The following is a 55975-nucleotide window of genomic DNA, read 5'->3' as shown; positions in this document are numbered from 1 at the left end:
GCGCAGCGCCGCGATTGCCAGATCGTGGGCCCGACGGTGATCGTTGGTGATTTCATAAGCTGCCGCTATTAGGGCGCCCAGACCACAGCGCCTTACCGCCCTTTGATCTGTTGGGTCCACCGAACGGCCATTGGCATCCCTCGCAAGCTCATTACGGCACCACTGCCGCTCGTCCTCGATAAGGGCTCGCGCTCTTTCTATAATCTGAAGCTTGAGCGGTCTCGACATGGTTCCACCTCAAATCCTACTCATCTGATTTGTCAATGGGGGCGTGAGAGGCTCGAGAAAGGTGCCGGGAGTCCGAATTTGGCACCAAGCGGATGATTTCCGGGGGAATAAGTCGTAGGACGAGAATGATGCCGGCCGGCACAATTGCGGCAGATTCATCGGCCGGTGCCTTGGCTGAGGCGAGATTAGCTGCGTGCTCGGCGCATCTTTGGTATAATTGGTAATTGCATTCAGCGTGATAGCGCTGAGCCATCGCCGCGGTTTTTGAATTGCGCCCCTCGGCGCAATGATGTGCGCGATGGAAGAGTCATTCAGACCTCAAACTGCGCCATCACGTGACCGGAAACGCGAGCGTCACTTGCCGCCAATTCCGGAACAATCAGGAGGCTAAGCTATGAGTATCGCAACAGCAGAAATCCGACTCGATAAGAATGTCACGAGTTTCGTCAAGGAACGGCGCAAGCTCTTGATCGATGGGCAATGGGTCGATGCCGCCTCGGGCAAGACGTTTCCCGTCGAGAACCCCGCCACCGGCGAGGTGATTGCGCATGTGTCAGAAGGTACCAAGGAAGACATCGATCGGGCCGTCAAGGCGGCTCGCCGAGCGTTTGAGAGCGGGGCCTGGCCAAGATTGAGCCCATCAGAACGAGGCAGACTGGTCTGGAAGCTCGGCGATCTCATCCTCGAGCATCTTGAGGAGTTAGCCGAACTGGAGTCCTTGGATAATGGAAAGCCCATCGCGGTTGCCCGCGCAGCTGACGTGCCGCTGGCGGCGGATCTCTTCCATTACATGGCGGGTTGGGCCACCAAGATCGAAGGCAACACCATCCCCATCTCAGTGCCCTATGCACCAGGGGCGAAGTTCCACGCCTATACACTGCGTGAGCCGGTTGGTGTGGTGGGCCAAATCATCCCGTGGAACTTCCCGTTCTTAATGGCAGCGTGGAAGCTCGGACCTGCGCTTGCCACCGGCTGCACCGTGGTGTTGAAGCCGGCCGAAGAGACGCCGCTAACAGCCTTGCGACTAGGAGAGCTGGTTCAGGAGGCGGGCTTCCCCGATGGCGTGGTCAACATCGTTACCGGGTTCGGTGAGACGGCCGGTGCGGCCCTGGCCGCACACCCTGGGATCGACAAAGTGGCATTCACTGGCTCAACCGAAGTCGGCAAGCTCATCCTCAAGGCCGCCACCAATGACCTGAAGAAGGTGTCGCTTGAGCTGGGCGGCAAGTCTCCGAACGTCGTCCTGCGCGATGCCGATCTCGATCTCGCCATCAAGGGCACGGCGAGTGCCATCTTCTTCAACCACGGTCAGTGCTGCTGCGCCGGGTCACGGCTGTTCGTGCAGCAGAGCATCTTTGACAAACTCGTTGGCGGCGTCGCTGACGAGGCCAAGAAGATCAGAGTCGGTCCGGGGCTTGATCCCAAAACGCAGATGGGCCCGATGGTCTCTGAAAGCCAGTTCAACCGCGTGTGCGGTTATCTCGAGTCTGGCCTTGCCGAAGGCGCAAAGGCCGTCGCGGGTGGCGGGAAGCGCGGGGACAAAGGATATTTTGTTGAACCCACCGTGCTGGTCGACACCAAGCCCGACATGAAGGTCATTCAGGAAGAGATTTTCGGCCCGGTGGTTGCCGCCATTCCCTTCAAAGAACTCGACGATGATCTGGTCAAAGCCGCCAATGACACAATCTACGGCTTGGCGGCCGGGGTTTGGACTAGGGATCTCAGCAAGGCCCATTCTCTGGCAGGCAAGCTGAAGGCGGGCACCGTCTGGGTCAACTGCTATAACATCTTCGATGCGGCGCTGCCTTTCGGCGGCTACAAGCAGTCTGGCTGGGGCCGTGAGATGGGGCATGATGCCCTCGATCTCTATACCCAGAAGAAGGCGGTCTGCGCAGCCCTATAACAGCGTAGCGCACGAACATCCAAACTGACACCGCCTGGCGCGCGGGTGTCGCTTAAGTTTGATCGCAGCGCCCCTCGAACCGGCAGTTTGGAAGGTGCGAAGATGGACCGGCCAGAGCACATCCGAAACCCCGTCGAGTGGGGAATAGATCAGATCAGGCTTGGAGCGCTGACCCTGCGATCGCTGGGTCGCTCCGTGCGAGGCAGCCAGGCGAGCCGGGATGCCCCGCTGCCCGCGGTCTGCCGGATCAGGATCGCCGACCTCAGGGACGTCTTAGTCAAAGGTCTCGGCGATTTCGGGGCGTATCGGACCGACGTTATCTTCATCTGCCTCATCTACCCGGTCATCGGCATCATGCTGGTATGGCTGACCTTTGACTATCAAATGTTGCCGCTGCTGTTTCCACTCGCGGCTGGCTTTGCGCTTGTCGGTCCGGTCGCGGCGGTGGGCCTCTATGAAATGAGCCGACGACGCGAGCAGGGCAATCGCATCACCTGGGTGGATGCGTTCGGCGTGGTCCGCTCGCCCGGGTTCGGTGCCATCCTGGTGCTGGGATTGGTCCTGCTGACGATCTTCCTGCTCTGGTTGCTTGCGGCCAATGAGATTTACCATGTCACGCTCGGCCCCGAGCCGCCGGCCTCACTCGCCACGTTCGCCCGCGACGTGTTCACCACGAGGGCGGGCTGGACGATGATCATTGTGGGGATGAGTGTTGGTTTCCTCTTCGCCGTGCTGGTGCTGGCGATCAGCGTGGTGTCGTTTCCGCTGTTGCTCGACCGAGACGTTGGGCTCGACAGGGCGGTGTGGACGTCGATCCGCGCGGTGGCTACGAACCCGGTCCCGATGGCCGTTTGGGGCCTTATCGTCGCGGGCGGCCTGGCGATCGGGTCGATACCCGCTTTCCTTGGCCTCATCATCGTCATGCCCGTGCTCGGACACGCCACTTGGCATTTGTACCGCAAAGTTGTGCCGTGAATGCGCTTCGCTTGCGCTGCGCACGTGGCCATTAGGAGTGGTGGCGCCGATTCCGAAGATACTCCTCTTATTGGTCTAAGTGGGATGGAGAATCCGATGACGTCCAAAACCTATTCTCGTCTTGCCGCGCTGATTTTTGCTATTGTGGCCCTGCTGCAACTGACCCGTGCCGCGAGTGGCTGGCCGGTAACCGTGGGCACGACCATTTCGGCCCCAATATGGGCCAGCTGGATTGCCTGCATTGTCGCAGCTGGACTGGCCTGGCTCGGTTTCACCGCAGCCCGGATCTGAGGACGACACAGGTTTGGCCTCAAGTGAGGGAAACGACATGGAACGGCGGTTGGGCAGCATCAGTCGCGCCGACGTCGCTTCTTTGTGCGCATGTCGTATAGGTTGAGGGCCCCCCATAGCAATCTCAGCGCTCAATAGCTCTGCGGGGACCGCAATCTTAGGCGCGTCCCGCACTCCTAAAGGCCCTCGCCGCCGTTCCAGCAGCTTCGAAGGTTGCTCTCGCATCCTCGGCTGTCATGGCAACGGTGGTTTCGATATCGGACAGGCTACCCCCGCCCGCCGCAGCCAATATGGCAGAGGCTGCCGCTTTGTTGTCAGGAAATTCGCCTATCACCAACCAGTCATGCGGGCCGAAGGTCAGGTACCAACCGATAAGCCTACCTCCGACGCTCTCGAAGAGGTTGGAAACGGCTTCCTCGCGATTTTCCGGCCTAGCCATCATGCCCTTGATTGCGTCTGTGGTGAACCGACCTCGTGAAATGTAAATGGGCATGTTACCTCTCCTTTGGTTGAAGTTCTTTAGTCACTCCGTCGGACCGCTTTGTCCGGACTGGGGTCAGAGGCCGACATTTGGCTTAGGTTAGCGAGCGTCAGCTCAGTGGGTCAAAACTCGTCTCCGCCTCGTGGATCGCCTCGCCGCGGCTCAGGCGACGCGCCACCATTGCAGTCTGCAGCTGGGCCCGTTCAGTGGGAGAATGGGCAGCAACATAGCGCGCAACTGCGATTAGAATCCGAGTTCCCGCAGGGCACTGATCCCATTCCCGGTACTGCTGCACACCAGCCTCAAGCATCTGATAGGTATGGAAGTCGGCGTCCTCCCGCAGGACCGCGCGCGCAAGCGTGGCGATCAGCGGCTCTGCCGCATGGCCAAGACTGAGGTAGCGGGCAACGAAGCGTCCGGCTGTCTTGACGGCTCCCTGGCGGTCGAGCGCAGCAAGAAAGGCATCGCGCAGTTCGCCTTGATCACGCGGTAAGTCGTCTAGCCCATTGTCGACCTCGCCGGGAAGCCGTGCTGGCGGGACGTTGAGAAAACGGATCAGATAGACTTGCATTGCCCCATGGACCACACCGCGCAGGAGTTCGGGACGCTCCAGCTCCATTGGCCCTTCGGCGGTGATGCGTGTCAGCAATTGATGGACAGCATTGCAGTAGGTGAAGCAGTGAAGTGCCGTATCCCAATCGGAATGCTCATTTGCAGTGCCGAACAGGGCAATCCGCTGAGCTGCGGCGTAAGCAACCGCGCGGCTGAGATCCGTTGCCGTCGCACCGTCGCGAATTGCCGACGTGAGAGCCGCCACGACCGCCGTCGGGTCATCACCCAGCAGCAAGAGCGCCAGCGGCTCGTAGCCTCTCCAACTTCCGCGCTTTGTTTTGCCTTCGGCCAGGAGCTCCGGCAATTCAGCGAACGCGGCTTCGCACAGCGGCACCAAATCGATTGGCTGCCGCCAGGCATTGGACTCCTCGCTGCCACGCGCATTGACGATTTGGTCTACGACACTCGGCAGGATCGCCGGAACATGTTCCCAGCCAATGATGTCGAGACTCTCAAAGGCCTTGTTGGTGAAATCCAAAACGTGACCGCCATCAGCGAAATAGCGGTCGGTAACCGAGATCAGCATGAGCGCGGCGAGTTCGATCGATGACGCGCCGCTTGCGATCGCGGTCAATAATGTGCGCTCCGCCGCGTCGCGATGGCGGACACGCGTCCAGTAGCGGAACCAACGTCCTAGAACCGGCAGGGGCTGATACTCGCGAGGGGCAAGCGGTTGGCGATCACGCCGCGCAGACGCACCATCGCAGTCCCTCGCCACCCGGCTCATTCCCTTGTAAAGCGCGTGATAAGTCTCCTCCTCGGGTAAGGAGGGGATGAGCTTGGCAAGCGCAGTGAGAATGGTGAGCCCGATGCCCCAGCCATCGCGATTGTGGGCTCCAAATAGCATGGCGTCGCGCACCAAGGAGCGATGGTCTAAGCCCTCGCCGATAAGCCCCAGCACAGCCTTGGCGAGAACGAGGCCGATGTTCTGTTCCAATCCCTCTCGCAGTCGATTGCGCCAGTGGGCGTCGCCGTCGCTGTAGCGGGTGTGCGGACAGGCCCACACCACACCGTCCCTTATTTCGACCGCTGCTGTAGGAACATCGTCGGCCCAAAGGTCGAAGGTGCAGCCACTAGCGAGGTCAAAACGCGCGTGATGCCAGTGACAGGTCAGGATGCCGTCTTCGACCGAGCCGCGATGGAGCGGAAATCCAAGATGAGGACAGCGGTTATCCAGGGCAAACACCTTCCCATGGTCATAGACGACGAGTAGCGGACAGCGAGCGCCACGGACGACCAGCATACCTGCGGCCTTAAGCTCCTCCAGTGTCGCCACGCGAATGAAGCCAGTGGAAGGGGTGGTTAAGCGTTCGCTGATCTGTATTTTGGACATGTCGCTAGTGGCACGGTCGCATCGTGGCCGATCGTCTGTCACGTCCTCCGGGCTCAAGTGATCGAACGCGAGGCCGGCATGTGACAGCGTGTCTTCGCCTGGAGTGACGCGTCTATTCGGCCTTCTTCAGCAATTCATAGGTCAACGCGCCTGACGGGCAACGCTTGACCTGTTCGGCGATCACGTCCGCGGAAGCGCCGCTTACGTCAATCCATGGCTTTTTCGACACATTGAAGACGGAAGGGAGACCGCGTACGCACTCTCCGGCATGAATGCAAATCTTGGGGTCATAGCGGACGACAACCTTGTCGTTTCTGTATTCCGGCATGGGGGCATCTCCATTGTCCCCCCCTGGCTTCGCTGCTGCCAGATTGTACGCCCCCTCGATCCCGCCGTCCTGAACGGACACGAAAAAATTCGCGAATATTCGCGATCAGATCCCTGCGCTCGCTAACGAATCCCCGCTCTCACCAGATTTTCGTGCTTGCCGGGGCACGCCGGCACCGTCAGTCGTGCAGACGTCGCAGAGTTCCTGGGGCGGCAGATTGACGACCGTGCATTGATCGGCGCCACGCCGCTTCTCATTAGCTGAGCCACGTCCGGCGCCATCCGTTCAGCTACCGCTGTCAGATCAAAGGGTCCGATTTGGGTCAATCTGAGAAGTCTCCGCGCCGACCGGTGAGGTCCGCTTCCGGGGCGATTCCGGACATTCGTGTTTCCAGTTGATGGTCCGCGTGGTTGCATGATTCAAGCTCCGAAAAGGAGTTTTCAGCCATGCGGTACGCCCTCACCGACAGAGAATGGAACATCATTCAGCCCATCCTGCCGAGCAAGCCACGCGGCATTTCGCGTGTCGACGACCCGGCGGATCATAAACGGCATTCTGTGGATTCTGCGATCTGGTGCGCCGTGGCGTGATTTGCCGGATCGTTATGGCCCCTACACGACCTGCTACAACCGCTTCGTCCGGTGGCGGCGGGCCGGCGTCTGGGACCGGATCATGGATGGGCTCAGTGCCGCTCACGACGCGTCGGTTCAGATGATCGACACGTCGGTTGTCCGCGTGCACCAACATGGTGCCTGCATCGCCAATAGCGGCGGGCAGGATATTGGCCGGTCTCGTGGCGGACTGACCAGCAAGATCCATGTCGTCGTGGACGGCAATGGTTTGCCGGTGCAGCTCGGCCTCACCAGTGGTCAGGCGCACGACAACCAGCTCTGCTCGGTCTTGCTGCGACATCTCCCTCGGCGCGCGCGATTGCTGGCAGATCGAGGATATGACGCGGACTGGATCCGGGCATTTGTCGCCGAGCGCGGCGCGTGGGCCAACATCCCGCCCAAGCGCAACCGCAAGGACCCGATCTGCTTCAGCCCCTACCTTTACCGGGACCGCAATCTGGTCGAGCGGTTCTTCAATAAAATCAAGCAGTGCCGACGAGTCGCAACTCGATACGACAAGCTCGCCGCCAATTATCTCGCCTTTGTCAAGCTCGCCTGCATCCGCCTATGGCTGCGCGTTTATGAGTCCACGGCCTACTACACTGCCAGAATCTCTTTTAGACAATCTTCGACGCTCATTGGGTTGACGCCAAGACGCGTCAGATCCAGCCTTGCGGCGACGTTATCGACCTCCATTAGTTCTACCTGGTTTACGGCGAGGCCGTCCCACGGGCTGCGCTCTGCCGCGGCAGCGAGCACTTTCCATGCGCTGTAGGGTAAAGGAACAAGAAGGCGGCGAACCGACAGTGCCGCTGCTATCTCTTCGACCAGTGTCCGGTAGGTATAGATGTGCAGTCCGCCCGTTTCGTATACGTGCGCCACATGACCACTATCACGAAGCAGGCAGACAATCGCGCCCGCGACATCTTCTACGAAAACAGGCTGCAATCTTGTTTTGCCGTGGCCAAACAGAGGAAAGACGGGCAGCCGCTTCACCAGGCGTACGAGTGTCGTCAGGAACGCATCGTCCGGCCCAAACATCACCGCAGGCCGAATTACAGCGGCTTCATTGAATGCCTCGCGCACAGCAACTTCGCCCCTGCCTCTGGCACGGATATAGCGGGAATCGGAATTGGGGTCGGCCCCGATTCCGGAAATTTGGACAAGACGCCGGACTTCAGCTTCGCGGCAAAGCCGGGCGAGGCTTCCGGCTGCTTCTACATGCACCGCATGAAAGGTTATGGCGCCGTGCTCTACGTAAAGGCTGACGGCATTCACCACACCGTAGGCGTTTTCCAGTGCGGCCGGGATGGTCTTTTCGGCACGATAAGACTCGAGTTGCGCGCGTGCTGAGCCGAAAATTTGCATCGCCCGCTCCGGATGACGAGAGACGGCACGAACTCGAAATCCCTCCTGAAGCAATTGCTCAACAATCCGGCGTCCCAGAAAACCCGTTCCGCCGAATACGGCGACGAGTTTCGGTGTCGCACTTCCCGTTGTGCCGGCTTCTTTGATCGCCGCACCCTCTCAGAAGCGTTCTCTTGGTCGAGCGCTATCCCCGAGGAAACCCTACCCACTCGACCCAAGCTTGGGGGACCCAGCCTCACGCGAAGCCCTTAGCTTGTTTGCCGCTGGCAGGTCGAACCAAAAGGCTCAAGCCCAGTTACTTTCCCCCGCACTCAGGCCCGTCACCACGCGCGTTGCCAAACGCGCTTGCCGCACAGCGGCGCTTCTGGAACAGGAAGGGCCATCTACAGGTTTGCCTAAATAGGGCAGAGGGCCAAAGCAGGGGTGATCATCCACCTCAGAACAGTTGGAGAATTTCCATGTGTGATTATAGCCTGGAACTCATGGCGTCCCGCCCTGCTAAAGTCGGCGACAAGCTCGTGTCGACGAGATTCCCCGACACGATCACGCGGGGCTTCGCCGCAGCGGACGATAAGGAAAGGAACGTGGCCGTGTGCCTGCTGCCGGGCACGGAACTCGCCTTCGCCGAGGAAGTGACATCTACCTTCGGTCGTAGACGCTCGGCCGGGCATAAGGTGGCCCGGTTCCGCCAAATCAACCAAGGTCTGCGGTCCGCCTATCATGACGCGCTTGAGTTTCCCGATGGGCAGATCATGTTGCTGACAGATCTAAGCGAAGGCCAATACGCCACCGTGCTGCAACTGCCGGCCGGTGAGCCGCGCATCTCCATGGAGGACGCCCAAAGGGAGGAATCATGGGCCGTACTATAGTTCATCGCCCTAACGTGGGCCCGGCCTCCCGGGAGTGGCTGGTCGGGCTCTAGTTTAGAAGCCGGTAATTGGAGGATGGACTTATGCGCCTGCTTCGATCGATCTGCTGTCTCTTTGCCGGCCAATGTGCCGGGGAAAAAACTACACCGACAAGACAGACTATGCGAGGTGAAGCACCTGTCTCAGGCGACCTCGGTCAAAAAGAAGCCGAATTGGAGAAAGCCAGTGAAGAGGAGCTCCGGCATATGGGAGGCGGCGACACAGAACGCTGAGCAGCATTGTTCACAGGAGCGTCGGACCAGGTGCCCAGTGCAGAATTGACGTAATTGCCAAGTTTCTGCCTTTCCACCTCCAAGTTGGAACAATGCACCAGATCGGAAGGCGAGACTGTGCCTATATACACCGCTGAAGTTGGAGACCGTCCGGTAGCAGCCATGCAGGCTCACAGTTTGCGTGAGGCTGAGCAGTTCTTCCTCGGTAGTGCCTTCTCCGCCGATCTTCGCACGCTTGAGATGAAAGGTGGTGAGCCGGGAAAACCGATCTGGGACGGCAAGGCTGAGATTTCTGTCAGGGAATCATCGGCCGAGGAGGTCGCCATTTGGCAAAGGTTTAGAACCAAAGCCATTTCTGAGGGCGTCTCAGCGTCTGATGATGAGGCCTTTACGTCCTTCCTGGACGCTGCCCGTGAGATCAGGCCTGATGAGCTTAAACGATAGCGATAACGACGATCGGGTCAGCGTCGTGGATTGGCTGCGGGGTTAAGTGAGGCCAGAAAGGCGCGCGTTTTCTCCCACGCGCCATGGTCAAACAAATCGACATGGCCGCCGTGCGGAAACAACTCGATTGTCTTCGGTTCGTTGGCTGCTTGATAGACGCGCCGACCCATTCGACCGGGCGGTAGTGCCTCAGTTTGAAATATCAAAGCGTCTGATCAGGCCGTCCTCTATCTGAAAAATATGGACTCCCTTCTTGTCGAACAGCACGTTGGCCTTGAGGTCGCACGCAGTCAGATGAACGTCGACGCGGGCTATTCCATCCGCAGCGATCGAAATGCTAGTCGGCTCGGCGTGTGAGTCCATGATCGCCCATTGTCGCGTCCAGTAGTTGCGGACGCCATTGTGCCCGTAGACATGCCCGCCCTCCAGCCCGTTGGCCCATATGACGTCCCGGTGCATGGTCGCCAGCGCCGCTTCCATGTCCCGGGCGTTGAACCGATCATACAGATGATCGAGAAGTTCTCTGTCACTGGGCATAGCGCACTCCTTGGATCATCTATGTAGGATAAGCCCGCCGGATAGCTTGATCCAACCCAGGTTGGGGCAAGAATTTCAAACTGAGACACTACCGGGATTACTGCTCTCCATGGAGAACGAGAACCGGCGCCGGCACCGAGCGGATGTTGCGCTCGTTGTCGTACTGGTCCGTGATGAGCAGGCGGAGCGGCAGCCAAAAGTAGGTTGCCCGGGCCACATCGACCGTCGATGTGGGTGGCGATTCCAGCACGATGGTAGCCACCGGCCTCTCTGCCGCAAGCCGTATCGCTTGGCCCGAGCCCAGCGACTCGCCGTAAACGACGATTTGCTCCGGTGAAACGCCACGCTTAGCCAGGTCGTCGTAAGCAGCGATCGCGTCAGCGACGTTGTTCTCCTCTGTCGGCCGCCCGCCAGAACCACCGTAGCCACGGTTGTTGAGGTAAAAGAGGCCAAAGCCGTCTTGGCGCATGGTTGCGATTCTGGGGGCGCGATTGGCGGCGTTGGCCCCGTTGCCATGGAAATAGAGGACCGTCGGCTTATCTTCCTTCGCTGGCGCATGCCAGGTGATCAACGTGGTACCGTCGGCGGCCGCGATTTCGATCTCCTCGATGCCATCCAGGCCGGCCTCCGCCGGGGCGACGCGGGCCGGATCGGGAAAGTACATGAACGCGCGGTTGCCGAAGTAGGCCACCGCGCAGATCATGGCATAGAGCATCGCGAGCCAAAGGATGAGTTCCATAGTTCCCTGCCTGAAGCTCCCGAGGAACGCTCCAACTCGCTCCGGGTCATAGCTCACCACCGAGCGGCTCCAGCCTTCGACAAGGATCGTCTATCCTCCCTAAGATGTGTGGACGTGTCATTCAAAGTTCTTCACCCCTTCGCCTCGCCATTGTCGAAGGCCTTGATGTCAGCGACAGCCGAATGGGCAACATTCGCCCGCGCTACAACGCTGCGCCGAGCCAAGAGTTGCTCGTCATTCGGCAGAACCACAAGACAGGTGAGCGCTCGCTCGACCTGATCAGGTGGGCTCTGATCCCGCACTGGTGCCGAGATCCCAAGGGCGGCCGCAAGCCCATCAATGCCAAGGCTGAGAGTGTCTCAAAGGTCCCAACGTTCCGCGATGCCTATGCGCTACGGCGCTGCATCGTGCCCGTGGACGGCTTCTTTGAGTGGCGGGCCATCAAAGGCGCACGGGCGAAACAGCCCTATGCCATCGCCATGAAGGATGGCTCGCCCTTTGGTCTGGCTGGTATATGGGAGAACTGGAAAAATCCGAACACAGGGGAGTGGGAGCGCACCTTTGCGATCATCACGGTGGCGTCGAACGCGCTAGTGGGGCGGATCCATAACCGCATGCCTGCGATCCTTGAGCCTGGGACCTACGATCGCTGGCTTGGTCTCGAGCCTGACCCGAGCGATCTGCTTATCACGTATCCGTCTGAGCCCATGACGATGTGGCCCATCTCGAGGCGGGTGAACAAACCGGAGAACGATGATCCCTCAATGTTGGATCGTACTGGCGACCCATTCGACGTGTGGGCTCCTCTCAGATCGGACGAAAGGTCAGCCTAACCACGGCTGAGAACGAGCCAATTTGCTTTGCCCATTCATGAGGAACATCCGGTTGGTCGACGGTGAACTACAGGTTGTTCGCGACGCCTTACGGGCACATGTCGAGGCTCTTGCCGTCGACATTGGTCCGCGGACACCGTTTACCGCCTCCAGCCTGGAGCTTGCCGCGACGTACATTCAATCGGTCCTGGTCGACGCGGGATACGCAGTCACAGAGCAGCCCTACCAGTATCTCGATTATCGCGTAGCCAACATCATCGGCACCTCGGCCGCTGCGGCGGAGGCATCCGATTTTTACGTTGTCGGCGCCCATTACGACACCGTGCCAACAACGCGGGGTGCAGATGACAATGCGAGCGCCGTGGCCGTCATGCTAGAGCTGGCGCGTCGCGTCTCAAGAGCCAGACTGAAGGCGCCCGTTCTCTTCGTTGCCTTCACGCTTGAGGAGCCTCCAGCCCATCTGACCCGCCATCAAGGCAGCCGCGTGTTCGTGCGACAGTGCCAGGAGAGCGGCAACCGCGTGCGAGGAGCGATCATCCTCGAGATGGTCGGCTATACCTCACCGCGCCAGCAATACCCCTTCATCTCCCGGTGGCCCGGTTATCCGGCCGAAGGCGACTTCATCGGCATCATCGGAAACTGGCGGTCACGCCAGTTCGGGCACACCATCCTGCGGGGCTTTCACAATAATGCTCGCCTCCCCGTGGAGTCGCTTTTCGTGCCCTTCAACGGTTGGATCTTGCCGGCAACGCGCCTGAGCGATCACGCCGCATTCTGGGATGCAGGGTGGCCGGCGCTGATGGTCACGGATACCGCCTTCTTCCGCAACCCGAACTACCACCTTCCCAGCGACACCATCGACACTCTCGATTTTGACTTCATGGCAGAGCTGGTCATGAGCCTCGAGCTTGCTTTGTTTGAGCTGCCTGCAAGCCCCGTGAACAATACAGTGGCTATATGCTAACTTCGCACTCCGCCTTGCGCCCGACCAGCATCACGACCTTGAGCGCGAGTGGCATCGTGAACAGTTTGTCCAGACATGACACGCCGGCCGCGCGCATCGGAATCGGGGCTGCCAGCCGGCACGATGCCCCTCTAATGAGGAGCCGTTAGCCGCCGCTTATATTCGACGACGCTCTCCGCACGAACAGCGAGCCTTCCCCCCAACCGCAACTGCGTCCATTCCAGCTTGCCGTCACCCATCAACTGCCGGACTTTAGCTGCCGTCTTCGGCGCTGGTGGCGAAGATGGAGCGACGCGTGGCCGGTATCGATCTTCTCAGGGTTATCGGCAACGTCGCGGTCTAAGCCTGCACTCTCTTTTCAACGAGAAAGCTCAGTACCAGAAGCGTTACTGGCCAAATAGCTACCCAAATTCCTAGCCGCTGTGCATGAGCTTCTTGAAGGGCTGCTCGCAATTCAGGATCCTCAACCGCGCTCAAGACCGGCCTCATGAACTCCAAGTCTGGTCCGAAGTACCATACCAGCCACGCGAGCGGGATAGAGGCAACTCCCAACCAAAACAAAATTTCAGGTAGTGATTTCATCTTCTCCTCCTCGCCGTTTGGTGAGCCCTCCAAAGGGGACGTGCTCCGAAACCGAGCATAACACCCTGGCATCATGCGCCCGCTGATGTTTCGGTTGGTACGCCACGTTACGAGCGCGCAAAGCTGTGTATGGAGGCAAAGGATGTCCCCGGACGTATTGCCGGGACCAGCTTCAACCAAACCTACGACTTATCATTTGCGGGACAGCCGTCGGCGCGGCTTCCGCAGAGCGACTAGCCTACTACGGGGGAGTCGACGTAGACGGCCCCCGGGGGACCAGAGGCTCCACGGGACGCCTGGTCACTTTGTCCTAGCCCGGCAGATCCTCGGGCCGCTTCTTGGCGAGGTTTCCTTTGAGCAGTCCCGTGGACTGGCCGACCTCGATCAAGTAGCCGTCGGGATCACGCATTTAGCAGCGAATTTCGGCGCCGCGATCGATCCTGCAGAAGGTTCAGCGGACGATGCTTGTGTCATAGAAGGATCAGCAGGCGTGGGGGCCATTTGCGATTCGCTGGGGCCAGGTATGGCGATGGCTTGGCTCATAAAGCGTTTCCAGATCTCTGCGGGCAATGAACCTCCTGTAACCTGTTTCATCGGCGAGCGGTCGTCATTCCCGACCCAAACCCCAGCAACAAGATCTTCATTGAATCCGATGAACCAAGCATCGCGGTAATCCCCGCTTGTGCCGGTCTTACCCGCGGCGAATCCATGAAGTGCGGCCGCGCGTCCGGTTCCGCGCTGGACCAACAGCGATCCTGGCGCATCAGAGTACGCGCGCTAATGGCATTAGCGTCTCGATAGTCCTGCAGCCGCACGCGACCAGGAAGTCCGAATTCGAGTTCCGCCATGATCGTAGCCCCTTGTGCGAATCGGTATTATCGCAAAAAAGAGCCACTGGCAGGACTGTCTAGAATTGAGGGCCTTTTCGCCGTTTCCTTCGATTCGTCGACGAGTCACCGGCGCAAGCGGGGTGGTAGCCATCTGCCTGGGCCACAACTCAATGACGACAGTTTAAGGGGCAGCCTGCCGCCGCTAGAGCCATGAGAAAGATATGACCGAAAAGTTCCGGGCCTTACTCGTGACCAAAGATGGCGACCGGCAAAGCGTCGGGATCACTGAGCTGACAGGCGCGGATCTCATGGAAGGCGATGTCACCTTAGCGGTGGAGCACTCAACGGTGAACTACAAGGATGGCCTCGCGATAACGGGCAAAGCGCCCATCATCCGCAAATTTCCCCTCATTCCCGGCATCGACCTGGCCGGGAGGGTGTTGCGCTCGGAGGATCCTCGCTTCCAAGCCGGAGATCGCGTCGTGGCAAACGGCTTTGGTCTCGGCGAGACGCATCACGGCGGCTACGCTGAACAGGCTCGTCTCAAGGGCGACTGGCTTATCCGGCTCCCGGACAATATTTCGACAGCCCAAGCCATGGCGATTGGTACCGCCGGGTATACCGCCATGCTTTGCGTGTTGGCGCTAGAAAAGGAGGGAATCAAACCGGACAATGGCGATGTACTCGTGACCGGTGCTGCCGGTGGGGTGGGTTCAGTCGCGATCGCGCTCCTCGACAAGCTTGGCTATCGCGTCGTTGCCTCCTCCCGCCGGGCCGAGCAGGAAAGTGACTACCTACAAGGACTTGGCGCCGATGAGATCATCGATGCTCGCGAGCTTTCCGAAGCTGGAAACCCGTTGAGCAAGGAGCGCTGGGCGGGCGCGATCGACTCACTCGGCAGCCGGACGCTGGCCAACGTGCTGTCGCAGATCAAATATGACGGCGCAGTGGCGGCCTGCGGCTTGGCGCAAGGCTCCGATCTGCCCGCGACCGTCCTGCCGTTCATCCTGCGCGACATCACTCTTGCGGGCGTGAACTCAGTCCTAACCCCGCGAGAGAAGCGTGAAGAGGCTTGGGGTCGTCTGGCCACGAACCTCGATCCCGCCAAGCTCAGCAGCATGACGTCACGGGCAAGGCTTGAGGACGTGCCCTTTCTGGCGACCGAAATCCTCGCCGGCAAAACGCGAGGGCGCGTGGTCATCGATCTGTGAAGACCGATCAGCGAAGTCCTGGTGCCCGGGGGCCGATATAGGTTGGTATTACCTCCTCGATAGTCTTTGGTTGAATACCGAGGTCTTGGACATCTGGCAGGGCCCCGCTCGCCACATTGTCCGTCTTGAGAAGGTCGACCTGGCCGGTGGCGAGCGGTGGGTTAGGCAGGAACTCGAATAGTCGCGCCTTGACCTCGGCTACTGCAAAGGGAATCGGCACGAGCAGTCGCCTTTTGCCCATAAGCTGGAGCGTTATGTTGACCAGCTCCTGCAGCGTGTACACTTTGGGACCAGCAAGCTCGTAGGTCCGGCCGACGGTCCCGGGGTCGCTGAGGATGCTACTGATAGCCTCAGCCACGTCTTCCACGAAGATTGGCTGCAGTCGGGTAGAGCCGCCGCCGATCAGCGGCAGTGCTGGCAGCAGCCGAGCAAGCGCGGCGAGCGTGCCGAACAATGCATCGCCTGGACCGAACATGGCCCCCGGGCGGACGATCGTAGCCCTTGGGAACGCCTGCCGAACGAGCAGTTCGCCGCGTCCTCGAGCCCGGATGTATGGCGAGCTTGAATCGGGATCGGCGCCAATTCCGGATACAAGCACGAGCCGCGCAACCCTGGCCGCAGCTGCCTCCCGCGCTACATTCTCGGCCCCTCGTACATGCACAGCTTCGAAGGTCACCCCACCCTTCTCAACATAGGCCGAGACCGCGTTGACCACGGCGTCGGCCTCCCTAATGGCGGCGGCAACCGAGGCTTGATCCCGCACATCGGCGGCGATGACCGTGAGCCGTTCGAAACCCATCGATCGCATCTCAATCCGGCCGTCGGCGGTCAGGCGGTCTACCAGTCGCCGACCAAGGAAACCCCCACCGCCAAACACCACAACGGTCGCCATCCTTTGCTCCGGTACGCAGCGCGCGTAAGTTCCAGCGCTGTGAGCGGCTTTGAGCTATACTAAGACAAATATCGGATTAAACGACATGCAGGTCAGCCTGGAAGGCAAAGTCGCCATTGTGACGGGGGTGAGCGGCGATGGACAGGTGGGACAGGCCGTCGCCAAAGCGCTGGCAGATGCCGGCGTCGCGCTGGTGATTTCCGCGCGCACGCAAAGCAACGTCGAAGCGCGAGCCAAAGAGCTGCGAGACGCGGGCGCCCGCGTGTTTGCCATGGCCGGATCCTTGACTAATGAGGATCAGGTCGGGCGTCTGATCGGTGGTACCATTAATGAATACGGTCGGATCGACATCCTGGTGAATTTGGCAGGAGGATTGACACGTTATAAAGCCTCGGTAGAGCACACGCTCGATGATTGGCGTGCGGAGATCGACAATAACCTGTTGAGCGCGTTTTTGGCATCACGCGCAGCCTTCCCGCATCTGCAAGCAGCCGGTGACGGTGTCATCATAAACTTTGCGCGGGCTGGTCAGCCTCAGGCCAATATGGTCGCCTATAATTGCGCTAAGGCGGGAATTGAGGCGCTTACTCGCACGCTCGCGCTGCGATGAAACCAAAAGATTTGAAGCTTTGGACCAAACGCAATGATATCGCAGAGACTGTCGTCTTCCTCGCCTCGCCAGCCGCCGCCGGTATCACCGGCCAAGTCATCGCGGTCACTGGCTGGGGATTGTAGCGCGCAAGCCGTGCTCCGGGCGGCGACGCACCCAACCGACGGTCAGTCAGGTGGAATGGAACAAGGTCCCTGCTAATTCGAGGCGAATTCCCTGATCGGTCTCCAAAACTCCCTGCTCTGATTGTCAGGGAATTCACTGCTAAATCTTTGAATCTGTTCGAGAATGGGAGGATCGCACCGGCTTGCAGGCCTTAAAGGAGGCTAAATTCACTGTATTTTCCCGCAGAACAGGGAAATGGCAGCGGAGACGAGTTCGCCTATGACTGCCCCCACCGCCACCCTTCGCCCTTCGGGCTTCGGGTGGCAGGCCAGGCCTTCGCTAAGAAGCGCTTCCTCGCTGAGTAAAGTCTTCGCGCGTGCCGCGCTTCGCGGGATTAGCCTCAGGCCAAGGCGCGAAGGAGGGCTCATCGAGCCCTATCCGCCCTCAACATGCCAGCGTCGACGTCCCGCAGGTCACGGCCGCGCGTTTCGTGTCCTAGGCCCGCGATCAGCGCCATCGCCAGAAGTGCCGGTGCGGCGACTATCAGGGCGGCAATGCCAAACACCGGCACGGCACCGATCACGGCAAGACCTTGTGCAACGAGCCCGCCGAGCTTCGAGCAACCGGCTATCCAGCCGGTCGCGCGCCCGCGGATCCTGAGCGGATAACTCTCCGTGGTATAGGGCAGCAGGACAGAGATAACGCCGCACGAGCCGACGATCACCAGCACGAGGGACGGTATCGGGCTGCTAAGCCAACCGACATCGGCTCCGCGTAACAAGAAGCCAGCCAAGCCAAGCGTCATCACGCCCATCATGGTGATCAGCGACCACTTGGTGCTCCAGGCGCAATAGAGCCATGCTGACAAAACCACGGTCGGCATGGCGATGATCGTCGATTGAGCGATGAGACCGCTGGCGTCGCCGACGCTGCGGCCCTCGGACACAAGGAGGCTTGGCAGCCAGAGCAGCAGACCGAAGTTGACAAGGCCCCAGACCAGTGCGGCCATTGTGAGCGCGCCCGTGAGCCCGATAAAGGCCTTGTCGATTGGCGGGACGTAGGAATGATCCTCGGCACCAATCTCCGGCGCTTGATGGACCACGGCTCCGAAACGAGCCAAGGCGCGGCGTGCTTCGTCACCGCGACCCATCTGCTGGAGGAACCGGGCCGATTCCGGCAGTAGCGGGCTCAAAGCGATCAGAACGAGGCCGGTTGGCAGATTTAGAAACCACATGATGCGCCAGCCAAACTCCGGCTGCAGCAGTTCGGATGAGTAGCTTGCGGCGAAATAGCCACCCACAGCGCCAACCCCGCCGATCAGCACCAACATCCAGCCGCGATGCCGCGTCGGCATGATTTCAGCCAACAGGGCATAGGCAACGGGAAGCATCCCGCCCGCGGCCATGCCCATCAGGAGGCACATGAACACGTTCCACCAGAAATCGGGCTGGCACCGCAGATCGACGTGCCGATGAATACGACCGAAGAAAGCAGTATTGCCGCCCGGCGCCCATAGACATCCGCGAGCGCGCCCCACAGGAACGAGCCGATCACCGTGCCGGTCAGGGCCGCAAGCGGCAACCACGCGACGGTTTCAAGCCCAACACCATATTCCGCCCGCATACCTGGAGTGACAAACCCCAGGCTTGCCGGCTTCATGATGTCGATGATGAACGCGAGCGCCAGGAGCCCCGCGATGCCCCAGTGCATGCGCGTGAGCGGCGCGTTTTCAGGTGGGACAATGGTCTCGATGACGCGCTCTTCGCGAGGCGTGGTCTTCGGCAACAATCCGTAAGCTGCCAGGCCCACACCCATGACGATCAGCGCCATGCCCCAGTACATGGCTGCATCCATCGGCATGTCGACCAGCCGATACCCGGTGTCGGCGCCCATGGCGAACATGGGAACGTGCAGCACAACGCCGACAGTCACGATGGCGCAGCCAAGCAGAAAAACGAGCGCGTTGCGCCGCTCCTCCATCTGTAGGACGCTAGACAACCCGCTACCGAGTGGAAGAGCCCTGTTGGTCAGACCACGCCCCCGTTTGCCACCGTCAAAATTCAGGCCATGGCGGCTGGTAACTTACATCGCCGTCACCATCCGAATTAAGGCGAAAGTTTTGACCTCAAGTCCGGTCCGGCCATGCGTTCGCAAATAGGCGACCTTGGTAATTTACTTGCCATCCCGGTCGGCGACCAGCGGCAGGTGTCGGGCCTGCTGCAAGCGCCGCGGGGAGCGCGCGCTTGCTACGTCCTGGCCCATGGCGCTGGCGCCGGCATGTTGCACCCCTTCATGGCGTCCGTCGCCGATGGACTCGCCGAACGAGGCGTTGCCACCCTGCGCTACCAGTTTCCCTATATGGAGGAGGGCCGCAGACGCCCCGATGCGCCGGAGCTTGCGCAGGCCACCGTCCGCGCGGCCGTCGCCGAAGCCTCACGCCTGCTGCCCGAGCTTGCTCTCGTTGCCGGCGGCAAGTCATTTGGCGGCCGCATGACGTCCCAAGCGCAAGCCAAGTCGCCGCTGCCGGGAGTGCGCGGTTTGGCGTTTCTCGGCTTCCCGCTTCATCCCGCCGGACGTCCCTCTGACGAACGCGCAGTGCACTTGTTCGAGGTCGAGGTCCCGATGTTGTTCCTGCAAGGAACACGCGATGCCCTTGCCGATACCACGTTGATGGAGCAGCTGGTCATGAGCCTCGGCAAGCGGGCGACCTTAAAGCTGTTCCCGGACGCGGATCATTCCTTCCATGTGCCTGCAAGGACCGGTCGCCGGGATGCGGAGGTCATGGCCAAAATGCTGGATGCACTGTCGGCGTGGCTCGAGACGGTCACTGTTGGCTAGAGCGCCCGCGGAACAAGAGCACGAACACGTAGAACAGCCACACCCCGATGGCTGAGACCGCCGCCGCCACGTAGGTCCACGCCGCGGCGCTCAGCACCTTCTCGACGCCGGCGACCTGCTGCTCTCCGCTTATGATCCCGTGCTTCACCAGAAGCTCCTGCGCCCGCGCGCTCGCGTCGAACTCGACCGGCAGGGTGAGCAGGGCGAGCACGAAGGACGAGCCGAACAGGATCACGCCGGCCCAGGTCAACGCGTCGAGCTGCAGGATGAGCCCCGCGACGAACAGCCAAGGCGCGGCCTGGGAGGCGAGCTGCACGACCGGCACGATGTAGGTCCGCGCCTCCATAGGGAAGTAGTCCTCCGCGTCCTGTAACGCGTGCCCCGCCTCGTGCGCGGCGATGCCGGCGGCGGCGACCGTCGGCGCGAAGTAGACTTGCTGGCTTAGGCGCAACACCTTGGCCCGCGGGTCGTAATGGTCGCTCAGCATGCCTGGTGTCGATTCGACGGCGACGCTGCGCAAGCCCTGCGCGTCGAGCAGCCGGCGTGCCACCTCGGCGCCGGTAATGCCGCTCTCTGTCGGCACTTGGGAATACTTGGCGACGTTCGCCTTGATGCGCGACTGGGCGTAGAGGCCAAGCAACAGGCCGGGAAGGACGAATATCCAGAACAGCGGATCCTCGAACATGCTCCGGCCTCGGCCCCTGTGGTTGGATGACGCCCGCTACGGCTTTCGATCCCCGCGATGCCTGATGGCAAACTCCTCCTCCGGCGACAGGACGAGATTCTTCCGTCCATGGACCGCGAAGTAGAGGATCGTCAGCCCGTACCAGATCACCACGCCGATGATGCCCGTGCGATAGGTCGGATCGGCAAGCTGGAAGCCGATGGTCACGAGAGCGATGATCACGGTGAGCGCGGCACCAACGGTGCCGAACGGGCTCCTGAACGGACGCTCGATATGGGGGAACCGCCGGCGCAGTTGGATGAAGGTCAGCGCCTGTAGCAGGTACGAGAACATGGCGCCGAACACGGCCATGTTGAGCAGGACGCCGCCAATGAACGATCCCGCTTCCTTGCCGCCCATGGTGAACCATACGACCAGCATGACCGCGAGCCCGATCACCGCGCTCGTGATGAGCGCAATGTTCGGCGTCTTGTGCTTGGCATCGGTGATCGACAGGAAATGCGGGAAATAGCCCGCCCGCGACAGCGAATAAATCTGTCGTCCGCCGGCGAAGATGATGGCATGGAAGCTCGCCACCAGGCCGACGACGGCGGCGAGCGCCAGCGCCCCCGCCGCATGCAGATCGAAGATCGCGCGGAAGCCGTCGAGGATCGGCTCGCCCGAGGTGCCGAGCGCGAATGCGCCATGCACCGTCGTGGTCGCGCCGCTCGCGTCGGTCACCGTGCGCTCGATGGGAATCGACGGGTTGAGGAAGAGAACGAGGAAGCCCAGCGCGATCAGGGTGAACATGCCGAGCATGATGCCCCTCGGCATGTCGCGTTTCGGATCGACAGATTCCTCCGCCGCCAGCGGCAGTTGTTCGATGGCGAGGAACAGCCAAACCGCGAAGGGCATCGCCGCGAGCACCCCGTAGACGCCGAACGGCAGGAACGGGCCGTTGCCCTCCGGCAACTCGACCGCCGCGCCGGTCACGGGATCGGCGCCGATATTCAGCGCGTATCGGTTGAAATCGACGAACGGGATGGCGCTGATAAAAAACGTAACGAGGACTGCGACGGCCATCAAGGTCACCATGGCGGTGACCATGAATGACAGCTCGACGCCGCGCGCGTTGGCGGTGACGAAGATAATGTACCCCGCGATCCAGTAGAATGGCTGCCACTCGGGCGGCGTGCCGAAGATCGCCGTGAGATAGGTGCCGATGAAGTAGACGATCACCGCCGGCGTCAGCACGTATTCGATGTTCTCGGCGACGCCGGTGATGAAGCCGCCCCATGGCCCGAACGCCGTGCGGGCGAAGGAATAGGCGCCGCCGGTGTGCGGCAGCGCCGGGCTCATCTCGGCGATGGAATAGGTGAGGCCGAGATACATGATGGTGATGAGGATGGTGCCGACAAACATGCCGCCCCAGCCGCCGGCGGCGAAGCCGAGGTTCCAGCCCGAGAAATCTCCGGAGATGACCGCGGCGACGCCGAGCGCCCAGAGGTAAAAGACGCCGGCATGGCGCCTAAGCTCGCGATCCTCGAAATAGCCGAGGCCCGCCGCCTGGTAGGAAACGCCGCCCTCCTGCTTGCTGCCGGCTTTGTCGGCCATTCGCTACTCCCCGTTGCCTCTCGTTCCATTATAGCAAACTGGGGCGGCTGGCTTCACCCCGCGGTGCGGCAGCCCTCATTTTCGTAGCATCCAAGCCGACTCGGGGAGATTGTCAATCGCTGCCCTGCGGCGAAGAGAGCCGCACGGGACCTGGCGCTGCCCGTCATGCCCCTGCCTCAATACTAGAGGAGCCTATCGTCCAAACGTGGTAAAACCCGGCTTCACGATAATAAAGAGGGTCGTAGATCATGAGGGATCGCTCGAGCTTGCCTATCGCTATCGCCTTGACGGCGTGCTTCGCGTTCGCGGCGCCATCGACGGTCTGGTCTCAGGCGGGCACCATCTCCAAGGACATGCAGAATAACTGCACGAACGATTACAAGAAGTTCTGCGGCGACTACGGGCTCCAGACAGCGGCGCTCAACCTTTGCATGAAGAAGGCCGGCCCCGGCCTATCGCCGGCCTGTGTCCAGGCGCTGGTCAAGGCCGGAAAGGTCTCGCAAGCCGAAGTCGACAAGGTCAAGGCACAGGCCAAGGGGCGGTGACGCCCCGTCGCTATGCCGATCGATACACGGCCGAGCTTGCCTCTTATCACTCGGGAATGATCCCAATCTCACTTCACGCTCCGCTCGATCCGGGAACAAGGATGCTGACAATGAAACGAACTCTCTGCCTGAGCGTGCTTGCCGTCTCGATGCTGGCGTCCACCGCCGCGGTGGCCGAAGACACCTGCACCAAGATCGTCTCCACGGGCCACCCCCAATACCCCGCCATCGCCTACAAGGAGGGCGACCGCATCGACGGCGCCGCGCCGTCCCTGGTCGAGGCCGTCGCCAAGCAGAACAACGTCCCGCTCGAATCGAAATACATGGGGTCTTGGTCCAAGGCCCAGGCTGCGGCGCGGGAAGGCAAGGCCGACATGATCGTCGGCATCTACTACAATGACGAGCGCGCCCAGTATCTCGACTATGTGCAACCGGCCTTCGTCTACGACCCGGTCGTCGTCTTCGTCGCGAAGGACAAGAAGTTCGACTTCACCGGCCAGGACGATCTGATCGGCAAGAAAGGCGCGACCAACGAAGGCGAAAGCTACGGCAACCAGTTCGATGCCTTCATCAAGGACAAGCTTGACGTCGCCCGCACCGACGGCATCGATGCCGCGCTCGACGATCTTCTGGCCGGCAAGGTCGACTACGTGATCGCCGGCTATTATCCCGGCGTCGCCGAGGCGGCGAGACAGGGCATCAAGGACAAGATCGAGCCGCTCGAGCCGGCGCTCCTCTCGGCCGAGATGTTCGTGGCCTTCTCCAAGAAATCGCCGTGCAAATCCCTGGCCCCGCAGTTCGGCCAGGGCATCACCGAGATGACGACCGATGGCCGGTTCCACAAGATGCTGCTCGGCGACATGGCCGAGTGGGACCTCGAGAACAAGCCGGAAAACTAGCCGCCTTAAAGCGGGCGTCGCTGCCTTGTCCCGACCGGAACCCCGTCGATCAGCTCGGCGCTTGCCGATTCCACTTGGTTGCCTAGGATGAGCTGGGTCCAGGGTTTCGCCTGATTGTCGAGATGCGCACCGAGCCAGACGAGGGCAATGCCGCCCGTGAGCACGATAAGCTCCACGAGCTGATAGCGGCGCACGGCGCGCCAGACCTTGCCGCGCTGCTTCGGCCGAAAGAACCGCTTCCGCTGGTAGTGGGGCGTGATTAGGTGAACCATGGACGGGTGGCGGCACGGGGGCTTACGGGGGATTCCGCGCCGCGATCCGACGGTCTACCAGCCGAGTCCAAATAAACCGTTCATCGTCGGTAAGACCGGCTTGCGCTCGCCCGCGAACAAGGCTTCAAGGTGAGCAAAGTCTTGACGGGGAAATATGGAACGCCCAAGCAGCCCATGCGCCTGCTCCTGGTCTCCGACTTCCACTATTCGTTGCCCCTCTTCGACTGGGTCGTGGAGGTCGCCGGCGACTTCGATGTCGTGGTCATGGCGGGGGACCATCTCGACCTTGCCTCGATCGTCGACGGCCGCGCCCAGAGCGTCGTCGTACAGAAGTATTTCAATAAGCTCCAAGCCAAGACGCGGCTCCTGATCTGCTCCGGCAATCACGACCTCGATGCCAAGAACGCGGCCGGCGAGAAAGTCGCCAGATGGCTGCTCGGCGACCGTAATAAGGGCGTGCTGTCGGACGGCGACTCGCTCGCCGTCGGCGATACTTTGTTCACCATGTGCCCGTGGTGGGACGGCCCGGTGTCGCGCGCCGCCATCGGCGAGCAGTTCGCCAAGGCCGCCGCCCTCCGGCAGGCACGGTGGATTTGGATCTACCATGCGCCCCCGGCCGACTCCCCGGTCGCCTGGGCCGGCCAGCGCCATTTCGGCGACGCCGAGCTGCGGCGGTGGATTGAGACCTTCCAGCCCGACATCGTCATGTCCGGCCACGTGCATGAGGCGCCCTACGTCAAGGACGGCTCATGGGTCGACCGCATCGGGTCCACCTGGATCTTCAACACCGGGCACTACCTCGGTGCGCCGCCGGCTCACATCATCATGGACACCGAAGCCGGCGAGGCGCTGTGGCTCTCCGCCGCCGGCAATCAGTATGTCCGGCTCGATGGGGAGCTGGAGCGGCCGGTGCCGAAACTGCAAGCCATACCCGGCTGGCTCAAAGCCGCGGATCAGCCTCCCGCTCCGGGCCAAGGCTGAAATCCTGGCTCTGCTGGTGGATCAGCGTCTCGAGCACCTCGCCGACCATTCCAAGATGGTTGCCGTGGCCTTCGAACTGCCGCTTCAGGTCGACGAGATAGGTGGTGGCGGCGTTGAGGCGCTCGGCGAGCAGCCGTCCGAGCAGGAACGCGATCTCGGGATTCGATCGCAGGAAGCGTTCGGCATCGTCGAACACGTAGACGGTAACGGGCGAGAGCGCCCGCACCGTGGCCGTGTGCGGCCGGTTGAGCAGCACCGACATCTCGCCGAATACGGCGCCCGGGTCCTCCACCACGGCCACCTGCGTGTCGCCGCGCAGCACCTCGATGGCGCCCGCGGCCAGCACATAGAGACGTCCCGACGTCTCGCCCTCGGACAGGAGCACCGTGCCTTCCGCGAGGTCCTCGCGCGGCGCGCCATCGCACTTGTCGAGGATCGACCCCATGGGAGGAGCCTATCCTCCGCGCCCGCGATGTCAAACGGCCATGTCGCCGCTACTGGTTGTTGAGAAAATTCTCAAGGAGCTGCCGCGCAGCGTCTTCGGCGTCGAGCTTCTGCTTGGCATCGGGCGCCGGCTCCGACGTGGCCTGCTTCTTGTCCTTCTTGCTCTGCTTCGCCGTCTTGTCCTTGGACTTCTTCTTGGCCTTGGGCTCGGCCTCGGGCGTCACCGTCGCTTGGGGCGCTGGCGCCTCCGGCTCGGTCGCCGCCGGCGCAGGCGCAGGCTGGTCCTTATTGAGGAGCCCACCCAGTCCCTCGATCAGCGCGTCCTTGTTGACCTTGCCGTCTTGAATGATTTTGGGCAGCGCGCCCGTCTTGTCGAGCTTCTCCATACCCGGCAGCTTCACCACGCCGTCGCCGAACTGTTTGAATCGCTCATACGCCGCCGCCGGGTTCTCCAGAATGCCCTTGATGTCCGGGTAGATCTTGGGCCGCGCCCAGGGGCCGACGACCATCACCGGCACGCCGAGTCCGGCGAGGTCCTTGTTGCCGCCTCGGCCTTCGAGCGAGGCGACAAGCTGGGGGTCGACCTTCATTTTGAGCTGCTTCGCCGGCAAATTGACCGCGCCGGCGCCCGTCATGCGGACGAGCGGGCCCGCGAGGAGCAAGTCGTCCGTCGTCGCGTTGCCTTGCGCCACTTTGAAGCTCGCCCCGAGCGAGGCAAAGTCCGTCTTCTCCGCGTCGCCACCCTGCCACCCCTCGACGATGCCGGTGCCGAGATTACGCAGCATCTTGGCGATGTTGACGCCGCGGATGGCGCCGTCGACGAACTTGAAGTTGGCGGTGCCGTTGAGAGTGGACACAATGGCCCGCTGGCTCGCGCCGCTCCCGCTCAGGTCGAGGTTGATCGTGCCGCGACCTTCCAGATTCTGAAACCCCGCGGCGTCCTTGAGGAACGGATAGGCGTCGAATTTGGTGAGCGAGAGCTGGACCCGCTGCGCCGGCGTCTTGCCGCTCGCGTCGACGACTGCGACCGCCTTGCCGCCGCCGCCATAGAGCTTGAAGTCCGACAGCGCGGCGTTGAGCTTGCCGCCGGACAGCGCCGCCTGGATTGTCACCGGGCTGATCTTGATTTGGTCGTAGATCAGCTCCTCGGCGGAGACGGCGAATTTGCCGTTCACCTGTCGGAGCGGCGAATAGTCGATCGGCGCATTGCTCCAGCCGGAATTGGCGGAACCACCGCCCCCACCACTCCCACCACCACCGCCGCCACTTCCGCCACCACCCCCGCCACTACCGCCGCTACCGCCGCCTGACGGCTTCGACGCGGGCTTGCCGGTGAGCGCGTTGACGTTGAGCGTCTTGGTCGCGAGCGAGGCGACGACATAGGGCACTTTGTTGGTGAGATCGGCCGTCACCGACCCGGACAGGAGATGGCCGCGCACATTGGCGCGCAGCGGGTTCACCGTGACCTTGTTGTCCTTGTAGATGGCGTTGCCGGCGAAGCTGTCGCGGCCCAACGTCGCCGTGAATTGGCTCAGTGTGACGGCATCATCCTTGTAGACCGCCGTGCCCGACAGGGTCTTGTCGCCGGACTTTGCGCTGAACTGGCTGAAGCTGAGCGCGTCGTTCTTGTACGTAGCAGTGCCGTTCAGGCTTGCCGGCGCATCGAGCGCGCCCGGAGCGTCGACGGCGAGCTTGACCGGCGCCGGCGCGCCTTCGAGGAACTCGCCGAAATTGCCGATTGAGCCGTTCGCCTTGATCGCCTTGCCGTCGACGACGGCGGCCACATCGAATGACAGTGGCTTGGTGAAGGCCGGGAGCGAGGCCTCGAGGTTGAGCTTCTCGATGCGTTTGCCTGGCGTATCGCCCGGCGGCGGCAAAATCACCGTCCCGTTCTTGATGACGAGCTCATCGAGGGTGAGGGTCTTGAGCCTCTCGGCAACCGGCGCGACGCCACCACCAGACTGCCCGTCGCCGCCACCGGCCGCGGCGCCGCCCGCTTGCGGCTTGGCCGCGGTCTTCGGCACGGCGATGACCGGGTCGATCAAGGTCAGCTCGGTCACACGCATCTTGCCGTCGAGCAGACCCTGAAGCATCAGCCCGAACTTGACCGTCTTGGACGTCGCGAACTCGGCCTCGCCCACAGCCGGCTGCGCGACGCCGACGTCCTCGGCTACGAGTTGGAGCGACGGGAACAGAGTGATGTCGACCGGGCCGGTCACCCGCAAGCGATAGCCGGTCGCGGACTCCACCTGCGCGAAAATTTGGCTGCGCACCTCATCGGTGGAAATGAACAGCGGGCCGACGAAGACGATCGCCACGGCGAGGACGACGATGGCGGTCAGAACCGAGAAGATCAGGCGCACGCGTCCCTCCGGAGTCGAAACGCTTTGGTTGCGGGGATTAACCCCTCAAAAACGGCTTAAAACCCCCGAATCACGTGGCTGAACCTAGCCTGATTCTTCCAGTTACCGGGGAAATGGGGGGAAATCACGGCCAACGGGGCCTCGGCGGAAACCGGCTCTCCGGCTTGCTCTGCCGGTCGCAGCCCCATAAACCAACAGTTGGCCGACGGCGGAGACCCCTAAATGCCGCGATTGATCCTCTTGCGACACGGCGAAAGCGTGTGGAACCGGGACAATCTTTTCACCGGGTGGACTGACGTCGACCTGGCACAAGCCGGCGTGGCCGAGACGAAGCGCGCCGCTGCGCTGCTGCGGGCGCACGATATCCGCTTCGATCATTGCTTCACCTCGGTCCTCAAGCGGGCGATTCACACGGCGTGGATCGTGCTCGACGAGATGAACCTCGCTTGGCTTCCCGTGTCGCGAAGCTGGCGCCTCAACGAACGCCACTACGGCGCGCTGCAAGGCCGCAACAAAGACCAGATGCGCCGGGAGGTCGGCGACGAGCAGGTGCACAAATGGCGGCGCAGCTACCGGGCCCGCCCGCCGGCCCTCGAGGTGACCGACGAGCGCTATCCTGGCCACGACCCCCGATACGCGCTCATTCCGCGCGACCAGCTGCCGCTCACAGAAAGCCTCGAGGACACAGTCGCCCGTGTGATCCCCTATTGGCAGGAGCGGGTCGAGCCGCTGCTGATGGCCGGCCGGACAGCGCTCGTCGCGGCGCACGGCACGAGCCTCCGAGGCGTCGTCAAATATCTAGACAAGATCTCCGACGACGAAATCGAGACGTTAGAGATCCCGACCGGGAAGCCCCTCGTCTACGAACTCGATGCAGGGTTACGCCCCGTTCGCAGCTACTATATCGACGACACCGATGAACACTCCGCTCTGCCCGAGGGACGCCGGGCTCGTTCCCGCTAGGTCAGATTCTCTGTGCTCGCTTCCCACGAAGAACGCCGCCATCGCAAACGCAAGGCGAGGAGGAATGCCTCGCGGCAGACGGCGTTTGGCCGCCGCACGTTCCTGACCGCGGCGGCCGGCGCCTTGCTTGGTCTTTGCGGCCTGCCTCGTCGCGCCTTGGCCGCGGCCGAGACTGGCGCTGAGGTCGACGCTGACTGGGATGAGTTGGCTCGCGCTCTTGGCGGCCGCTTGCTGCGCCGAGACAGTTTCGACTTCACCCGGATCGCCGCGCCCTGGAACCTACGCTTCGCGTCGGTCGTCCCGGCCGGCATCGCCCGCTGTGGGTCGGCCGATGACGTGCGCACCGCATTGCTCTGGGCCGAAGCCAATAATGTGCCGCTTGCGATCCGCTCGGGCGGACACTCCTACGCGGGCTTCTCCACCACCGCCGGTCTCCTGATCGACGTGTCGCCGATGAGTCACGTGGCCTTTGACGGCGAGTCTGGCCGCGCTCGCCTCGGCGGCGGCGCGCGCAACACCGATGTCCATGCAACCTTTGCTCGTCTTGGCCGGTCCATAACCCATGGCCGTTGCCAAGGCGTTGGCGTCGCGGGCCTGGTGCTCGGCGGCGGCGTCGGCTTCAGCCAGCGCTTGAGAGGACTGACCTGCGACCGTCTGATCGAGACCGAGATCGTCACCGCGTCTGGAGAGCTCCTGCGCTGCAGCGCCGAGGAGAACGCCGATTTGTTCTGGGCCTGTCGCGGCGGCGGTGGCGGCAATTTCGGCGTCAACACGTCCTTCACGTTCGATACCTTCCCGGTGGGTGTGGTGACGGTATTTCGTCTGGTCTGGACCAGCAGGCTGAGCGATGTCCTGCCGGCGCTGCTCGATCATCTGCCGGCAATGCCCGACCGGTTCGGCTGCAAATTCCTTGTCGATGCGGGTCAAGCCGAGCGGCTTGAGCTCCTTGGCCAGTTCGTCGGCACCGAAGGAGAAGTGACCGCGTTGCTCGCGCCGCTTCTCCGGAGCGCGCGCCCGGCTCAACAGGACATGCGCACGCTTCCCTATTGGGATGCTCAGGATTTTCTGTCAGAGGACGACACGCCGGAATACGTGCATGAGCGTTCGCGCTATCTCTATCGGATCGCGTCAGCGGAGGGCGCGCGCACGATCCTCGACTATCTCCGCCGCTTTCCGGGAACGCATGCCGGAGCCAACTGGAAAGTGTTTCTCGCCGGCGGCGCGGTGGCGAAGGTAGCGCCCGACGCCACTGCCTTCGTGCATCGCCAGGCGCTGATGCTTTCCAGCATTGAGCTCAACTGGACGGCCGATGACGACGCTGCCACGCTCGCCCGAAACGAGAGTTGGCTCGCCGAGTTCCACGCGGCCATGCAGCCCCACGCCTCGGCTGAGTGCTATCAGAACTTCATCGATCCCGCCGAGACCAACTATCTGCGCGCTTATTACGGCACGAATCTCGAGCGACTGGTCGAGATCAAGCGCCGCTATGACCCGCGCAACGTATTCCGCTTCGCGCAGAGCATCCCGCTATCGCTGTAACGCGCTGATGTTGATCGGTCTAGGGCGGTCCGTAATTCTCCGGCGCGTAGCCGGCGCACGAGCCTTTGAGACGGATGTCGCCGCCGAGGATTTGGCACAGCTTCACCTTGGTCAGCGGATCGTTGCGCACTTGCGCCCCGGTCACCTTCCACCCGTAGCTGCGGGCGACCACGGCGATCTGCTCTTCCTCGCAATAGGGCGTGGCGATCAGCCCGTATTTGGTGACCTGGAAATTGCCCTTGCACTGGATCTTCGCGGCCGCAGGTTCGGGCACCATGAGCCCGAGGAGCGCCGCACCCAATAGGCCAGCCGCAAGTCCACGTGCATATCCTCGCATCATCGCCTCCATTGCGCGGTCTTATAGCACGAACGCCGATGCGTTCAGCCTTCGACGGACTGAAGAGCGGCACCTAGCACGTCATCCACATAGGCATAGGCCTCGCCGTTTGGCCAGACTGCGGCGGGGCTGCCATCGGCGACGGGCTTGCCGTCCCGCAGCGTGAGCCGCGGCAGTGGTAAACAGACGAAGGTCTCGCCGGCCGTCCAGAACGTGCCGAGCCCCGCCAGCATCGCGTCGACGAAGGGCAGATAGGCCTCGTTCAAATCCAGCAAGCGCTCGTTGTCGACGGCGGAACTGGCGATCAGATCCCTGAGCGCCGCGGTGACCAGGTGCACCATCGGATGAACACTATAGCCGGCATCGCCGCCGACGATCTCCATGACGCTGAGATCGAAGAGGTCGAGGTCAAGTGTCTCCGCGAGCCGCGTCTCGGCTTCGCTCTGCGCCTTACGATAAGTCCTCCACACCGCATCGTCGCGTTTCAGGTCGATCGTGGCCTGATCGTCGAGCGCTTGCATGGTCAGGTACCAGCGGCGCATTTCGGAGTCTTCGAAATCGACGCCGCCGAGGGCGCGCTTCGCCTCCAGCGGCCCCATCGCCCAACTGAAGGCGACATCGCGAAAGGCAATCAGCCGCGCGTGTCGCCGCAGCGCTTCCTCCACCGCCAGCGGATCGAAATAAGGCCGCGTGGGATCCATCCCATTGAGCCGCGATATGAACTTCTCCACCTCGTCCACGACGCCACCCTCCCCTGAAGCACCCTCTTGACGGGGCGTGTCGGTCTTTGCGAGCCGTCAGATTTTCAAGGCTTCGCTCCGAAGAACCTAAGGCAATTGGAGCGCTCCGGCGACCGCCTTGTGCGTCATCAGTGCGTCATGAACACAGCGCTCCGGGGAGCAGCAAATTAACTAAGCAGTGGTTAGAACGGCGCGCGCCACGCCTTGAGGCTGATATGCATGGTGCATGATCGCAACCTCCATCGCCATGCCCAACCGCGAGACGCAAGGCGCGCCCACGCCCGAACCCTTGACGGTGCTCTTTGTGCTTGATCGGAGTTGCGTCTGGCGCTGGCAAGCCTGGCTCGCCAAGGCCTTTGCCGACGATGGTTGCACCGTCGCTGTGCAGTTCGCGGAAACGCGCCAAGGCTTGCCGTCGGCTCTGCGCCTACTCATGGCACTTGAGGGGTTGCTGTTCGCCGCGCCGTCCGAGCGGGCAAGCGAACATCTCGGCGACGCGGAGATCGCCGCGCTGCCTGTGGCCGACGCAGGCGCTCATTGCGATCTCGCCATCGACTTCACTGGCGCCGCCGCGAACATAGATGCCGACCGCATGTTGCGCCCGGCTTTCGATGGCATTGCCGGGGATGCAGGCGCTATCGCCGCGGTGCTCGAGCGCCGTTCGCCCCGTCTCGGTCTCGCCGGTGACGACGAGGGATTGAGCGAGCAGGGCAGTTGCGCGCTGGAGGATCCTGAGATTTTCAGTCGCGGGCTGGACGGCGTGTTCTCTCGCATGGCGGATTTGCTGCTCAACGCGGCGCGCGGGCGCGAGCCGGCAGGGTGCGCCGGCAGCAAGGTCACGCCACCGCCGACCACTTCAAGCGCTATCGCTCCGGCTGCGTTCTTCGCAACGTCGATCGCCAACAAGGCCTCGGCGCGGATTGCGCGCTTGCTGGGCGAGGCGCCGCGCTGGCAGGTCGCCTGGCGGCACGGCGGAAGCGCACATGCTCACGATACCCTCGATATCGCCTGGCGGGACTTCACCCGCCTCCCCGACGATGCCGCGCGCTACTACGCCGACCCGTTCGTCCTCATGCGCGGCAACATCGCTCATGTGTTCTGCGAAGAGGTTCCCTTTGCCACCGGCAAGGGCGTCATTTCGCATTTCACCATTGACACGGCGGGCCGTGCCTCGACGCCGCGTCCGGTTCTGGAGCGGCCTTATCACCTCTCGTACCCCTTCGTGTTCGAGCGCGACGGCCATGTATGGATGATCCCCGAGACCTCGGCGAACCGCACGGTTGAGCTTTACCGCGCAGAGCGGTTTCCCGACCGCTGGGTCAAAGAGGCGGTGTTGCTCGATCGCGTGCTCGCCGACGACGCGACCCTCGTGGAGCACGGCGGCCGGCTGTGGATGTTCGCCGGGGTGCGCGATTGGCAGGCGTCGAGTTGGGAGGCGCTCGGCCTGTTTCACGCCGATACGCTCTTCGGGCCATGGCACGCACATCCTGGAAACCCGGTTTTGCTCGACCCTGCCGCTTCCCGGCCGGCCGGCGCGCTGTTCATGCATCAAGGCCGGCTCATCCGCCCGGCGCAGGACTGCCGCGCGCGTTACGGTGCAGGCCTCGCCTTCGCCCGCATCGACCGGCTGGACGAGGAGGGATTTGCACAAGAGGTCGTGGCGCGGACCGCGCCGGAAACGCGGGGAACCAAGGGGTTGCACACCTATAACTGCGCCAGCGAGGTCGAGGTGATCGACCTGTTCGCCACTGGCTGACCGGCCGGAATTCTCAAGGAAATCCGGCGTTTCCAAGAGGGTTACGGGCGCACCTGCGAGGGAACTGGCCCGGATTCTGCAGATTCAGAGGGGAGTTCGATCAATTCGGGACACCCAACGTGCTCCCGGCTCCACCCTGGCACACGCGATGGCCGACATCACCTCTTCCCTTCCCGGCGCGGCCTCCACCTCCCTCCGGTCCCGGCGATCGCGGAGCAGCCATCGTGTCGCGAAGGCTGTCCCTAAGACGGCCGCGCTTCCCCTGGTCGTCGACCTCGACGGCACCTTGATCCGCAGCGACCTCCTCATCGAAAGCGCCTTCGCCCATCTCGGCCAGAACCCGCTGCGTATCCTCGGGCTGCTGTCGGCGCTGTTCCGCGGCAAGGCAGCGTTGAAAGCGCATATCGCCAAGGCCACGGCGATTGACGTGACCGGTCTGCCTTACGATGAAAGCGTGCTTGCGTTGATCCGCGATGCACGCGCCGAGGGCCGGCCTGTCTACTTGGTCTCCGCCAGCAACGAGCGCTACGTCTCGGCCGTCGCCGCCCATCTCGGCGTGTTCGATGGTTGGTTCGCCTCAGACTCCTCCGAGAATCTCTCCTCGGCCGCCAAAGCAGACCGCCTGGTCTCCGTCTTTGGCGGGGGCGGCTTCGACTATCTTGGCAACGGCGAGGCAGATCTCGCCGTATGGAAAGTCGCACGCCGATGCCTGGCGATCCGAGCTTCCGCCGCGGTCCGCGCCAAACTGCTAGAGTTCGCCCCCGACGCCACTCTGCTCATTTCCGGTCGAAGCACGCTCCGCGCCTGGGCGTAGCTCTTGCGCGTCCACCAATGGGCCAAGAACGCACTTGTGCTGGTTCCGCTCCTCACCTCGCACAGCTTCACCATCGCCGCCTTGGGGCAAGCGCTCGGCGCCGCGTTCTGCTTCTGCCTCGCCGCCTCCAGCATCTACATCCTCAACGATCTCGTCGATCTCGGGGCCGACCGCGCCCATCCCACGAAGAAAAAGAGGCCTCTGGCGGCCGGAACCGTTTCGATCCTCGACGCGCTCCTCGCCATCCCGCTTGTGCTCGCTGCCTCATTGATCGGCGCTTACCTGGTATCGCCATGGTTCGCCGCCATCCTAATCGGCTATATCGCGCTGACCACGGCCTACACTTTCGTGCTGAAGCGCAAGATGATGGTCGACGTCATCACGCTTGCCTCGCTCTACACCATAAGGGTCATCGGCGGCGCGGTGGCGATCGCCGTGCCGGTGTCGGAGTGGCTGCTCGCCTTCTCGATGTTCATGTTCACCGCGCTCGCGCTGATCAAGCGCTATGTCGAGCTGTCGGCGCTGCTCGATGCGGATCTGCCGAACCCGGCCAACCGCAATTATCGCAAGTCAGACCTCAACATCGTCGCCATGCTGGCGATGGCGACCGGGTTCAACGCCATCACGGTGTTTGCCCTCTACATCTCGTCGGACGCCGTGCGAGAGCTCTATCGCCGACCCGAGGCGCTGTGGCTGATCTGCCCGGTGCTGATGTATTGGCTGGGCCGCACCATGATGCTGGCGCATCGGCGCCTGATGAACGACGACCCTGTCGTCTTTGCGCATGCCGCTCGGGCTGTTCATGCCTTATTGGACGTCGATCGTGATCTCCCAGGCGATCGGCATGGCCTACGGCTTCGTGATCTTCAGGGCCTGGGCCTTCGCCGGTTTCGAGCGGCGGTCAGTTCTCCTTCAGATCAGGGACTTTCTGCTGGTGAATCTCGCCGGCGCGATCACCACCATTGGCGTGGCGATTCCTCTACGAAATCTCCTGCTCGCGGCGTTCGACGCCCCGGTCATGGCCGATCCGGCGGCGCACGCCATCGGCATCGCCGCCGGCGCCGTAGTGAACTACCTGGGACACAAGCAATATACGTTCAGGGCAGCGCGCTAGACGTCGGGCTGGGCGGCTCGCCGCCTCCGCCGGAACAGCGGCAGGGCCGCCACTGCCATGAGGCAGAGCGCGAACTCCGCGGGCGCCCGCTGCCGCGACTGCACTGCATCGACCGCCTGCGCCATCGCCGCGATGTAGAGGGCAAAGCCGATGAGCAGAAGCCGGAACCGGTAGGTGTCGCGTGGCGCCTTCTCCCGCAGCCAGACGAGAGCACCAAGCGCGGAGCAAATCATAAAGCCGGCAAAGAGCAAGCTTCCCCCAATGGAGATCGTCATGAGACCCGGGTTCTGGCGAAAGATGTCGGCAAGCGCCCCTATCGCCCCCTCCTGCTCGACCTTGGCGCGCCATCCCGCTTCGGGATCCTGAAGCGTGGCTCGGCTCTGGGGAAATAGATCGAGATAATCGAGCACGATGCGCTCCACGCCCGACTTGAGGCCGATAGCGGCAAGATCGCGCGCGCTGTGTGCAGCCGCCGCCCCGGGATGGTCGATGACGAATCGCGCATATTCACTGAGGCTCATACGACCCTCGGCGGACACTTCGAGCGCCTCGCGCTCAACGGCAGGCATGGAGGCCGTCATGCGCATCGCCCGCCCATAGAGATTATGGCTAAGGTCGTGCCCCGACTGACCCATCGAGAATACGCCGGTCTCGGCATACATGAGGCCCATCCACAGGACCAAAGGCGCGAGCGCCGCGATGAGATAGGCTATGCGGGCGCGCGAGCCGATCGGAGCGAAGATCGCGTAGATCACCGGCCAAGCCATGGTGACCGGCCTCACCAAGGTCGCCAGCCCCATGGCAAGCCCGCCACGGCCTTGCGCCGCCGACAACATAGCACGCACGCACACCGCGAAACTCAAGATCACCAAGGGCACGGAGATGGCTTCGGAGGCGAGCTGGTGCGGAAATACGAGGCTGTGGGGAAGGATGCCATAGAGGGCGGCGGCAGCGCTCGCACGGGGAGAGCCGAGACCGAGCCTGAGACCGATGTCACGCACCCACACGATCGACAGCAGGACGAGCAGCACCTGCACGGCGATGACCAGATACTGGCCGCCGGTCAGGTAGAGCAGCGCCTGCGGCAGCCAGTCGCCGACGATGCCGTGTTTGGTGAGATAGGCGGGGATGCCGCCGCCCGATTGCCAAGTCTCGCCAAGACCCTTGATGACGTGCATGCGCTCCGTCGCCCGGTCGGCGTTGAGAAAGCGGTCCGGATGCGAAAGGTCGTAGCCGAACATCAGGAGATGCAGAGCCGCGAACGGGGCGACCAGCTGCCACGGGACTCGCTGCTCCCGGCCGGCAACGCACCAAGAAGAGTCGATATGGTCTGCGGCCGCGCTCATCGTTTTGTCCTTTGGCGTCGCATGTGAGACTAGTCGCCCACCGGCAGCGCGGCCCGCTGCGACATGCCGATGGCCTCCATGGCGACGGAATCGGCGTCGGTATATTCCCAGTAGGCCCACCCCACGCCGAGCGCGTCCGCCTCGCGCCGCACCGCGTCGAGCCAGCGGAACCGGTCGGCATCGAGTGCACCGCCGCTCCGCTCGGCGTTTGGCGCAAGTGCGCTGAACTCTCCGAGCAGGAGCCGGCTCGTGGGTATGCCGTTCTGCTTGGCCCAGGCCCGCACCTCGGCGAAGCGCGACTTGATCTGCGCCTCGCTCCAGCCTTCCTCCATGTAGATGGCGAGGTGCCGGCGCACCTTCGCGAGCCTTGCCGAATGCTCGGCCGCAGTAAGGTCGTACTGGCTCAGCACGAGCTTAGAGAAGATCATTGCCAAGTCGGTTGCCGCATCGTCCGCCGGCCAGGGCACGCCCTTGACGTCGCGCGCCTCGCCTACGCCCTGATGGGTGAAGCTGTGCGGCTCGTAGAAGTGGAAGCTGTAGATCAGACGGTCGTCATCGAGCCGCGCCGGATCGAGCTCGGTGAGGCCCGTGATGTTGCCGCCGCACGCCCCGGACACGACGAGAGTCAAGCCGGGAGCCGCCTCGCGCACCGCACGCACGAGCCCGATCAGCACGGATTCCCACTCCTCGCCGCCGGTGCCTTCGCAAGGGTAGAACTGCGGCTCGTTCATCAGCTCGAGCGCGGTCTTGTCGGTACCGACACGCGCGAGCATCTTCGCCACCGACGCGACGACGGAACGGTAGCGCGCGGACATCGGCGCATCGGCGGGCCCCTCGATCGATTCGGCCGACCAAGCCTTCACCTGGCCGACCGGGTGGAGGTCGAGGACCACCTTGAGGCCCACTTTGCTGACAGCACGCACGCTCTCTTCGAGCCGGGTGACCGCCTCGTCCCGCCGTTTGCCATCGCTCGACAGCAGCGGACCTGGATCGACCGATAGACGAACAAAGTCGAAGCCCATGGCCTTGATGCGCTCGAAGTCCCCCGCGCTCCCCCACTCACCAAGGTCGTGATAAGGCGGCCAGCGGTAGTCTCCCGCCTCCGTCAGCGGCGCCCAGTTGAGCCAGGCGTGGATGCTGACCCCGCGCTCGAGTTTGAGCGGCTGTTCGCTCGCACACACATTTGTCGACGCGCCCGTCGTCAACGTGGCGATGAGGCCGAGAAGAACGAGTGGGATGATAAGCCACCAAGCCAGCTTCCGGCGATCGAGGGATGCAATCGTGTTGATAAAGGACATGGTCACGCGGCCCCTCCGAATTGTGCAAGGTCGAGCCGCTGGTCGATGAACGGGCGCTTGCCGCGAGCGTGACCGGCGAGCTCGTTCACGAGCGCAAGATCGAAGCGAACGCCCGCGCCGACCCGGCTCTGAATTTCGTCGATAAAGAGCCGTGCTTCCGCTTCGCCGCAACCTGCGGCAGGCACCACCTTGAGGACAGCGCGGCCCGGCGTGTCCTGATAGAACTGGAACTCCGACACGCCGAAGAACTTGTCCGGATGCACCGGCACGATGGTCGGCGTGACGATGCGGTTCCCTTCAGCACCGATGAGGAACTCGGGCTGCCGCCTCGGCACGATCGCCCCCACGCGCAAGCGCCAGGCATTCGCCTCGCTCGGAAGCTCAACGAGCTCCGCCGTGTCGCCGGTCTCGTAGCGAATGAACGGCATGCCGGTCGAGATAAAGCCGGTGCCGACGATTCGGCCCCTGTGGCCAGGCCGCACCACCGGTGCGCCGCCCTCGTCGATCAGTTCGGCATAACCGTAGAGTGGCTCGAACGCGTAGACGTCCTCCTCGCCATGCGATTCCGAGGCGAACAGCACATGCTCGCTCAGGCCGTAGAACGGCGCGATGGCGGCGTGCGGCAGCGCCGCGCGAATGACGTCGCGCTGGTGAGCATAGAGAGGCTCCGAAATGGGAAACACGCCGCGGATCGGCCGCTTGGGCTGCCACTCCCTCCTCCACATATGCCGGCACATAATTTCGATGGACGACGGGTAGCCGTGCAGATAGGCGATGCCGCGCCGCTCGATCATGTCGAGATAGAGGTCCATGCGCGCATCGGTCATGGCGAACGGCGAGCAGCGCAACTCTTTGAGCCCCGCCTCCCACTCGAACGGACGCCGGTCGATATCGGCGAGGAGCAGACCGCGCAGGACACACCGCGCATCGCCCTCGCGATAGCCGGTGCGCGACCATACATCGTTGAGGAAGGCGAACTCGCGGGGGCTACGGTCCTTGTCGAGCCAGAACAGCAGCGGCTGGCCTGACGAGCCCGAAGTCGACGCGCGATCCAAGGTGGCGGGCGGCTGCGCCAGGGCGGCTTCGCTGGCTTCCCGTAGATCGTCTTTGGTGAGAACGGGTAGCGCCCACAGATCGTCGAACGTGGCCCGCATCAAATCGCAGCGCGGTCCGAAGGCATGCTCGATACGCTCGCGCCAGAAGGGGCTGCCAGCACGCGCCTTGGTAAGCAAGCTGCGCAGCGCGCCGAGCCGCCGCTCCTGTGTAAAGGCCGGATCGATGCGGGAGACCGCGATCGCCTCCCGCCAAGCCTGGTAGGCGCGGCCGTATTTCAACGAGACAGGAAGCAGCGCCAAAGCGGGACTCACCGCGTCGCGCAGCACTTTGGGGCTCCGCACATAGGCGCCGCGGGCAATGTCGAGAACGCTCACCACATCCTCCGAGAATTCGGCGGGAAAGATGCAGATTCCGGGCCATGGACTGGGCGCGTGATCGTCCCGCGGCGGGACGGGCAAACAGGGTAAACGGCGCGTTAACGCTGCTCGAGTGCCGGCGCGGCCGTGGCGCATCCATTGCATGTCAGAGGCCAACGTGGCGCCGGGACGAGGTTGGGACGTCGATGAGAAGCAAAGGGAGTCCGACACGGGTCGCCTATTGCGGGCCGATCGCTCAACCAGGGCAGCCGGCCCGCGGCGGCTACGAATCCGCCAACCGCCGCCTGATCGACGATCTCAGGTTGCGCGGCCTCGACGTGCTCGAATTCCCATATCCCGTGGCCCTTGGTACCCAGTTCGGCAAAGGCTTCGCCTACGCCCGCCGTTTCGCCGTCATCCTCGCCGAGCTGGTGCAGCAACGCCGCCGCTTCGACATCCTTCACCTGACACCGCTCTACCGGCACTTCCTCTACGCCGAGACGGCGCTGTGTCTCATCGCCTGGAGCCTCGGCAAGCGCGTGGTGTTCGACATTCGCGCCGGAAGCTTCATCCGGCACTATCGCAAGCGCTCCTCCCTCTATCGGACGTTGGCCGAGGCGTTGTTGCGCCGCGCCGACATGCTCGCCGTCGAGGGGAAGGAGGACCTGCCCTTCGTCGAGGCCCGACGGGATAAGCCGATCCTCTACCTTCCCAACTACGTGAAGACCCATGCCCCACAGCCCGTTAGCGCGCGACACGACACGCCGATCAGAATCGCTTTCCTCGGCCGCGTCGTACCGGAGAAGGGCATCGAGACGGCACTTCGTGCGCTGCGAGCCTTGCAGGACATGGGCATGCCGGCGCATCTCGACGTGATTGGCGAGGGCGACGAGAGCTACTTGCACACGCTCGCGCATCGTACCTTGGACCTCCCCGTGAAATGGCATGGCGCGCTTCCCGCGGATGTCATTCGTCCGAAGCTCGCTGCCGCGCATTTCTTTATCTTCCCCACGACACATGATGGCGAGGGTCATTCCAACGCGCTGACCGAGGCCATGGCCGAAGGGCTTGTGCCCATCTGCTCCGGCAACGGATTCAATCGCAGCGTCGTCGGCGAGTGCGGCCGCGTGCTGCCGATGGACGCGAGCGGCGAGGATTATGCCGCCGCCATCGCCGCTATCGGGACCGGTTCGGCCTGGAGGTCGTTGTCGGAGGCCGCGCGCAGTCGCGTAGCGCAGCATTTCAGCAGCGACGCGGTCCTGCCGGAGCTGATCGAGACCTATCGCACGGTCACAGCCTGAGCGCGGCCCTCGCGCGTAACATCGTATCCAGCATGGCCTCGTAGCGGTCGAGGCAGACATCCAGAGAGAAAACTTGCGCGCGCGCGATGAGCGGCGCGGGATCGCACGATCGGCCGATCGCCTCGATGAGCGCTTGTGCCATGGCGTTCGCATCCGCCTCGGCAATGGTTCCGTAGCGCCCGTGGCCGAGCAGGTCTTCCGGAGCGCCAAGGCAGCGCACCATGACGACCGGCGTGCCGGTCGCCAGCGATTCAATGATGGTGTTGCCGAAGCCCTCGCATTCGGAGGCCATCGCATGCACCGAAGCGCGCCGATACCAAGGCGCGGGATCGGCGACGAAACCAGGCATGTGGACCTGGAGAGCCATGCCGAGATCGCGCGCGAGGCGCTCGAGCCGGCCGCGCTCTGGTCCGTCGCCGAGCAATACGAGTATCGCCGGCTGCGTGGCCTGCATGGCCGCCACCGCCTTGATCAGGAGGTCGAACCTCTTTGCCCTGTCGAAGCGGCCCACGCCGAGCACCACAGGGCTGCCGTCCTCCGTGGGGAGCCGTGCCGCAGCTTCGTCGCCCGGCCGGGGAACGGCCGAGAAGTGGTCGACGTCCACGGGGTTGTGCACCACATGGAACTTGTCGGGCCGCTTGACCGAATAGCCGATGTCGCGCGCGACCGCTTCGGACACGACGCCCACAGCGTCGGCCATACGGTAGAGGAGCGGCGCCGCCGCCTGCGCCACCGTGCCGATCACGCCGGAGGTCCGCAAATTGCGGCGATGCACCGACATGATGCCGTGCACCGTGGCGGCGAACGGCGTGCCGGTGAGGCGCGCGGCGATTGCCGCGTTGAGATTGTTGTGCTGGAGGGCCGAGATCAGTGCGCCGGGCTTGGCCTCCTGCAGATAGCGCAGGAGGCGCAGGCTCGCGCCGGCCGTGCTGCAATCGAGGGGCACCACCCGCACCTCGGGCGTAACGAACGCCATATGCGGGCCTTCGGCGCGGTTGAGCACGAGGTCGACGGGATAGCCACGGCCGGCGAAGCCGGAGACGACCAGCGCCGACACGCGCTCGGCACCGCCGCCATACATGGAATGGATGTAGAAGGCGACCCGCGGCAGCCCCCCAGGGCCGTGTCCCGCCAGCTCGGCCTTCATGTCCTGGCGGCGGCTCATGATGCACCGACCAGGCGGCCCGACAGGCGGCCCATGTGGCTTGTGAGTGCCGCGCGCATGTTGAGCGTGTTCAGCGCCACCGCCGTGAGGACATATGCAGTCCCTCCAGCCACGATCAGCGCGATCAAGCCGAGCAGGCCCGGCAACGGCCCGATCCCCCAAATCACGGCGATCATCACGCCGGTCGCCGCCAGAATGCGCGCCATCTCGCCAAACGCGTGCGGAATGGTGAGCAGGCGCCGGCCGGCGATCCAGCTCGCGGCGAGCGACGCGGCAAATGCGATGCACGCGCCGGCCGCCGCGCCGGGAAGACCCCAGATCTGCAGGAACAGGTAGATCAACGGTGCGGTGAGCAGTGTCGCGGGCAGCAAAGTCGCCACCTGGACCATGAGACGCCGCGTCACGTGAAATGCCATGTCGAAATAGTGGAACTTGAGATTGACCAGGATCGCCGTTATCGCCACCCAGGGCATGAGTGCAATAGCGTCGGCGCGGAACTCCTCGCCGAGGATTACCGTGGCGATCTCGCTGCGAAGCATGATGATGCCGGCGACCGCGGGCACGCCGAGCGCGAGAAGCAGGCTGCCCACTTCCCGCATGCGCGCCTGCGCGCCACCATGGCCGTCGACCTCCGCCGAACGCATGATGATGGGAAAGGCGGCGAGTGCCACGGCGGCGGCCAGCATATTGATCGGCTGCTGCACCAGGTTCTGCGCGGCAGCGTAGACGCCGACTGCCGCAGGCCCGGCCACGAACTGGATGACGTAGCGCTCGGTGAGTGGGATCAGCGATTCGAGCGCGGTGATAGGGATGATGGGCCCCGCGTAGGAGACGATCGACCTGACGAGGGTGCGGTCGAGCCCAAGTTGCATCAGGTCGCGCGCGAATGACGCGAGGCATACCAGCGCCACCCCCACATTGGCCGCGGCGAAGCCGATGGCGAGCGCCTCGAAATGCGGGCCCGTCACCCCCACAAGGGCAAGGCTCAAAGCGAGCGACAACACGGCGCGCGAAACTTCGATGGCGAAATAGCGGGACGAGCGGTGCTCCGCCTGGAGCTCGGAAAGCCGCAGGCGCACGATGCCGTTGGCGAAGTTCATGCTGAGGAGCAGCGCGAAGAACACGAGCCAGCGGTCCGGCGCGGCCAGTAGCGCCATGGCGAGCGCGACCGGCAGCGACAGGATCATGGCGAGCCCGGTCATTGCGAGGCAGGTTCGACGCAGGAGGGGCAACTGTTTCTGCGTCTCGTGCTCGGCGTAGAGCCGCAGGAAGGCAAGCCTGATCCAGTTGAATAGCACCATGTTCATGAGCTCGGCCGAGATCACGAACAGGGCAAAGTAGCCATATTCCGCCGGCGTCAACAGCCGCGAGAACACGATGAGGGCCACGAAGGCGGCAAGGCGCGGCAAGAGCAGCGCCCCGCCATAAACCGCGGCGTTCCGCCCGAGCTGACCGGTTTTGGAGGCTGCGCTCACGACCACGCCCCATCGCGCAGCGGCGGCGTGTATCGTACCGCCCGTCCGTCATTCGGCGCATCCCGCCGGCGCGCCACCAGGGGAATGCCGACCATCGCCACGGCGAAGAGAGCGAGCGACGGCGACTTGGTGCTGAGCGAGTTGCTTGTGCTCGCCACGATCAGGAAGCTGAGCACGGCGAAGCCGGCGACTGCGCCGCGTCCGCGCGCGATCGACCGCAAGAAGCCGAGCAGGGACACCGCGAAGAGTACGAACAGCACGGCACCGAGCAACAACAGAATGGCGATCCAGCAGTTCTCGATGATCTTCACGTCGTTGTTGATGTCGAGCATGAAGTTCAGCTCTGCGAAGTCGACCCCGTACAGCAGCTCGTTCGGACCGAGATAGTCGAACACCTTGAAGGTATCGACACGCGCCTGCGCGCTCTGGTCGAACTTGGCGAGCTTGACGATGCGCTCGCCGAGCACCGTGCCGAGGGTAAGCGCCGTTCCCGCCACGAACGCTACCAGTGCGATCCACGGCGCGGCCACGAGCGTGGAAAACCGCATGTCGCCGCGCAGAAGCGCCCGTGTCCCGAAGAACACAGTGGCGGTGATACCAAGCAATATGGTCACGGCAAAGCTGCTCCGCGCTCCGAAGGCGAGGATGCCCGCCATGCAGATCGACAGCACGAGGAACTTCCTCCATGCCGGCCACGGCATGGCGACCGCGACGAACATCATCGACGACGTGACGAAGGCGTTCTCCAACGGGTGTCCGAGCAGCGCCGTGGCGCGGAAATGCAACGCGTCATTGAGGTCGACAAAGAGAAGGTTCAGGCCGGCGATGCGCTCGACGATGCCGATTATAGCGTTGAAAGTGACGAAATAGATGATGAACGCGGTAAGCCGCCGCCGGCGTTCCTCATCGAGAGACATGGCGAGCATCACGGCGAGCGGCGCGGCTAACAGCGTGTCCGCCATATAGGCTACACCGCCCATACCTTGGCGCGACAGGGTGATCACCGCGCAGAAGCAAACCACCGCGGCGAACTGGATGACTCCCGGCCGCTCAGCGATCTGCTGCGACATGAATCGCACCAGACCGGCGCCGGCCACGACGAATGCAAAGGCAAGCGCCAGCGTGTAGGTATAGAAGTGGATCTTGAACAGCGGCACGCCGCCGCCGGGCTCCGCATAGCCGGTCAACAGCGTGAGCAACGGGCTAGGCAGGAGGAGCATCTGCAGCAGCACAAGCCACATCAGCGCCATCAGCACGCGCTGGGCGCTTTCGCCCAGCCCGCTTGCAGGAATATCGGCATAGGCATAAGCGGCGTCGAGGCTAGTCATGGGGCGCCATGCTTGCGTGGGCCGTGACAAGTTCGGCGCGCGCATGAGGAGATTCGACGATCTCGTCGCGCGCGCGCTTTGACGGCGCCGGCGGCGCTATGATCTCGAACGTGATCTCGAACTGCCGCTCGCCCGCGACCTTCGGTTGAAATACGAGCTGCGGCGCAGGTTTGAGCGAGCCGAAGTGATCCGAATACCAGCCCCGCGCCGGCTCGCACGATCCTCTGACAAGCGTGAGTGCGAACGCGCCCTTCCCGGTGACACGGAGCAGAGTCTCGCCGTCGCGCGCAATGGTCGCCGTGTCGCCTTCGGTTACGACGTCGAGGTCGGGATGAACCAGGAAGGAGATCTCCACCGAACGCCGGCCGACTGTCGCCGACGCCTCACCTTGGATTAGGGCGTCGTGGACGGTGAAACCGTGCGCATGGACCGTAAGCCGCCGCTCATGCCAGACCCCATGGGACAGAATATAGCCGTCATGGCGTGCGCAAACCGAGGTCTCGGCCTTGGTGTTGGTCCACGCGAGGCGCTCGCACGTCGCCTTTCGGCTCCAGTTGAAGGGTCCGGCGATGCGGCTTGAATCTTGTCCGTCGAGGCAGAGTGTGTTGTGCAAGCCTGTGCCGCGGAGGCGATCGCGCCACGCGCCGCCCGAGTGGTAGAGATAGGTCCCTGCGTCCACCAGCACCGGCTGGTCGCCGAGATGCAGCCACAGCGCAAGCGCGTCGGCGTGGCCGTGCGCAGCGATGGTGAGATGACCGAGCGGACCGTGGTCCATCACCATCATCGCCTTGCGTCCGGAGATACGGCGGCGGAGCACGGAATAGCCGCCGTTCGTGAACGTCCTTGCGCCCTTCGGACCGGACTGGCACGGCGACGGCAACCCGAAATAGAGGTTGCGCAGAGACGGGCTGACGCGCGGCGGCGCGAGATTCGGCCGGCCCAATTGCGCCGAAGTGCATGCGAGCACCGAGGCGACATAGGTCCCGTCCGCGACCGGTCCATCGGCTAGCACCCGGCCTTCGTCGTCGTCGCCAATGCGTGGGACATTGCCGCCCTCGTCAGTGATCCAGCGCAGGAGCTGGCCGGCGTCGCCGAGCCGTCTCGTGACGCTGCTTGGGAAGGGCGTGCCGGCATTGGTGGCCACCGCGGCGCACAGCAGATACCACTCGAGCGTGAACGCCGCGTAGGTCGGCGACTGTTCGGCGCCGACGCCGTCGTCGTGGAACTGCCGGCCGGTTTCCGCGATCAGCACGTCGCGCGCTTCCGCTGCGCGGCGCGAGAAGCCGAGTTCAGGCCATAGCGTGCCGAGCAGGAACAAGGCGCCGGCTTCGGCAATCAGGTGATTGTTGGCCGAGGAGTGACGCGAGGGATAGCGCGCCAGCCAATAGGCGTGGGCGGCGAGACAGGCTCTGACCTTGCGGCGTTGCTCCGGCGAAGCGCGCTCGGCGCCGATCAAGCCCACGATCACGAGCAATGACACGATACGCAGAGCGAGTTCGATGCCGGAAGCCCAGTTGATACCGCGAAACGGCGGGTTGACGTCGATCCAGCTCTCGATCTCGTCGAAGCAGAACGCGGCGAGCGCATCGTCGCGTTCATACGCCGCAAGCGCCGCGACCGGCTGCAGGAACTGCAAGCGATTTAGCTCCCACACATACTTAACGTCGCCGAGCTTCCGCTCGCGCCGGTAGGAAACGTCGAAGCAATAGGTACGGGCAGGCCAGCTGCCGCCCGTGACAGGATCGCGGTGCCAGCGCGCCGCGCCGCGCTCCGCCGGCCAAGTCTGTCCAAGCAGCGAGACGTCGCCGCGCCGGGCAGCTTCCGCCGCCTCGCGCCACTGATCCATGAGGCGCGGCGCAATCTCGTCCAACGCGCCAGGGCGTGGCGGCAGCGACGGGACCGCCCCGTCGCCCATGTCGAACGCGCTCCAGCCCGAGCGAACGAACCGCGACAGCCGGCGCTTCACCGCCTCGCCGAGACGATGGGCCACTTCCGGCCCGTCCATGGCGCGGAAACGGTGGTAGTACCAGGCAAGCTGGTCGAGTCTCGCCGGCGCGTGGAGGCTGGGCTGTTTTACCACCGCGCTCATTCGGCGTGCCTTGGCTTAGGCGCGGGCACCGCGCCGGGTGAATCGAATACCGCGTCGTAGGCGGCGAGCAGCTTCGGCGCCTCGTGCTCCCAGGACAACGCGTCGAGCACGCGTTCGCGCCCGTAGGTGCCCATCGCCTGGCGGCGCGCTGAATCGTCGATCAACGTGACAATCTTCTCCGCCATGTCCCTGGGATCGTTCGGCCGCGCATAGAGCGAGGCTTCGCCGGCGGAGACGCGGCCCTCGGACAGCTCGAACTGCACGATCGGCTTGCCCAAGGCCATGTACTCCATGATTTTGTTCATGGTCGACTTGTCGTTCATGACATTCACCCGGTCGGGGTTGACGCAGACGTCGGCCGTGTTGAGCATTTCCAAAAACGCGTGATCGGGAACGCGGCCGGTAAACGTGACGTAGTCGGCGACGTCGAGGCGCATCGCCAGCGCCTGCATGTCGCGCAGAGCCGGCCCGCCGCCGACGATGCCGAAATGAATGTCGTGGCGGTTGTGATCGCGTACGATTGACCGGACCGCATGCAGCAAGAGGTCGATGCCCTCCTGCTGGCCGATCACTCCCACGTAGCCGACGAGATAGGTCCGCCCCTGCCGCAGCTCAGGCCTTGGCGGCAGGATCTCCATGCGCGCAAGGTCGGGCCCCGACCTCACCACGAACACATTGCCGGGCGCCATACCGCCCCGCTCGATGGCGATGCGCCGGTACGAGCCGTTGGTGGCGATGGAGACGTCGGCGGTCTTGAACGTCATGCGCTCGAGCCACACGAGCAAGCGCCAGAAGAAATCGCGCCGCCCGAACTTCGCTTCATAGAGCTCGGGATTGATGTCGTGGTGGTCGAACACGAACCGCGTTCCGGCCAAGAACTTGAACAACCCACCGATGAGGAAGATCGTGTCCGGCGGATTGCAGGCGTGGATCACGTCGAAGCCGCGGGTGAGGAAGATACGCCATGCGAGCCACAGCTCGAACAGCAACGCGGAGACGTACTCGAGGGGATAAGCGAGCGCGCCCTTCGCCTCGATCGGCAGAGCGTGGCGGCGGACGTGGATGCCCTCGAGGACCTCGTAGGCCGCTTCCGCCCCCTTGCCTTTGGGGCAGATCACCGAGACCTCGTAGCCCGCGCGCTGCAAGGTGCGTGCCTGCGACCACACCCGCCGGTCGAACGGTACCGACAGGTTTTCTACGATCATCAGGACGCGGCGCGGCCTCTTTCCCCGCGCCAGCGCTCTACCAATTGATGCCGTCATAGCGGTCGCCCAGTTTGCCGGTGCCGCTGATGCGGACGAGGTCGATGAGGATCTGATCTTTGCCGAGCCGGGACGGCACGTCGGTGAACTCCGCCGCGTTGTTGCCGATGACCACCACCTCGCCATGGGCCACGGCCTCCTCGAGGCTTTCGACCATCAGTGAGTTGATGTGCGGGATGGCGTGGCGGATATAGTCGCGGTTGGCGCCGGTGAGAGCGGCGAGGTTGACGCTGCGGTCGTAGAGGCGAAGGTCGTAGCCCTTGCCGATCAGCCTCTCGATCAGTTCGATCTGCGGGCTTTCGCGCAGATCGTCCGTGCCTGCCTTGAAGCTGAAGCCTAGCACGGCGACCCGGCGGCGCCCGAGCGCCATAATGCGCTTGGCTGCGCGCTCGATCTGCACCGCGTTGCTCGGCAGAATCGAGGAGATCACTGGAATGTCGAGATCGAGGCTCTTGGCGAGATGAGCGATGGCCCGCGTATCCTTGGGCAGACATGAGCCGCCAAAGGCGAAGCCGGGCTTGAGATAGGCCGGCGAGATGTTGAGTTTGGTGTCGCGGCAGAAGATGTCCATGACCTCGTGGCCGTCGATGCCGATGGCCTTGCAAACATTGCCGATCTCGTTGCCGAAGCAGACCTTCAGTGCGTGCCACACATTGGCCGTGTACTTGACCATCTCGCTCGTCTCGATCGAGGTGATCACGAGCGGCGCATCGACTCCTCTGTAGAGTTCGGCCGCATGCTCCCCCGCCGCCTTCTCCCTCGCACCGATGACCGTCACCGGCGGATTGTCGAAATCCTTGATGGCGCTGCTCTCGCGCAGGAACTCGGGGTTATGCACGACGGAGAAATTCTCGCCGGCGCGTTTGCCCGACGAGCGCTCCAGCGCCGGCAGCACGATGTTGCGCACCGTGCCTGGCAGCACCGTGGAGCGGAGCACGACGAGATGGCTGGAATCCTTAGCCTTTAGGCTTGTGCCAATTTGGGACGAGACCGCCTGCACCGCATCGAGATTGAGGCTGCCATTGGGACGGCTCGGCGTCCCGACGCAGACGATCGAGACGTCGCTTTGGTTAACGGCTTCGTTAACGCTCGACGTGGCGCGAATGCGGCCTTTGCCGACGCCCTCGGCCATGAGATCGTCGAGCCCGGGCTCCACCACAGGGGCCCGCCCGGCGTTGAAACTCTGCACTTTCGAGGCATTGGTATCGACGCCGACGATCTCGTGGCCGTTGCGGGCGAAACAGGCGGCCGAGACCGCGCCCACATAGCCCAACCCAAATACGCTGATTCTCATTTTGATCTTCCCGTCCGCTCTTGAGTCCGGCCGGAACTGGCAAGTCCTGTGCCATCCCAAAAAGGTCACTGCCCGAACTTGCCGGGCATGGCATGTGCTTTGCAAACCGAGTGCAGCCAGCGGCTTAGCGCCGCGCAAGGAGAGGGCGTTAACGATGGTTCAGGACGCGCGAGCAAGGATAACGCCGGGCGGCGCGGGCGCCTTGGTCGAGCGGAGCTTCGCACCTCTCGGGCCGGCGCGGCCGGACGACCAGTTCCTCGACCTGGCCGGCCTCATCCGCATCCTGCGCCGCAGGATGATGCTCATCGCCGTTACAGCCGCGGTCGTCGTGTCGCTTGCCGCCGCCTATGCGTTCTTGACGACGCCGACTTACACCGCCTCGGCCAAGGTGCTCGTCGATCCGCGCAAGAAGAACACGGTTGGCACCGAAGTCGTCCCCTCTGGCCTCGGCACGACGCTCGGCGACAACTTCGCGCTGGTGGATAGCCAGGTGAAGGTGATCACCTCCGATGCCGTGCTGCGCCCCGTGGTGCAGGAGTTGCACCTCGCCACCGACCCGGAATTCGGCGCGCAGGAGCCGAGCTTCCTTTCGCGTCTCCTCGGCGTCTTCAGCAGTCCCTCGTCGGCCGCCCCGGACAGTCCCGAAGACGGCGCACTGCTCGCGCTGACCAAGCACGTCGAGGTCGAGCGCGACGACCAAACCTATGTCATAGATATCTCTGTCACCACGATCGATCCGGTCAAGGCCGCGGGCATCGCCCAGGCCATCGCGCAGTCCTATTTGGACGATCAATCGGAGGATAAGGTCGAAACTACCCAACGCGTAAGCGCGCTGATGGACGGCCAGCTTGCCGCCCTGCGCGACCGGCTGCACAAGGCGGAGGACCAGGTCCAGCGGTTCCGCGCCGAGCACAATCTACAAGAGGCCGAGGGCGTGCTTATCGACACGCGCCAGCTCAAGGTACTCAACGAGCAGGTGACGGCGGTGAAAGGTGAAGTCGCCCAGGCCGAAGCCAAGTACCGGCAGGTTCAGCTTCTGCTGAAGGAGGGAGTCGAGCCCGAGATGATCGGTGAGGCCATTGCCTCCGACACCGTCTCGCGCCTGCGCGAGCAATACGCCATCGCCGCGCGCCGCGAGGCGATTCTCGGCGCAAGCCTGTTGCCCTCTCACCCGCAGCTCCAGCAAGCTCGCTCCGAGGTGGAGCGCCTGCGCGCGCTGATCCTTGCCGAGGTAGAGCGCATCTCCAAGGCCATCGACCTTGAGCACGAGATGGCGAAGCGCCGACTCGCCACTGCAGAAGCCGCGCTCGCGGCCTCCCGGCACGATGCCGACATCAATGACAGCGCCCGCATCAAGCTGCGCGAGCTTGAGCGGGAGGCCGAAACCACGCGTACCGTTTACGAGAGCTTCCTGGCCCGCGTGAAGGAGATGAACGAGGCTGAGCGGATATATACGCCGGATGCGCGCATCATCTCACCGGCCGCGATCCCCGACCGGCCGAGCTGGCCGAAGAAGAAGCTGATTCTCGCGCTCGCCCTTGTCTTCGGTTGCGGCCTAGGCGGATCCCTGGCAGTCGCAGCCGAGCATCTCGACCGCCGCATTCGCAATGGCGCGGAACTGCGCGCTTCGACCGGCCTCAAGTCGCTTGCCTCTATCCCGGTGTTGCATGCCGAGCGCGGTCTCGTTAGCGAGCTTCTCGGGCGGCGAGCGAAGCGCGCGACGTTCTACGACATGGTGCTGGAGATACTCGAAGGCGGCACGCGCTCACCGTTCCGCGCCGCCGTGCTGCGTCTGCTTTCCTGCCTCGTCGACTTCGACACCGGCGGCCAGCCGCGCGTCGTGCTCCTCACTTCCTCGGTATCTGGGGAAGGTAAGAGCGCGCTCGCGCTCAGCCTCGGGGTCGCCGCCGCGTCCTCCGGCATGCGCACGCTCCTGATCGACGCCAATGCGGCCGATCCAGCCCTGACCAAGGTGCTCGGTGAAGGCGATCCCGGTCCCAGCTTGAGCGATCGGATTATCAGCGACCAGCGGCTCGGCCTTTCATTCTTGTCGCTGACGGCCGACCACCTACCGCTCGCCGGCTGGGCCAATCGCAACGCGCTTGCCGATGAACTTACCCGGGTGACGGCGGACTACGACCTGACGCTCATCGACGCGGGCCTGCTGCGTATGGAGCGCAATGGCGCCGCGTTGATCGGTGCCTCGCAGGCGATACTGTTTCTCTCGCGGGCCAACGCGACGTCGCAGGAAACCGCGGCGTCAGCTGCGTCCGAGCTGTTGCAGATGGCCAACGGCAAACGCTGCGCCGCCGTGCTCACCATGGCGGGCGATGAGAGCAACCGCTAGGGGCGCACTGCCCAGGGATGTGTAAGGAAAAGAGGTAGGGTTACATGAGCGAAGCGATTTTCACGTCGTGGGACGCGAGGTATAGGAGCCTGTGGGGGAATCAGCCGATCCGGCTTCAGCATCGGTTGCACGAGTCGCCGCTGTTCTCCGATGAGACGCTGGCGAAGCTGATCGAGACCTATCCCCGGTCGAGTTACAGCATCGTCCATGTCGGTGAACGGAACGGCAAGCGGGTGTGGCGTGAAGGCGACATCAGCGGCCTATCGGGCAAGCAAGTCATCGAGGCGATCGCCGCCGGCCGCATGTGGCTCAACCTCCGTGGCGTCCACAACGCCGATAGGCGCTATGCCGAATTGCTCGATCAGATCATCGACGAGTTCCGCGACCGCTCAGGGATGCCGCCGGTAATCGGCCGCAATGCGGGCATTCTGATCTCCTCGCCGAACGCGCAGGTCTATTACCACGCCGACCTGCCCGGTCAGTCGCTGTGGCAAGTCCGCGGGAAGAAGCGGGTCTATGTTTATCCGCCGGTTGCTCCGTTCCTGACCCCGGAGAAGATCGAAGGGATCATTCTCTCCGGTATCGAGGTCAACATGGAGTACGCGCCATGGTACGACGACTACGCCGTTGTCGCCGACCTCGAGCCCGGTGAGATGATGCATTGGCCGCTTAACTCCCCGCACCGGGTCGACAACCACGACTGCCTCAACGTGTCGCTGACCACCGAATATTGGACCGAGCCGATCCGGCGAAACGTGATGGTGAACTCCGGCAACGCCGTGCTGCGTTCCAAGTTCGGCATCACCCCGAAGAGCAATGCCATCAGCGGACCCGGATTCTGGTTCAAGGCGGCCCTTCAGGCCGGCGTGAAGCGGGCCGGGCTCCTCGAAAAGCGGCGCAAGGCGGCGCGGCCGATCACCTTCCGCCTTGATCCTACGCACCCCGGCGCGCTGATCGACACCGTCCCGAACGCCGGCTAGCGGGTAACCCATGCTGCGAAGCGAGACCTTCGGCGACGTCGCTCCGGCGCCGGCCGCAGTGCGGGCGGCCGCTACGCCCATGGACTACGACGTGGACATCGTTCGCGACGCGTTTGCCGCCCGCGCGCGGCTCGATGCGGTGTGCGGCGAAGGCGACGCCACACCGTTCCAGGCCCCGGGGTGGCTCTCCGCCTGGCACGCGACCGTAGGCGTCGCGCAGCAGGTAGAGCCGCTCTTCGTGTTCGTCTCAGAGCGCGGCACCGGCCGCGCGGTCGTCACCTTGCCGCTCATTTTGCGCCGGACGGACGCCCTCGAGGTGATCAGCTTCGCCGATCTTGGCGTCACCGACTACAACGCGCCAGTTCTTGGGCCGGCCGCGCCGATGTCTCCAGCTGGAGCGGGCGCTATGTGGAAAGCCGTCATGACATCTCTGCCGGCCGCCGATCTCATCCAACTCGAGAAGATGCCGGCCTCTGTGCGCGGGCGACCAAACCCGCTGGCTCTCCTGCCTGGCGTGCATCCCTCGCACAGTCCGGGATTCTCCATATCCACGCCCGGAGATTGGGACGCGTATCTCTGCGCCCTTTCCAAGAAGTTCCGCAAAGAGCTGGGCCGCTCCTTGCGGCTGTTCGAGAAGGAGAACGATGCCTCATTCTGCCGGATTGAGACCGTGGATGAGGCGCTCGACGTGCTCCACGTCATGAACGAGCAGCAGCGCTCCAGACTTGACCAGATGGGCAGCCGCTACGTGCTCGACGAGACTGCCTACCAGGCCTTCTACGCGCGGCTGATGGCCGAGGGCATCAAGGACGGCAGCGTCATCCTGACGGCTTTGATCGCCGGCGGCGAAGTCATCGCAGCTCTCCTCGGCGTCACTGACGGATCGAGCTTCACGATGGTTCGTCTGTCGCATGCCGGCGGCGATTGGATGAAGGTCGGTCCCGGACGTCTCATCATCGAGCGCACCATGCACATGCTGCACGCGCGCGGCTGCCGGCATTTCGACTTCTCGATCGGCGACTACCCATACAAGTCAGGCTTCGGCGTCGAGCCCAGTCCCCTGTTCGATCTGGTCGGCGCACCGAGCTGGCGCGGCCGCATACGCGCAGTACAGAACCTGGCGAAGGCCACGGTGAAACGCGGCCTCGGGAGACTGGGGATCTCTCTCGTGCCACAGGCGGTGAAGGACCGCTACCGGCGCTATCACGGCGCTAAGTAATAGCTTAGTAGGAACCCGACCTATTTGGCCAGGACCATCAGCGAATAGCCGCCGAGCAACCGAGCGGCCCAGTCGGGGCTCAGGGCAAACACAAAGTTCCGCGGCAGCTTCATGAGATTGGCCTTCCAGCCTCGGCCGGGAAGCTCAACCGCCGTCGCCGTATAGAAGTAATCGAGCACCTCATAGCCGGCGTCTTCCAGCGTCTTGAGCGCGGTTTCCTTAGTGAAATAATGGAGGTGGCCCACTTCCCGCCTTAGCTTGAGGATCGGCGCCGCGCGGAGCACTGACTGCACAGACAGATCAAGCGGGATGTGGAAGATCTTGTAGCGCGCCTTGAGTCGGAGCCGCCTGAGGAAACCGAGATAGTCCTCGACGTGCTCAAACACGTCGATGGCCATGAGCACGTCGTATGGTGGCCCGTCCCCCGCCAGCAGATCACCGAGGCGGAAACTCAGTCGCTCATGCGCACGGGCCCGGCAGAGTTCATATGCCTGAGGTGAGACCTCGTACCCATAGAAGCGCTCGTCGCCAGGAAGCGCCCGCGACAGCCAATTGAGGATTTCGCCCGCGCCGCAGCCGACCTCGCAGATCGTCTTGGGCTCCAGGCCGTTGCGCTCCAGCATCGTCTTGACGTGATATGCCTTCCACGGCGAATCCTCCTCGTGCCAAGACCCCGTGCGGGCGAGATAACTACCGTCGATATAGATGCTCGGTGCGGTGCCGGGTCCCATGACGATGTCTCCCTCGAAATTGCCGGCGCTCGTCAATGCGCGTTGCGGAACGACTTCGGCGACAGCGCCGTAAGCGCGAGGATGTAGAGATCGAGCGGGATCGACCAGTTGTCTATGTAGTAGAGATCGTGCTCGACTCTCGCCTGCATCTTTTCGTCCGTGTCGGTGATGCCGCGCAGCCCATTCACCTGCGCCCAGCCGGTAATGCCCGGCTTGATATTGTGACGGCGGGCATAGAACGCGATGCGTCGCTCATAGTCGCGGTCGTGGGTCAGCGCGTGGGGCCGCGGGCCGACCAGCGACATGTCGCCTGTCACAACGTTCAAGAGCTGCGGCAGCTCATCGATGTTCCAACGCCGCAAGAACCGGCCGATCCGCGTCACGCGCGGGTCGTTCTTGACCGCCTGCGTGACCACGTCGCCGTCCTCGGCCACGGTCATGGTACGGAACTTGAGGATCCTGAACGGCCGCTGATTAAAGCCGTGCCGCCACTGACGGAAGAACACCGGTCCCGGCGAGTCGAGCTTGATCAAAAGGGCGACGACGAGAAGGAGCGGCGACACCGCGATGAGCAAAGCGAGCGATGCGCAGAAGTCAAACAGCCTCTTCGACAGGATTTCGATGCGCGTAAGCGGCGGGCGGATCAGATTGAGCATGGTCGCCGGTCCGAGCCGCGACAAATGGACGTGGCTGAACCGGTCGAAGATCGCCTCGGGGCCTAGCTGCACGGAGACGGGAATCGTCATCAATCGGTCGGCGCAGGCGTTGACCGCGTGCGTCGCCGACCACGGCAGCAAGACGACCACGTCGTCGAGATGCGATCGTCGCACCAAGTCGATGGCGCGGCCGAGCGCCTCATTGAGCACCGCGGACCCATGCGGCGAGTCATCGAGCCCCTCCTCGGGGAGTATCACCGTGTCACTGACGATCATGCCGGACTGGCCGGGACGATACTTCCGGCGGAATTCGTCGACTTTGGCGAGCGTCCCTAACAGGAGCCCATGGCGCACGGCGAGCTTGCCGGTGTGGAGGCCCTGGCGCACGAAGCGCTTCCACACCTCCTGCCACAGGACCAGGAGCGGCAGGCCGGAGAGGTAGAACAGCAGTACGGTTCCGCGCGAGTAGGTGCCGGAGATCTTGCCGAGAAAGCCGAAGGCGAGCAGGCAGAGGAAAGCCGCGTTCCACAGATAGAACTGATAGCGCAGCGAGCCCTTCGGCCGCGCCGATATGGTCGAGACGGGATGCTGCAAGATCCAGCGGAACAGTGCGACCGCCGCGCCGACCTTGGCATAGTCGACGACGGAGCCGGGGCCGTCATAGGCGGCCAGGTGGTAAGCGACGCCGGCGAGGACCGCGAGCACCACGACCACCAGAGCGTCGGCCACCGGCCAGACCAGCGCCAGCGCCCGGCCCAAAATGAGAGGGATGTTCCGCGCCGGCCCGACCTTGTTGCCCGGGGCGAATTGGGTGATTTCCGCCATTTTTACCGCACTCTGCCATTGGCCGCGGCTCCCCACGCCCCGGCCCAACGCGCTCCGCATCTTGCCAAAGCGTTGTGCAAGGCGCGTGCCCGTTCAATGTTTAGAGTTGGTTTACCTTAACCGTCGCGGCCGCGAACGAGATCAGACGACGCGGCGCGCGGGCGGCGTCACCTGTGGCGGTACGTCCTCCACCGGGGCCCCCTCGTACCGGCGGCGAAACCGCATGCGGGGTTCGGATTGGGGGACGTGGCGTGTGGCGGGGTACGGGGCGGCGATGAGGGTGCGGGCGAGGACGTATGCGACGGCGAGGAGCGCCGTTGCGGCCATGACGAGGAGGCTCAAGGGT

The 55975-nt window shown here is 63.4% G+C and carries 52 protein-coding genes and 3 pseudogenes (1 of these 55 cut by a window edge); 25 read left to right on the top strand and 30 right to left on the bottom strand.

What is annotated here, in order from left to right; translation table 11 throughout:
• Positions 1-228, bottom strand: the 5' portion of a protein-coding gene (locus ACRECX_RS14150) for a DUF6197 family protein (RefSeq protein ID WP_431559486.1). Its footprint begins 105 nt before the window's first position; only the first 228 of its 333 coding nucleotides appear in the window; the start codon lies at positions 226-228; its stop codon lies off the left edge, out of view.
• A 394-nt stretch (positions 229-622) separates the two neighbouring features.
• Between ACRECX_RS14150 and ACRECX_RS14145 the strand changes: the two genes are divergently transcribed.
• From ACRECX_RS14145 to ACRECX_RS14135, 3 genes are all read left to right on the top strand, one after another.
• Positions 623-2131, top strand: a complete 1509-nt coding sequence (locus ACRECX_RS14145; RefSeq protein ID WP_431559485.1) for an aldehyde dehydrogenase family protein — start codon at positions 623-625, stop codon at positions 2129-2131.
• Between the two features lie 102 nt (positions 2132-2233).
• Entirely contained in the window at positions 2234-3106 is an 873-nt protein-coding gene (locus ACRECX_RS14140) for a DUF2189 domain-containing protein (RefSeq protein WP_431559484.1), read from the top strand.
• Between the two features lie 96 nt (positions 3107-3202).
• On the top strand, positions 3203-3397 hold the full coding sequence (locus tag ACRECX_RS14135; RefSeq protein ID WP_431559483.1) for a hypothetical protein: 195 nt from the start codon (positions 3203-3205) through the stop codon (positions 3395-3397).
• A gap of 157 nt (positions 3398-3554) precedes the next feature.
• On the opposite strand, the gene ACRECX_RS14130 is transcribed toward ACRECX_RS14135, so the two are convergent.
• The 3 genes from ACRECX_RS14130 to ACRECX_RS14120 form a co-directional block, all read right to left on the bottom strand.
• The gene (locus ACRECX_RS14130) at positions 3555-3890 is read right to left on the bottom strand and encodes a GYD domain-containing protein (protein WP_431559482.1); all 336 of its coding nucleotides are present in this window, start codon (positions 3888-3890) and stop codon (positions 3555-3557) included.
• Positions 3891-3987: 97 nt separating this feature from the next.
• Positions 3988-5823 (bottom strand): Rieske (2Fe-2S) protein, encoded by a 1836-nt coding sequence (locus tag ACRECX_RS14125; RefSeq protein WP_431559481.1) that lies wholly within the window; start codon positions 5821-5823, stop codon positions 3988-3990.
• Between the two features lie 112 nt (positions 5824-5935).
• Positions 5936-6232, bottom strand: coding sequence for a (4Fe-4S)-binding protein (locus ACRECX_RS14120; protein WP_431559480.1), 297 nt, complete (start codon positions 6230-6232; stop codon positions 5936-5938).
• A 365-nt stretch (positions 6233-6597) separates the two neighbouring features.
• Between ACRECX_RS14120 and ACRECX_RS14115 the strand changes: the two are divergent.
• Positions 6598-7339: pseudogene (locus ACRECX_RS14115) on the top strand (IS5 family transposase); the annotation flags it as partial.
• A 20-nt stretch (positions 7340-7359) separates the two neighbouring features.
• Here the strand turns inward: ACRECX_RS14115 and ACRECX_RS14110 are convergent.
• Positions 7360-8184: a complex I NDUFA9 subunit family protein gene (locus ACRECX_RS14110; protein ID WP_431559479.1), complete on the bottom strand. Its 825-nt coding sequence runs from the start codon at positions 8182-8184 to the stop codon at positions 7360-7362.
• Between the two features lie 404 nt (positions 8185-8588).
• On the opposite strand from ACRECX_RS14110, the gene ACRECX_RS14105 reads away from it, so the two are divergent.
• Together ACRECX_RS14105 and ACRECX_RS14100 are read left to right on the top strand one after the other, a co-directional pair.
• Entirely contained in the window at positions 8589-8999 is a 411-nt protein-coding gene (locus ACRECX_RS14105) for a hypothetical protein (protein ID WP_431559478.1), read from the top strand.
• A gap of 389 nt (positions 9000-9388) precedes the next feature.
• Entirely contained in the window at positions 9389-9715 is a 327-nt protein-coding gene (locus ACRECX_RS14100) for a hypothetical protein (protein WP_431559477.1), read from the top strand.
• Between the two features lie 189 nt (positions 9716-9904).
• Here ACRECX_RS14100 and ACRECX_RS14095 read toward each other — a convergent pair whose 3' ends face one another.
• Together ACRECX_RS14095 and ACRECX_RS14090 are read right to left on the bottom strand one after the other, a co-directional pair.
• Positions 9905-10252 carry a nuclear transport factor 2 family protein gene (locus ACRECX_RS14095; RefSeq protein WP_431559476.1) on the bottom strand — a complete coding sequence of 116 codons (348 nt, stop codon included), beginning with the start codon at positions 10250-10252 and terminating at the stop codon, positions 9905-9907.
• Between the two features lie 97 nt (positions 10253-10349).
• Positions 10350-10991, bottom strand: a complete 642-nt coding sequence (locus ACRECX_RS14090) for an alpha/beta hydrolase (protein ID WP_431559475.1) — start codon at positions 10989-10991, stop codon at positions 10350-10352.
• A 104-nt stretch (positions 10992-11095) separates the two neighbouring features.
• Here ACRECX_RS14090 and ACRECX_RS14085 point away from each other — a divergent pair, with 104 nt between their 5' ends.
• Positions 11096-11824, top strand: a complete 729-nt coding sequence (locus ACRECX_RS14085) for an SOS response-associated peptidase (RefSeq protein WP_431559474.1) — start codon at positions 11096-11098, stop codon at positions 11822-11824.
• A gap of 52 nt (positions 11825-11876) precedes the next feature.
• On the top strand, positions 11877-12788 hold the full coding sequence (locus tag ACRECX_RS14080) for a M28 family peptidase (RefSeq protein ID WP_431559473.1): 912 nt from the start codon (positions 11877-11879) through the stop codon (positions 12786-12788).
• A gap of 1092 nt (positions 12789-13880) precedes the next feature.
• Here the strand turns inward: ACRECX_RS14080 and ACRECX_RS14075 are convergent.
• Positions 13881-14120 (bottom strand): annotated as a pseudogene (locus tag ACRECX_RS14075) (PBP1A family penicillin-binding protein); the annotation flags it as partial.
• A gap of 301 nt (positions 14121-14421) precedes the next feature.
• Between ACRECX_RS14075 and ACRECX_RS14070 the strand changes: the two are divergent.
• Positions 14422-15411: an MDR family oxidoreductase gene (locus tag ACRECX_RS14070; protein WP_431559472.1), complete on the top strand. Its 990-nt coding sequence runs from the start codon at positions 14422-14424 to the stop codon at positions 15409-15411.
• A 7-nt stretch (positions 15412-15418) separates the two neighbouring features.
• On the opposite strand, the gene ACRECX_RS14065 is transcribed toward ACRECX_RS14070, so the two are convergent.
• On the bottom strand, positions 15419-16303 hold the full coding sequence (locus ACRECX_RS14065; protein WP_431559471.1) for an NAD-dependent epimerase/dehydratase family protein: 885 nt from the start codon (positions 16301-16303) through the stop codon (positions 15419-15421).
• An 85-nt stretch (positions 16304-16388) separates the two neighbouring features.
• On the opposite strand from ACRECX_RS14065, the gene ACRECX_RS14060 reads away from it, so the two are divergent.
• Both ACRECX_RS14060 and ACRECX_RS14055 read left to right on the top strand, forming a co-directional pair.
• Entirely contained in the window at positions 16389-16913 is a 525-nt protein-coding gene (locus tag ACRECX_RS14060; protein WP_431559470.1) for an SDR family NAD(P)-dependent oxidoreductase, read from the top strand.
• Positions 16910-17038 carry an SDR family oxidoreductase gene (locus tag ACRECX_RS14055; RefSeq protein WP_431559469.1) on the top strand — a complete coding sequence of 43 codons (129 nt, stop codon included), beginning with the start codon at positions 16910-16912 and terminating at the stop codon, positions 17036-17038. The genes ACRECX_RS14060 and ACRECX_RS14055 overlap by 4 nt, the downstream gene beginning before the upstream one ends.
• A 404-nt stretch (positions 17039-17442) precedes the next feature.
• Here the strand turns inward: ACRECX_RS14055 and ACRECX_RS14050 are convergent, their stop codons facing one another.
• Together ACRECX_RS14050 and ACRECX_RS14045 are read right to left on the bottom strand one after the other, a co-directional pair.
• Positions 17443-18441, bottom strand: coding sequence for an MFS transporter (locus ACRECX_RS14050; protein ID WP_431559468.1), 999 nt, complete (start codon positions 18439-18441; stop codon positions 17443-17445).
• Positions 18429-18998, bottom strand: a complete 570-nt coding sequence (locus ACRECX_RS14045) for a hypothetical protein (protein WP_431559467.1) — start codon at positions 18996-18998, stop codon at positions 18429-18431. Before ACRECX_RS14045 ends, ACRECX_RS14050 begins: the two co-directional genes overlap by 13 nt.
• Positions 18999-19160: 162 nt before the next feature.
• Here ACRECX_RS14045 and ACRECX_RS14040 point away from each other — a divergent pair, with 162 nt between their 5' ends.
• Positions 19161-19856, top strand: coding sequence for an alpha/beta hydrolase family protein (locus tag ACRECX_RS14040; protein WP_431559466.1), 696 nt, complete (start codon positions 19161-19163; stop codon positions 19854-19856).
• On the opposite strand, the gene ACRECX_RS14035 is transcribed toward ACRECX_RS14040, so the two are convergent.
• A complete protein-coding gene (locus ACRECX_RS14035) occupies positions 19843-20541 on the bottom strand; it encodes a zinc metallopeptidase (RefSeq protein WP_431559465.1) in 699 nt (232 codons plus the stop codon). The genes ACRECX_RS14040 and ACRECX_RS14035 overlap by 14 nt on opposite strands.
• 36 nt (positions 20542-20577) lie before the next feature.
• Positions 20578-22134, bottom strand: a complete 1557-nt coding sequence (locus ACRECX_RS14030; protein ID WP_431559464.1) for an amino acid permease — start codon at positions 22132-22134, stop codon at positions 20578-20580.
• A 266-nt stretch (positions 22135-22400) separates the two neighbouring features.
• Here ACRECX_RS14030 and ACRECX_RS14025 point away from each other — a divergent pair, with 266 nt between their 5' ends.
• Together ACRECX_RS14025 and ACRECX_RS14020 are read left to right on the top strand one after the other, a co-directional pair.
• A complete protein-coding gene (locus ACRECX_RS14025) occupies positions 22401-22679 on the top strand; it encodes a hypothetical protein (RefSeq protein WP_431559463.1) in 279 nt (92 codons plus the stop codon).
• Positions 22680-22789: 110 nt separating this feature from the next.
• Positions 22790-23578, top strand: coding sequence for a substrate-binding periplasmic protein (locus tag ACRECX_RS14020; protein WP_431559462.1), 789 nt, complete (start codon positions 22790-22792; stop codon positions 23576-23578).
• 5 nt (positions 23579-23583) lie between these two features.
• On the opposite strand, the gene ACRECX_RS14015 is transcribed toward ACRECX_RS14020, so the two are convergent.
• On the bottom strand, positions 23584-23850 hold the full coding sequence (locus ACRECX_RS14015) for a hypothetical protein (RefSeq protein WP_431559461.1): 267 nt from the start codon (positions 23848-23850) through the stop codon (positions 23584-23586).
• Positions 23851-24024: 174 nt separating this feature from the next.
• Here ACRECX_RS14015 and ACRECX_RS14010 point away from each other — a divergent pair, with 174 nt between their 5' ends.
• A complete protein-coding gene (locus tag ACRECX_RS14010; protein WP_431559492.1) occupies positions 24025-24831 on the top strand; it encodes a metallophosphoesterase family protein in 807 nt (268 codons plus the stop codon).
• Here the strand turns inward: ACRECX_RS14010 and ACRECX_RS14005 are convergent.
• Entirely contained in the window at positions 24791-25276 is a 486-nt protein-coding gene (locus ACRECX_RS14005; protein WP_431559460.1) for a Crp/Fnr family transcriptional regulator, read from the bottom strand. The genes ACRECX_RS14010 and ACRECX_RS14005 overlap by 41 nt on opposite strands.
• A gap of 49 nt (positions 25277-25325) precedes the next feature.
• A complete protein-coding gene (locus ACRECX_RS14000) occupies positions 25326-27638 on the bottom strand; it encodes an AsmA family protein (protein ID WP_431559459.1) in 2313 nt (770 codons plus the stop codon).
• A gap of 222 nt (positions 27639-27860) precedes the next feature.
• Here ACRECX_RS14000 and gpmA point away from each other — a divergent pair, with 222 nt between their 5' ends.
• Together gpmA and ACRECX_RS13990 are read left to right on the top strand one after the other, a co-directional pair.
• Positions 27861-28601 (top strand): 2,3-diphosphoglycerate-dependent phosphoglycerate mutase, encoded by a 741-nt coding sequence (gene gpmA, locus ACRECX_RS13995; RefSeq protein WP_431559458.1) that lies wholly within the window; start codon positions 27861-27863, stop codon positions 28599-28601.
• A 228-nt stretch (positions 28602-28829) separates the two neighbouring features.
• On the top strand, positions 28830-30140 hold the full coding sequence (locus ACRECX_RS13990) for an FAD-binding oxidoreductase (RefSeq protein ID WP_431559457.1): 1311 nt from the start codon (positions 28830-28832) through the stop codon (positions 30138-30140).
• A 19-nt stretch (positions 30141-30159) separates the two neighbouring features.
• Here ACRECX_RS13990 and ACRECX_RS13985 read toward each other — a convergent pair whose 3' ends face one another.
• Together ACRECX_RS13985 and ACRECX_RS13980 are read right to left on the bottom strand one after the other, a co-directional pair.
• The gene (locus ACRECX_RS13985) at positions 30160-30480 is read right to left on the bottom strand and encodes a hypothetical protein (protein WP_431559456.1); all 321 of its coding nucleotides are present in this window, start codon (positions 30478-30480) and stop codon (positions 30160-30162) included.
• A 41-nt stretch (positions 30481-30521) separates the two neighbouring features.
• Complete coding sequence (locus ACRECX_RS13980) at positions 30522-31217, bottom strand: hypothetical protein (RefSeq protein WP_431559455.1); 696 nt, start codon at positions 31215-31217, stop codon at positions 30522-30524.
• Positions 31218-31443: 226 nt separating this feature from the next.
• Between ACRECX_RS13980 and ACRECX_RS13975 the strand changes: the two genes are divergently transcribed.
• The 4 genes and pseudogenes from ACRECX_RS13975 (at position 31444) to ACRECX_RS13960 (ending at position 34901) form a co-directional block, all read left to right on the top strand.
• A complete protein-coding gene (locus ACRECX_RS13975; RefSeq protein ID WP_431559454.1) occupies positions 31444-32973 on the top strand; it encodes a glucosamine inositolphosphorylceramide transferase family protein in 1530 nt (509 codons plus the stop codon).
• A 148-nt stretch (positions 32974-33121) separates the two neighbouring features.
• Positions 33122-33787, top strand: coding sequence for a haloacid dehalogenase-like hydrolase (locus tag ACRECX_RS13970; RefSeq protein WP_431559453.1), 666 nt, complete (start codon positions 33122-33124; stop codon positions 33785-33787).
• Between the two features lie 36 nt (positions 33788-33823).
• A pseudogene (locus ACRECX_RS13965) lies at positions 33824-34525 on the top strand (UbiA family prenyltransferase); the annotation flags it as partial.
• 64 nt (positions 34526-34589) lie between these two features.
• Positions 34590-34901, top strand: a complete 312-nt coding sequence (locus ACRECX_RS13960; protein WP_431559452.1) for a GtrA family protein — start codon at positions 34590-34592, stop codon at positions 34899-34901.
• Here the strand turns inward: ACRECX_RS13960 and ACRECX_RS13955 are convergent.
• The 3 genes from ACRECX_RS13955 to ACRECX_RS13945 are packed head-to-tail and all read right to left on the bottom strand — an operon-like array spanning position 34898 to position 38975.
• Positions 34898-36247, bottom strand: coding sequence for a hypothetical protein (locus ACRECX_RS13955; RefSeq protein ID WP_431559451.1), 1350 nt, complete (start codon positions 36245-36247; stop codon positions 34898-34900). The genes ACRECX_RS13960 and ACRECX_RS13955 overlap by 4 nt on opposite strands.
• A 29-nt stretch (positions 36248-36276) precedes the next feature.
• A complete protein-coding gene (locus ACRECX_RS13950; RefSeq protein WP_431559491.1) occupies positions 36277-37545 on the bottom strand; it encodes a glycoside hydrolase family 5 protein in 1269 nt (422 codons plus the stop codon).
• 2 nt (positions 37546-37547) lie between these two features.
• Positions 37548-38975, bottom strand: coding sequence for a hypothetical protein (locus tag ACRECX_RS13945; protein ID WP_431559450.1), 1428 nt, complete (start codon positions 38973-38975; stop codon positions 37548-37550).
• Between the two features lie 188 nt (positions 38976-39163).
• Here ACRECX_RS13945 and ACRECX_RS13940 point away from each other — a divergent pair, with 188 nt between their 5' ends.
• The gene (locus ACRECX_RS13940) at positions 39164-40258 is read left to right on the top strand and encodes a glycosyltransferase family 4 protein (protein WP_431559449.1); all 1095 of its coding nucleotides are present in this window, start codon (positions 39164-39166) and stop codon (positions 40256-40258) included.
• Here the strand turns inward: ACRECX_RS13940 and ACRECX_RS13935 are convergent.
• The 6 genes from ACRECX_RS13935 to ACRECX_RS13910 are packed head-to-tail and all read right to left on the bottom strand — an operon-like array spanning position 40248 to position 48871.
• Positions 40248-41423 (bottom strand): glycosyltransferase, encoded by a 1176-nt coding sequence (locus tag ACRECX_RS13935; protein WP_431559448.1) that lies wholly within the window; start codon positions 41421-41423, stop codon positions 40248-40250. The two genes, ACRECX_RS13940 and ACRECX_RS13935, sit on opposite strands and share 11 nt — an antisense overlap.
• Complete coding sequence (locus tag ACRECX_RS13930) at positions 41420-42898, bottom strand: lipopolysaccharide biosynthesis protein (RefSeq protein WP_431559447.1); 1479 nt, start codon at positions 42896-42898, stop codon at positions 41420-41422. The genes ACRECX_RS13935 and ACRECX_RS13930 overlap by 4 nt, the downstream gene beginning before the upstream one ends.
• The gene (locus ACRECX_RS13925; RefSeq protein ID WP_431559446.1) at positions 42895-44226 is read right to left on the bottom strand and encodes a VpsF family polysaccharide biosynthesis protein; all 1332 of its coding nucleotides are present in this window, start codon (positions 44224-44226) and stop codon (positions 42895-42897) included. The genes ACRECX_RS13930 and ACRECX_RS13925 overlap by 4 nt, the downstream gene beginning before the upstream one ends.
• A complete protein-coding gene (locus ACRECX_RS13920; RefSeq protein ID WP_431559445.1) occupies positions 44219-46315 on the bottom strand; it encodes a heparinase II/III domain-containing protein in 2097 nt (698 codons plus the stop codon). The genes ACRECX_RS13925 and ACRECX_RS13920 overlap by 8 nt, the downstream gene beginning before the upstream one ends.
• Entirely contained in the window at positions 46312-47520 is a 1209-nt protein-coding gene (locus ACRECX_RS13915) for a glycosyltransferase family 4 protein (protein WP_431559444.1), read from the bottom strand. The genes ACRECX_RS13920 and ACRECX_RS13915 overlap by 4 nt, the downstream gene beginning before the upstream one ends.
• Before the next feature lie 37 nt (positions 47521-47557).
• On the bottom strand, positions 47558-48871 hold the full coding sequence (locus ACRECX_RS13910; protein WP_431559443.1) for a nucleotide sugar dehydrogenase: 1314 nt from the start codon (positions 48869-48871) through the stop codon (positions 47558-47560).
• Between the two features lie 154 nt (positions 48872-49025).
• Here ACRECX_RS13910 and ACRECX_RS13905 point away from each other — a divergent pair, with 154 nt between their 5' ends.
• From ACRECX_RS13905 to ACRECX_RS13895, 3 genes are read left to right on the top strand one after another with little or no spacing between them, the layout of a single operon-like run.
• Complete coding sequence (locus ACRECX_RS13905; protein WP_431559442.1) at positions 49026-51218, top strand: GumC family protein; 2193 nt, start codon at positions 49026-49028, stop codon at positions 51216-51218.
• A 44-nt stretch (positions 51219-51262) separates the two neighbouring features.
• Positions 51263-52198 carry a cupin-like domain-containing protein gene (locus ACRECX_RS13900; protein ID WP_431559441.1) on the top strand — a complete coding sequence of 312 codons (936 nt, stop codon included), beginning with the start codon at positions 51263-51265 and terminating at the stop codon, positions 52196-52198.
• Between the two features lie 10 nt (positions 52199-52208).
• Positions 52209-53417 (top strand): GNAT family N-acetyltransferase, encoded by a 1209-nt coding sequence (locus ACRECX_RS13895; RefSeq protein WP_431559440.1) that lies wholly within the window; start codon positions 52209-52211, stop codon positions 53415-53417.
• Positions 53418-53437: 20 nt separating this feature from the next.
• Here the strand turns inward: ACRECX_RS13895 and ACRECX_RS13890 are convergent, their stop codons facing one another.
• From ACRECX_RS13890 to ACRECX_RS13880, 3 genes are all read right to left on the bottom strand, one after another.
• The gene (locus tag ACRECX_RS13890; protein WP_431559439.1) at positions 53438-54148 is read right to left on the bottom strand and encodes a class I SAM-dependent methyltransferase; all 711 of its coding nucleotides are present in this window, start codon (positions 54146-54148) and stop codon (positions 53438-53440) included.
• A 32-nt stretch (positions 54149-54180) separates the two neighbouring features.
• Positions 54181-55629: an exopolysaccharide biosynthesis polyprenyl glycosylphosphotransferase gene (locus tag ACRECX_RS13885; protein WP_431559438.1), complete on the bottom strand. Its 1449-nt coding sequence runs from the start codon at positions 55627-55629 to the stop codon at positions 54181-54183.
• A 141-nt stretch (positions 55630-55770) separates the two neighbouring features.
• A partial coding sequence (locus ACRECX_RS13880; protein WP_431559437.1) for a hypothetical protein occupies positions 55771-55975 on the bottom strand: 205 nt, incomplete at its 5' end.

Origin of the sequence: Methyloceanibacter sp., from assembly GCF_050726195.1 — a bacterium.
GTDB lineage: Bacteria > Pseudomonadota > Alphaproteobacteria > Rhizobiales > Methyloligellaceae > Methyloceanibacter.
Note: the sequence above shows the minus strand (reverse complement) of the source record. Positions and strands in the feature narration are given on the sequence as shown.

Bases quoted from the DNA above. Each gene is read 5' to 3' on its own strand.
- ACRECX_RS14145 (WP_431559485.1), top strand. From the start codon at position 623: ATGAGTATCGCAACAGCAGAAATCCGACTCGATAAGAATGTCACGAGT.
- ACRECX_RS14140 (WP_431559484.1), top strand. From the start codon at position 2,234: ATGGACCGGCCAGAGCACATCCGAAACCCCGTCGAGTGGGGAATAGAT.
- ACRECX_RS14135 (WP_431559483.1), top strand. From the start codon at position 3,203: ATGACGTCCAAAACCTATTCTCGTCTTGCCGCGCTGATTTTTGCTATT.
- ACRECX_RS14130 (WP_431559482.1), bottom strand. From the start codon at position 3,890: ATGCCCATTTACATTTCACGAGGTCGGTTCACCACAGACGCAATCAAG.
- ACRECX_RS14125 (WP_431559481.1), bottom strand. From the start codon at position 5,823: ATGTCCAAAATACAGATCAGCGAACGCTTAACCACCCCTTCCACTGGC.
- ACRECX_RS14105 (WP_431559478.1), top strand. From the start codon at position 8,589: ATGTGTGATTATAGCCTGGAACTCATGGCGTCCCGCCCTGCTAAAGTC.
- ACRECX_RS14095 (WP_431559476.1), bottom strand. From the start codon at position 10,252: ATGCCCAGTGACAGAGAACTTCTCGATCATCTGTATGATCGGTTCAAC.
- ACRECX_RS14090 (WP_431559475.1), bottom strand. From the start codon at position 10,991: ATGGAACTCATCCTTTGGCTCGCGATGCTCTATGCCATGATCTGCGCG.
- ACRECX_RS14085 (WP_431559474.1), top strand. From the start codon at position 11,096: ATGTGTGGACGTGTCATTCAAAGTTCTTCACCCCTTCGCCTCGCCATT.
- ACRECX_RS14070 (WP_431559472.1), top strand. From the start codon at position 14,422: ATGACCGAAAAGTTCCGGGCCTTACTCGTGACCAAAGATGGCGACCGG.
- ACRECX_RS14065 (WP_431559471.1), bottom strand. From the start codon at position 16,303: ATGGCGACCGTTGTGGTGTTTGGCGGTGGGGGTTTCCTTGGTCGGCGA.
- ACRECX_RS14060 (WP_431559470.1), top strand. From the start codon at position 16,389: ATGCAGGTCAGCCTGGAAGGCAAAGTCGCCATTGTGACGGGGGTGAGC.
- ACRECX_RS14055 (WP_431559469.1), top strand. From the start codon at position 16,910: ATGAAACCAAAAGATTTGAAGCTTTGGACCAAACGCAATGATATCGCA.
- ACRECX_RS14050 (WP_431559468.1), bottom strand. From the start codon at position 18,441: ATGTGCCTCCTGATGGGCATGGCCGCGGGCGGGATGCTTCCCGTTGCC.
- ACRECX_RS14045 (WP_431559467.1), bottom strand. From the start codon at position 18,998: ATGGAGGAGCGGCGCAACGCGCTCGTTTTTCTGCTTGGCTGCGCCATC.
- ACRECX_RS14040 (WP_431559466.1), top strand. From the start codon at position 19,161: ATGCGTTCGCAAATAGGCGACCTTGGTAATTTACTTGCCATCCCGGTC.
- ACRECX_RS14035 (WP_431559465.1), bottom strand. From the start codon at position 20,541: ATGTTCGAGGATCCGCTGTTCTGGATATTCGTCCTTCCCGGCCTGTTG.
- ACRECX_RS14030 (WP_431559464.1), bottom strand. From the start codon at position 22,134: ATGGCCGACAAAGCCGGCAGCAAGCAGGAGGGCGGCGTTTCCTACCAG.
- ACRECX_RS14020 (WP_431559462.1), top strand. From the start codon at position 22,790: ATGAAACGAACTCTCTGCCTGAGCGTGCTTGCCGTCTCGATGCTGGCG.
- ACRECX_RS14015 (WP_431559461.1), bottom strand. From the start codon at position 23,850: ATGGTTCACCTAATCACGCCCCACTACCAGCGGAAGCGGTTCTTTCGG.
- ACRECX_RS14010 (WP_431559492.1), top strand. From the start codon at position 24,025: ATGCGCCTGCTCCTGGTCTCCGACTTCCACTATTCGTTGCCCCTCTTC.
- ACRECX_RS14005 (WP_431559460.1), bottom strand. From the start codon at position 25,276: ATGGGGTCGATCCTCGACAAGTGCGATGGCGCGCCGCGCGAGGACCTC.
- gpmA (WP_431559458.1), top strand. From the start codon at position 27,861: ATGCCGCGATTGATCCTCTTGCGACACGGCGAAAGCGTGTGGAACCGG.
- ACRECX_RS13985 (WP_431559456.1), bottom strand. From the start codon at position 30,480: ATGATGCGAGGATATGCACGTGGACTTGCGGCTGGCCTATTGGGTGCG.
- ACRECX_RS13975 (WP_431559454.1), top strand. From the start codon at position 31,444: ATGATCGCAACCTCCATCGCCATGCCCAACCGCGAGACGCAAGGCGCG.
- ACRECX_RS13970 (WP_431559453.1), top strand. From the start codon at position 33,122: ATGGCCGACATCACCTCTTCCCTTCCCGGCGCGGCCTCCACCTCCCTC.
- ACRECX_RS13960 (WP_431559452.1), top strand. From the start codon at position 34,590: ATGCCTTATTGGACGTCGATCGTGATCTCCCAGGCGATCGGCATGGCC.
- ACRECX_RS13955 (WP_431559451.1), bottom strand. From the start codon at position 36,247: ATGAGCGCGGCCGCAGACCATATCGACTCTTCTTGGTGCGTTGCCGGC.
- ACRECX_RS13950 (WP_431559491.1), bottom strand. From the start codon at position 37,545: ATGTCCTTTATCAACACGATTGCATCCCTCGATCGCCGGAAGCTGGCT.
- ACRECX_RS13940 (WP_431559449.1), top strand. From the start codon at position 39,164: ATGAGAAGCAAAGGGAGTCCGACACGGGTCGCCTATTGCGGGCCGATC.
- ACRECX_RS13935 (WP_431559448.1), bottom strand. From the start codon at position 41,423: ATGAGCCGCCGCCAGGACATGAAGGCCGAGCTGGCGGGACACGGCCCT.
- ACRECX_RS13925 (WP_431559446.1), bottom strand. From the start codon at position 44,226: ATGACTAGCCTCGACGCCGCTTATGCCTATGCCGATATTCCTGCAAGC.
- ACRECX_RS13920 (WP_431559445.1), bottom strand. From the start codon at position 46,315: ATGAGCGCGGTGGTAAAACAGCCCAGCCTCCACGCGCCGGCGAGACTC.
- ACRECX_RS13915 (WP_431559444.1), bottom strand. From the start codon at position 47,520: ATGATCGTAGAAAACCTGTCGGTACCGTTCGACCGGCGGGTGTGGTCG.
- ACRECX_RS13910 (WP_431559443.1), bottom strand. From the start codon at position 48,871: ATGAGAATCAGCGTATTTGGGTTGGGCTATGTGGGCGCGGTCTCGGCC.
- ACRECX_RS13905 (WP_431559442.1), top strand. From the start codon at position 49,026: ATGGTTCAGGACGCGCGAGCAAGGATAACGCCGGGCGGCGCGGGCGCC.
- ACRECX_RS13900 (WP_431559441.1), top strand. From the start codon at position 51,263: ATGAGCGAAGCGATTTTCACGTCGTGGGACGCGAGGTATAGGAGCCTG.
- ACRECX_RS13895 (WP_431559440.1), top strand. From the start codon at position 52,209: ATGCTGCGAAGCGAGACCTTCGGCGACGTCGCTCCGGCGCCGGCCGCA.
- ACRECX_RS13890 (WP_431559439.1), bottom strand. From the start codon at position 54,148: ATGGGACCCGGCACCGCACCGAGCATCTATATCGACGGTAGTTATCTC.
- ACRECX_RS13885 (WP_431559438.1), bottom strand. From the start codon at position 55,629: ATGGCGGAAATCACCCAATTCGCCCCGGGCAACAAGGTCGGGCCGGCG.